Genomic DNA, 57,671 nt, shown 5'->3' with positions numbered 1-57,671 from the left:
TCGCCTCTGTCTGCGCTTTCGCCGGGGTTTTCAAGGTCATTCTCAGCCGGGTCGAGCAGTGGATGACGCTGGAAATGTTGCTTTCGCCGCCAACCTTGTCCAGGATGGACTTCGCCGTCTCTTTGTAGTTCATAATGTTCCCTCCAGAGATTGTAAGCATGCAAATATAGGCAACAAAAAAAGACCTAAGACGGGCAGGTAAAAGTAAAGATTACCTACCCAATCTAGGTCTTGCCTGCCGAACAGTAACATGCCTGTATTGGATAAAATATGAAGTTATTGGTTGTGAAGCTTGATTGTTTAGTCTCGAGCTGTTTGGTAAATAAGCGCTTAGCCCTATTATAGCCAGATGTTTAGAAATTGCAAATCTTTTTTGCCGACATGCCGTTTATTCCATTTGATCTAGCAAAATAAATTGGCCATCCGCTTCTTCCAAGCGGAAAATGACGGGACGCTCCTGCGGGTGCTTGTTAGGCGCATGAATGGTCAGGCATAGCTGGCCTTCAAACGTTCTAAACAGCATGCCATGGCCCCCGTCCTTCGCAAACAATGGCTCGGCGTCCTGAATCCATGGCCCTGTAATTTGCCCGGAAGCCGAGCGGGCAATTCCCATCGTATAGCCTTCCTGACCAGACGTCGACCACATCATGACCAGCTCGCCATTTGCCATCCGGTGCAGGAAAGGGCCGTCCGTGACGTAGTTTTGCTGATTGTCACCGCCGCCGACCGACCACACAGCATCCGAAGCTTTGAACAATAAGACCGGCTCGCCAATAGCTTGCTTGAAATCATGAGTAATCCGCACCGCATACATTTCGCCGTCCTGTACCTGCACCCACTCCTTGCAGAACACCATCCACGGATCGCCATCATTGTCGATGAACAGCGTACCATCCAGGCATTCCCAATCCGGCGGGGTCAGCGTCCGGCTCCATGGCTCGAACGGCCCTTGCGGCTGGTCTGCCGCCAGAACGCCCGTTACCCGCGGAATGCCGCCCGCTTTAAAGCTAGCGAACATATAATAGCGGCCTTCCCACTCGTACACCTCCGGTGCCCAATAGTGATGGTCCGACCAGAAGTCCGGCTCAGGCCGGAAGCACGCAATGGGCCCCTCCCACTCAGCGAGATCGTCGCTCTCATAAACGTCAAAGCCTAGCGCTTTGCCGCTCCATACATTTTGCCCGGTGGAGCCGTACAAATAATATTTTTGGCGTGTTTGGTCGACTAGTATATACGGATCGCGAAAATGAATATCTCCCAGCTGTTTTTTGCTCAAATGAAACGCCCCTTTGCGCTATTTTAATCGTATTCACAAATGAATTAATGAAATCATTAATTAAAGAACATATAAATTAACCTTACCTCATCATATAATTTGAAGGGCCTGATCGCAATCTTTTTTTGAAGGAGACAACTCTGTGCTAATTGTGACCCAGCATGCAACAAATTGTGCGTATATTCGTCTGAAATGAAAATGCAGGAAAATAATTAATCGTTTATTTCACTAAGGGGAGTGCAAACATGAAAGCAAAACATATAACCGTTCAAGGCTGTATTTTATTCAGCCTCTTAATAAGTGGCTGTTCGAATGATAGCCAAATAGGGACACCCACAGCAACCGAGAAGCCCATTTCAACGGCTCAGCCTGCGGCTGCCGTTACGAATTCGGCTGCTGAGCTGAGCAGCCTGAGCTTTACAACGAGCCGCAACGCCGATGGCAGCCTAAGTGCAGCTTTACCCGCTTCTTTCGGCCATTATTCAATGAGCAGCAGCCCTCCTGTTGAGCTTCAAGGAAGCATCTATCACATGGTCAATCTGTACCGCGGCGACGATAACGTTACAAATGCGCTTCTTTCGCACCGCCCCGGACAGGACGAGGTAAAGGTCGAATGGAGCGAGACGATTACCGATTCCAACAATCGCTGGTACAATTCTTTTCATCCCGGGAAGGAGCGGCAGCTTCTCAAACTGGACGAGGAACGGCTCGTGTTTCTTGAACCGGAAATCATTGGCGACAGTGGTCGCTACCACCTGTCCACTTTAAATGCAAAATCAGGTGAAATGGCACGGATTAGAGAGGATTTTTGGCCGCTAGCTGACGACTACGACTACATTTATCAATATCAATGGAACGAAGAGAAGCAGCAGCTGTTTATGCAGAGCTATTTGGGGAAAGTGTGGTTTTTCGACCTGCAAGGCGAGGACAACCAGGATCGGGTGCCGGAAAAGTTGCTCCGCGTCATCCCTCATTCGACGACCGGAGCCCCTTCCTTGTTCGTTTCACCTGACTTTGAACGTTTCGCCCACAACGATGAAAGCGGGGAGGTTACTTTTTACACGGCTGACGGACAACCGCTTAAAAGTGTTAAACTTCCGGAAAAACGCTATGTCGCCTCCGAATTGATGAAATGGAATCCGGCAGGCACCGTGGCCTGGATGGATACGGCTCCAGAGCAGCGGCATCGCATTACAGGCATCGATATTGATTACTTAAAGCTGGCTCCTCAGCAAATTCATTTTTATGACCATGATGGACTGCCTATTGCTTCGTTGAAAGCCGCGGCAGGCGATCATTCAGCGATAGAAGTCGTTCGGTGGCTTGATTCTAACGTCGCTCTCATCAAAGCCTATACCTATGCACTAAAAAACACTACGAATTATGACATAGAAGAAACGGATATTAGCTACTACAGCTATGATGTCATTCATAAAGTGAAAAAGCCCGCTGATGCAGCGCCAGCAGCACCGGTCAAGGATTCGGCCGCCAAGGCGGAACCGCGCATTTCCGAGGATGGGCGAACCCTTATATATGAACAAGGTTAAAAATGGGGCGTAATAAGCGGGCACTCTGCAGCAGCAGAGCAGCCTCTCAATCTTTATGAATTGCAAAAGGCTGACGATGGATTAATGCCCATCGTCAGCCTTGCATTTTTCAAACCAAAGCCTCAGCTATGCACGGAGGACGCTTCATCCAGCGTCTCCTGCTTCAAATTAATGCTGCCCGCGTCATCAATGAACCCAATCAGCTTCTCAAGCGCTGAAATTTCCAAAGCTTTAATCGTTTCCACACATTGCTTCATTTTGCCAATGAGGAGCAGGTCCTCACTAATTTCGAGTTTCAGATAGAGATTGCGCAGCACAAGCGTTTTGTCGACTAAAAGTGCAAATTCATCAGCTAACGCAACTGACGGCTTAATCCTTCCTGTCTTGCTTAAATAGTCAAAAAGTAAGCGCATGCATTTTTTATGCTCATACAAAATATGAAAAGGCAAGCTTGAATGCGCGGTGCTCTGTTGTTCAATCCGATCAAGAAAATGCTGTAAATCCGTATAAACATCGATGCCGTATGAGGCCTGCTCCCTCGGCTTCGTGAATAAAGGCATTCGTTCGTATGAATTTCTAGCGTACAAATAATCCTTCAGCAGCTTGCTCGCTAACGAAAAATTAAATTCATAATGCTCGACTTGATTTAATTCAATGACCACGATTTTGGAGCGATTTAACACTTGTCCATAAATCCCCTGTTTCGCAGCATGAACAAGCGCCGGGATGGAGATGGTGACAGCCATGTACTGGGCGTTGAAATAATCCATCAGCGTAAATTCATTTTTCTCCAAATCATAGCCCGTAATAAGCAATTGGCTTCTTCTATTGGCCTTCCCATAAAAATTCGAATAAGGCACATAAAAATAATCGCAATTTATATAAACATATTGATTGTTGTCAATGCAGCTAATAATGAACTCATCTAATGGAGTCAATTGGTTAATTAGACTCAATTCTATTTCTTGCGTATAAATCCACGGGTTATTGTTGTGCCTCCAAATGAGGGGCTCCCCTAAATAAAAGCTCAGCCAATGAATGTCTTTATCGAAGGGCTTATCTGTATACAGCTGTATAAAATGATTCAATATCCAGGCTTGAGACTTTTCATCATTACTCATTACTGCTAAAAAATGGGAATATCTTTTGTACCCCACAACTATTGGTATCGTTACAGGCAGCATCTTTTTTGTCAAACGATCCTTCCTTTCTCATTATAATTGAGGGCTTGTCACAATTATTTTTTGAGAAACTCTAGATGAAGAATAAACCGCAGCAAAACACCCCTTCTTGCATCCTTATTTGTAATAATTATCCTATAATTGTAACGTATTAGTTAACAGGCTGCAATCCTTTTCGACCAATTGGTTCGAGTAGCCCCACTAAACAGCCTCCATCCAACCATTCCCGCTCTACCACAATCATTTTTCTAACTCTTTACAGAAAAGAGGACGCTTGCTTACCTTTTTCTGTTGTTCGGTCACCTACCAGTCGTTTTTTATTGTATTTACAACAATAATGATTTTGTATAGGATAAACGAAGAACTTGTAATTTCAACCGAGCAAAACAAAAATCCGTCAGGGGGACTCTAACATTGCGTATAAAAGAAGGTTACCCATTTGAGATACGACGTTTATATCATCAAGAACTTCAAGATATACGAGCGCTTATGCTTGAGGTAATTTCACGGCTGCCTTTCCAGGATCTTTTTGCAATGAATGACGAAGATTACTTCCTCGAGCTTATGAATGGAAAGGGTGAGGTATACGGTGCTTTTCATAATGGGAAATTAGTTGCTTATTCAGTTTTGGCATTTCCCGGTGTAAGTGAGAGTAACCTAGGAACTGAATTTGGAGTACCAGAAAAAGAATTGCCCTTTGTTGCAGTATTGGATTCAACTGTAGTCCATGAATCCGCTCGCGGGCTTGGTCTACAAAGCTTCTTTCATGAGCTGAGAGAAAAGCGTGCGGTGGAAAAAGAATGCCTGTACCTATATTCAACTGTGCATCCTCAGAACCATACAAGTATTCATAATCTAGAAGCTGCAGGTTTTACTCTTCAGTTTACACGACTGATGTACGGAGGCAAGAATAGACATTGCTATTCAAAACGACTAATTGGGCTAAAGAAGTACGATAGTTGAGTCAATATGAATCATATATGAAAGGAGCACTCAACAAAGAGCGCCCCTTTTACATTACAATCTTTTACTATTTGCTGTTTTCCTACTGCCCGGCTGCTTTAATAAGCAAGTCCAGACTCTTCCTGAAATTTAAAATGGGAATTAGTCACATAGCCTCTCGGCAAAGCCGGCATATTGGTAAAGGTCGATTGCAGAGCGATGTGCCGCTTCGTCTCGCCGCTTTTTACGATGCTGTGTAAAATTTCCAGCGCATGATAGCCCATCTCCTTGCTGGCCCGGTTCGCTCTGCCCTTGCGCATGGACCATGCCATTTCTGCAACGCCAAGTCCTCTGCTCTCCTGCGTGAAGCTATGGGATTGCTGCATCACCATCGGCTCCGTGTTCCCCTTCAATATAACGTTGACTTCCCCTCCAAAAAGGTTAGGATCTGACATATACATCACGCCATCCGTGCCGTACAGCACCAGCGTAGGCTTCTCTGGGACAATCAGTATGGAATTGGAGTCAAACAGCATGCTGCCGACCGCCCCGCTCGCAAATTGCAGCGTGCCGGCCATTAGATTTTCACACTGGATTTCGTAGGACTCATCGAGCTTCTCCATATAATAATGCTGCCGTTCCTTGTTCAGCGTCTTCGCAATTCCGGAAACCTCCGCCACAGGTCCCAAAAGGCTCAGCAAAGCGGTAATATAATAAATGCCCACGTCAAAACCAATACCCGCGCCGGGCTTAATCGCATTCGGAGACAGCTCCGCGAAGAGGGATACATCCCTGCTTAAGGCGCAGTGAGCGGATGTAATCGTTCCGATCATCCCGCTTTCGACTACATATCTGGCGGTCTGAATGCTAGCTCCAAGGAACGTATCCGGGGCGACGCCAAGGTATAGGTTTTTTTCATCCGCAATTCTCACGAGCTCGGCCGCTTCCTCCAGCTCCAGCGCCAGCACCTTCTCGGTATAAACATGCTTGCCAGCTTCCAGCAGCTGCTTGACGACACTGTAATGGGCGGTCGAAGCAGTCAAATTAACAACGAGCTCAATAGAGTCATCTTCCAAAATTTGTTGCATGGTGAGCGCTTTAATGTTGTATTTTTCGGCAGTGCGCTCGGTCTTGTCCAAATTACGATCATAGCAGCCGACGACCTCTAATATACGAAACTGGTTAATCATCGTGCTTAAATAGGCGTCGCTAATCGCTCCGCATCCAATAGTAGCTACTTTTACAGGTTTCAAAGCTGTCATCCTAGTCAACCCCTTCTATATTATAAAAAATAGCTCACGCCCAGAAAAAGAGAATCGTCCTTTGTTCATCCGGGATTAGAACGTTAAGCCTTCAAGCGGTACGAAACAAAGGCAAGCCTGCGGCTGTCCGGCGCCCATGAATTGACGTTAATCGTGCCTTGACCGCCGAACAGCTTGGCAATCGTGCGGGACGCTCCGCCTTCGGCAGGCATTAAGCGAAGCTCCACTTGTTTGTTCGGCGGGTGCTCGCCGGGGGCAACATCTTCGGTGCGGTAGGCCACATAACATACCCATTTGCCATCGGGAGACACATGCGGGAACCAGCTGTTCGCATCGTCAAAAGTCATTTGCTCCTGATTTTCCCCGTCAGCGTCCATCCGCCAAATTTGCATGAGGCCGCTTCGCGTCGAATTGAACCAGATCCAACGGCCGCATGGGGAATATTCAGGTCCATCATCCAAGCTTCCTGGAACATCGGTCAGCTGTGTTTCGTCGCCGCCGCTCACAGCAATCGTATAAATATCGTATTGACCCTTTCTTTCCGCACAATAAGCAAGCGTCGAGCCGTCAGGAGACCATCCATGCAAATAGCTAGGAGCATTCGGCGTTACAAGTTCCGGCGTTCCTCCCTCGAGTGGCAGCACGTAAATTCGGGAGCTTGCATCCTCTTCCGTAAAATGGCTGACCGCAAGCCTCGTGCCGTCGGGAGAAAGCACATGATCGTTGTTGCAATCGATCGCAAATCCGGTTTCAATCTGCTTAACCGTTTGGCTGTCCAATTCATAGGCGTACATGCGGCCATTGCCGTTATAAACTAGAAATCGGCCGTCCTGCGTCCAATTCGGAGCTTCAATGACGTAGTCGAATTCTCGTAAAACCGTCCGTTCCCCCGTAACGATATCGAGCGTTTCCAATAGGCTGTAGCTATCCCGCTGCTTCATCAAAGCTCTGAGCGCATGAATGTCCACTTTTCAATCCCCCTCTGATATTTAAAATAGCTTGTGATTTCATGTCTGATGCGATTAATCCGCTTATTTCACTTCGTCTAAAGGCTTGGCCAGCCCTTTGACCAGGAGCTCCATTAATTGGCTAGTGTCAGCCAAGTTGTTAATGCTGAGCTCTAACCCAAGCTGCGCTTTCGTGTCTACATAGCTGTACGAGCCTTTGCCGAAATAGCCGACATGATATGGCTGTTCTGCTCCGATGCCCTCCAGCGTGTCATACATTGCCTTCCGGTCATCTACAAACAGGCAGAAATGGAATACGCCTTGTCCGTTATTGTCCAAGAAGGTTCTCCATGGACTCGGCGTTTCCGCTGGCTGCATAAGCTCTAGTATGAAATTCCCCAGCTCATATTTGGCGACCTTGCAGCCGCTATATTCAGCGGCCTTCTCATGCGTATAGTGAAGCAAGCCTTCCGTTGGGAATATTTCTACAGGCGCCTGCTGGACGCCGAGCACCTTGGACCAATTGGCGCTGGCCTGCTTCGCATCATGAACGACAAGGCAGATCTGGGTCATTACAGGTGGCGATTGAGTCATCATTTTTTTTCCACTCCTTCGATTCGTTTAAAAGCCATGCAGATGAATAACGATGCAAAAACATGAAGCTAGCTGGTGTTCATACAATATGTTAACGTTAACATATCAATCACAGCCAATGTGTTAACGTTAACACATTGGCTATATAACTAGGCAATGCTTAACCGTGCTCACTCAAAAAATCTTCCAGCTACCGCGGTGCGGACGCTAAAAAGCAAGGAGCAGGGAGCCCGATGGGAAAACCCGCCGGGCCGAAGGGAAGGCCGCCGTCTACCTTTTCAGACCATATGGCTTTAGTCGCCCTTCCATTCTCGCACCGTATGGCGATCCATCAGAAAAGGGTCTATCCCGATTGTGCAAGATGTGGCTTCCTGATCATTCATTCGCTGCAAAAGCAGCTGCAAAGCATGATCGCCAATTTCCTTAAATGGCAAGCCGACGGAAGTAATCGGCGGTGACAGCAAAGCGGACAGCGTGTTGTCATATCCGATCAGCGATAGATCATCAGGTACGCGAAGACCGCGTTCATACAATATCTGTAATACTCCGCAGGCGTAAATATCAGAGGTCATAAAAATCGCCGTAGGCGGCTGTCCAGCCCTTAACAGCTGGTCGATTGCCATTCGGCCTGCATCGATCGAATATTCGGGCATCACCTGCACCCACTCTTCATGAGGGGCAATTCCCGCCTCGTTCAGCGCATCCAAATAACCGGCATAACGATCCTCTTCCACCTGATGCCCCAGCTTGGAGCCGATAAAGGCAATTCGCCGATGGCCCTTTTGCAGCATATGCCGGACGGCACCTAATGAACTCGCACGATCATTAACGACAATGCGGTCTACCATCGGCATATCATAGGTTCGTTCGATCATCACAACAGGAATATGATTTTCAATTAAACGCCCAATTAAGTCTTTGGAAATGGAATGATAGGAAGTCAGAATGACTCCATCCACCCGGTGGCCGATCAAGTCGTTAATTTGCTGCTCTTCCTCGCCGAGGCCCATATGGCTCGTCAGCGTCAGCACATGGTAACCGCTGCTTGCCGCTGCCGTATTAATCGCGGAGCTGATCTCCTTGAACTGCATATTGGTGTTGAATAGCGTCAAATGTCCAATAATGTTGCTGCGGCTGCTTTTCAGCCCCTGTGCAATTCGGTTTGGAATATATCCCAATTCTTTGATGATGCGCTCGATTTCCCGGCGCTTATCCTCAGATACATAACCGTTGTTATGCAAAACTCTGCCGACGGTCGCAAGCGAAACACCAGCTGCCTTAGCCACATCCGACATCTTAATATTCATTTTCAGTCTCCAGATTCCCATGTGTTATCGTTAACATATTAACATGTTATATTCGTTAGGGCAATATGATTGAAAACGCTTTTTTTAATCTTTCTTTTCTAGATGCTGTTCTCCCCTTCTCTGCATCGCTCTGTAGGCGCTGGGAGAGACGCCGTTTAGCAGCTTAAACATTTTGCTGAAGTGAAACTCCTCGAAATAGCCGCATAGCCTGCCAACCTCTTTAACCGGATAATCTGTAAATTGCAAATAGCCGCAAGCCTGCTGGTTGCGCAGATGGTTCAAATATTCTTTCGGTCCCATGCCTGTATATTTGAGAAAAAGCTTTCGCAGATAGGAAGCGGAAATGCTGTATTCCTTAGCCAGCTGCTCAATTCGCAAGTTTTCCCTATAGCTGCCCTCCAAATGCTTTTTTATTTGTTCAAAGGCGGCGATGGCTCCCGATTCAGCCAAGTTCCAGTCCGGCTGTTCAATCTGGTGGAGTCTATGCAGCAATATTTGCAGTTTGGATTGGGCAACGCTAGCGCCAGCCGCAATTCCTGCGAACCAATCCTCATGTGCTTCACGAAACAACTCCCCTAGCTCTTCCGCTTGCTTTGGCTGATATTGACTTAAAAAAGGGAGCGTAAGCTTGTTAATTGGTTTAACCTCCCCCCACATCACATCATAGATAAGCTCCGCGCAATCGAAGAGAACCATCGTCATGCGGAGCGGAGCATGCGGCTCTGAGCGCATGGACATCTCAAGACCGGGCTTTAAATAAGCGAGCATGCCCGCCTGCACCTTATGCTCCGTGTTCGTCAGAAAGGTCCCCTCTCCCCCATGAATCCAGTACAAGCTGTGCACATTCACAAGATTGCGAACATCCTCCCAGCCCGGATACGTTATTTTATCGAGGACGAAATGAATGTGCAGCACTAGGTTATTCGTGTGATAGGGCATTAGCTCCATCTCTATACCCCCTCTCCGATCCCGCTTCAATAGAGGATCGATTTTTACATGCGATTGCAGGTTTATTCCATTCCGCCTCAAAACGCCGCATGCTATTATCCATATTATCAAACGATAGCCAAGCTGACTAATGCTTCCTAGTGAAGAAGGAGGAATACCGTTGTTAAGGACTTTTCGCGAGCATCATATTCGCAAGACAGCATTATTGGACGGGCCATGGGACTTTGTAACAGATTCAGGCAATGAAGGACTCCATGAAAAATGGTTCGATCGATTTCCACATGATTCAAAAGCTTTATACATTCCATCCTGCTGGAATAACGAGCTGTCTCTGTTCCATTACGAGGGCGTTGCCTGGTATAGAAAAAAGATTCGGCTTGCAGATGCGCAGCATGTCAGACTGATTTTCCATGCCGTGCTAGGCCATTGCGATGTTTATTTGAACGGACGTCATCTCGGTTATCACTATGGCGGCTACACCCCATTTGACTTTGTCGTTCCTTCGTTAAGTGCGGGAGAGCATGAGCTTATCGTGCGGACAGACAGCACATTGGATCGCCTTACAATTCCGACGGAGCACGTCGATTGGTTCCACTACGGCGGCATTATCCGTTCCGTTGAACTGCAGCTTTTGCCGGATCTGTATATTGAGCAGCTCAAAATCGACTACTTGTTGGAAGGAGCAGAGGCAGACCTCTCCATTCAAGTAAGGCTTAACTCCCTCTCGCAGCAAGCTATCACCACGACATTGAAGCTTTCCGAAGGCGGACATGTTTTTCACTCCGAGAAAGTTAAGCTAGAGGCAGGCCAGTCTGTAGATTGCAGAGTGAAGCTGCATTGGAGCGACGTTCGGTTGTGGAATGTCGGTAAGCCGGAATTGTATAAAATAGAGGCTCGTACCGATTTTGACGACAAAATCGATCGAATCGGCTTCCGCCGAATAGAAACAAAGGACCACCGGATTCTCATTAATGGCTCTGCAATTTATTTGAAGGGTGTGAACCGCCATGAGGAGCACCCGGAGTGGGGCTTTGCTTTTCCGCCAAAGCTGATGCAGAAGGACCTCGATATCATCCGGGAGCTTGGCTGCAACACCGTGCGGGGTTCCCATTATCCCCAAAGCCCTTATTGGCTTGACCTGCTGGATGAGCATGGCATCCTTTTCTGGAGTGAAATCCCGATGTGGGGAGCCTTTCTGCCAAACGAAACGGTCTGCGAGCCATTGTTCCAGGATCGTGCGCTCACTATGATTTCAGAGATGGTTAGCCTGCACTACCATCATCCATCGGTCGTGTTCTGGTCGGTTCATAATGAGATCGACTCCCGTACGCAGGATGCCTATGAGATGACGAAGCGGCTCGTTTCCTTAGTCAAGCAAATGGATACGTCCAGACTTGTTACTTACGCCACGATGCACCCGCTGGAGGATGTTCTGCTTCCGCTTTTTGATGTCATTGGCATCAACAAATATTATGGCTGGTACGAAGGCGATATAAGCGGCTTTCGGCAAATGCTCCAGCAGTTCCACGAGCGGGCGGAAATGCTAGGGGCGGGCGATCGTCCGGTGCTCATGACCGAGTTCGGGGGAGCGGGCATCTTTGGAGACGTCGGCTGGGAGCCACGATTGTTCAGCGAGGACTACCAGGCGCAAATCGTAACGGAGGCGCTGGACATCTTCCGCAACGATGCTAAAATCGGCGGCACCTATATTTGGCAATTCGCCGATATCCGGGGCGATCTGAAGAGCGACGGCAAGCATTTTCGCGACCGTGCGCGCAGCTTCAACAATAAAGGCCTGCTGAACGAATACCGCAAGCCTAAACAAGCGTTCCGCGAGGTGCGGCGCATATACCAATCTTGGAACGATACTGCGGATCTGCACGAATAGCCTAACGATAACGTTCCAAGCTCTCATCTACAAAAGTAGGAATAACTACCGCCGAACAATTCCCTGCCAAGCAGGAGTATTTTTCGGCGTTTTTTTGCAGAGCGGAATATGGAGACCATAGATATGTACCTTGCCTTAGTCCAAAGCTGTTCCTGCTTTGTCCGTGCTATCCTTCCAGTCACATCTTGACCTTCCCTAGGATACTTTATAGAGTGGGAGCCGTTGAATTTACACATACCCAGGAGGGATCGATGATGAAACTGGATTTGGGCTGCGGCGCTAGCAAGCACCCTGACTTTTACGGAATTGACCGCCGTCCTCTGGATGGCGTGGATTTGGTATGGGATGTGAACAACGGCATTCCTCTGCCTGATAATTCGATAGAATGGGTGTTGGCATCCCGCAGTCTACCTTATGTCCAAGATTTACATGCCGTATTGAAGGAAATCTATCGTATTTCTATTCATAAATCCGTCGTATGCATACTGGCCCCTTATGCCCACAGCTTCAGAAACGCAACAAATCCTCTGCTTCGGCATCGCTTTGACGAGCATACCCCTCGTTATTTAACGAAGCATTTTTATCAGCCGCCACACGGACCAGAATCTCCAGAAATCAAGTTTTATAATGACTTGGAGGAAATTCCATTTGATTTCCGCTTGCTTCGCATGGAATACTTCTACAACGAAATCTTTCGCTCCCCTATGTATGAATCGGAAGAACTGGAAGAACTTCAACGGCTTCAGGCCAATGTCGTGGATGAAATCATGTATCATTTCGTCGTCGTCAAAGAGCATATCTCGGCATCCGAGCTTGATCAATTGTCACGGCAATCCCAAATGGAGCCCTTCTGCGTAAACGCATTGCGCAAACTTGAGCCTCCTGCGGATCCGATAGAAAAAGCCGAGCATCGCTTTCCAGAAGAAACCGATGCCGTTCCGCCAATCCCCCCCAAGCGTTCTTTGGCTCGGAGACGCCTCCACAAAAAAGCGCCGCGATTTTCAGGCAACCCCAGGAAACGATCCCGTTATTATCGATAATTTATTTGCCTTGCCCGAATGTGGACAGACAAATTCAAGAGTTTAGGCTCATACTCATGAGTTGATAGAAACTTTTATGGAGTTGTCTTTCCGAAATGGAGGTGAATCAACATTCCACTTATCGTTCGGGCAACTGTTAATGCAACAGGCGCCATTACCTTTACGGGAAACACCCTCGGCCTCAGTCGTTCCGAGGTGTCTGGCATACCCGGAACTGCCGACAGCATTGGCGCATTCACTACAACCAATACCGCCCTGCGATATGGCACCTATCCTTTTGGCACCACGGATAATTATCTGCTCAACAGCTCGTCAGCCGTCCTGAATCTTCCAGCAGGAAGCACCGTGCTTTACGCAGAGCTGATCTGGGGCGGCACTTACGTCAACGGCACCACCAATCTGACGGCAGCCATTAATAATTCGGTGTCCTTCGCCACCCCCTTGGCCACCTCTGACGTATCGCCTGACTCGGCTACTAGCAACATCTTTGATCTGGGCGGAGGGGCGCTTGGATATGTGAGAACGGCAAATGTGACCTCGCTGGTTCAGCAGGGCGGTGCAGGAACCTATACAACGGGACGGGTCGTAGGCACCCTGACGATCAGCAGTGATCCAACCGCCAACAATGCCGGATGGACACTCGGCGTCATTTATCAAAATGCCTCCCTTCCCTTTCGCAATATGTCTCTGAGGGCAGGGGCCATTCTCGTTCAAAGCACCTCATCAGCTGTTAATACTACACTTACTGGATTCTCTACGCCTGTATCTGGGGCTCTTGGAGGTAGAGCGTTATTCAGCGCTCAAGAGGGGGATGCCAACCGAAACGGTGATCAGGCGCTGTTCGGCCCTACAACTGCAACCTTGGTTGCTTTGTCGGGTACGAACAATTTCGCCAACAACTTTTTTGCCTCCCAGATCAATAATAATGCCGGCGCGTTGGATACAACGGGCACCTTCGGGAGCCGAAACCAGACCAACGGTGCGCCTGGAAGCAATATTGCGGGAGGAAGACAGGGCTGGGACATTACCAACGTGGATATATCGGCCAGATTGGTCAATAATCAGACCTCGGCTGTACTTCAATTAACGACCTCTGGCGATGCCTATGTCCTGAATGCCAATGCCCTGCAAATCGATATTAACGCACCGAGAGTCGGTGTGACCAAATCGGCTAATGTATCCGGCTCCCTGACCGGTGATACGATTCGTTATACCGTTACCGTCACCAATACGGGAACAGCCAATGCCACCGATATGATTGTGACCGACAGCCTTCCGGCCGGATTAACCTTCGTTGCGGGCAGCGTCACGGTTGCGGGTGCTGCAAGGCCGACCAACGATATTACGGCTGGCGTACCGGTCGGTACTTTAGCGCCAGGTGCCTCTATTGCCGTGGCCTACAGCACACGGGTAACTTCCATGCCCGGCACACAGCTGCTCGTCAACACAGCCAGTGCCTCCTTCAATTTCCAAAGCATAGCCGGAGGCCCGATCACACCTGCTGTTATACCGTCAAACGGCGTCACGGTCCCCGTATATTCGCCGATTCTAGCGATGAAAAAAACAGCAAGCACAGCTAATGCAACTGTGGGAAGCACCGTCACTTACACGATTGTTGTGACCAACTCAGGCAATATCGCTGGCACGACAACCGTAACGGACCCGATACCTGCGGGCACTTCGTTTGTGCCGAACAGCGTGACCGTGGGAGGTGCGACCGTGCCGGGAGCCAATATTGCTGCAGGGGTTCCGGTTGGCTCCATTCCGGCAGGCGGCTCGGCCACCGTCACCTTTCGGGTATTGGTTCAAAATCTGCCCTCTCCTCCACAGCTGGTAAACCAGGCTACCGCCGCGTATACGTTCACGGTTCCCGACGGCCGAGCCTCTTCCGGCTCGGCAGCCTCGAACACCGTAACGTTGCCTGTTGCCCTGCCGAATGTAGCAGTCGTCAAAAGCGCCAGCGTACCTGATGCTTCTGTCGGAGAGGCTTATACCTATACCGCAATAATAGCCAACAATGGCACTGATCCCGTCACGAATGTAACTTTGACCGATGCCATGCCGAGCGGTTCTGTTCTTGTAGCCGGCAGCGTGACCCTGAACGGAGCCCCTCAGCCGTCGGCTAATCCTGCAAGCGGCATTGCTATCGGCACTTTGAATGCGGGCAGTTCAGCAACCATCACCTTCCAAGTAACATCATCATCGCTGCCCTCTCCGACTCAATTTGTCAACAGAGCTTCAGTCGCGTACAGCTCCGGAGCATTCAGCGGTGTATCGCTGTCCAATACCGTAACCATTCCGGTCTATCAGCCGATTGTACGTACAGTGAAATCGGTGAACCGGAACGTTGCCACCGTTGGAGATACTTTAACTTATACGGTGTTCGTCTCAAATACCGGCAATTTGGCTGCACAAGCGACCTTAACGGATACGCTTCCGGCAGGCACCTCCTTTGTGCCTGGAAGTGTCACGGTTAACACGGTTTCCGTCCCGGGGGCTTCTCCGCTAGCGGGTATTTCTCTCGGCTTGATTGCGCCCGGCAGCTCCGTTCCTATTACATTTCAGTTCCTTCTGAGCACGCTGCCCTCACCGCCACGGCTCGTGAATCAGGCAACAACGTCGTATTCGTATCAATTGCCAAGCGGACGCTCATTTACAGGCTTTACAGCTCCGTCCAATGTTGTCGATATCCCGGCCACCTCACCTAGTGTGACTGTAACCAAAGCGGTTAACAGCACGATTGCCACCATAGGCGATATTCTGACGTATACGATATCCGTCACGAACAACGGTGTAGAAGCGGTAACTAATGCTGTATTTTCAGATAACCTTCCCTCCGGAACGGTTTTTGTAGCGGGCAGTATCGTCGTGAACGGCACAGCCTTGCCTAATGCAGACCCCAGCGGCGGCATACTGCTTGGAACCATTAACGCTGGGAGTATCGTGCCGATCAGCTTCAACGTCCGTGTGGCAGCCGTTGCGTCAACTATCCCGGCACTGCTCAGCAATCGGGCTAATGTGAGCTTTACTTCAGGGAGTTTTACCGGATCCTCCTCCTCAGCGCTGGTCACAACGGCCGCTTACCTCCCCGTCATTAACGTGGTGAAAAGCAGCAGCGTCAGTACATTAACTGTAGGAGACACCTTTACGTATACATTAACCGTCAGCAATACCGGCAATTATCCGGCTGAAGTTCGATTAGAGGATGCGTTGCCTCCTGAGGTTGTGTTTGTGCCCAATAGCGTTGTCATTAACGGATTTCCGAATCCGGGTGTCGATCCACTTACAGGCATCGCTCTGGACACGGTGTCCGCAGCCGAAATCAACGTCGTCAGCTTCTCGGTTATCGTCGTTTCCTTGCCGAATCCACAGCAGCTTGTCAATCAGTCGAATGCGCTCTACACCTATACCCTGCCTGACGGCAGAATGTTTGCGAAAAATTCCTTATCCAACACAGTTACAATCTCTGTATCCACACCCAATGTATCCGTGCTCAAAAGCAGCAGCAGCTCATCAGTAGCCAGCGGCGACACGCTCACCTATAGCGTACTGGTCGCCAACAATGGTTTAGCTCCAATTAACAATGCGGTCATAAGCGACATGATGCCTCAGGGCACCAGCTTTATTTCCGGGAGCGTGTTTGTAAATGGTGCGTCCGTACCACTTGCAAATCCGGCTATCGGCATTCCAATCGGTACATTAGCCCCCAGCGCTTCTGCTACCGTAACCTTCGAGGTGATGGTCAACATGCCAGCTCCATCCGTAATTTCAAATCAGTCCACGGTCAGCTTTACTTCTGGCGCTTTCTCGTCAACGTCCCAATCCAACAACGTGAATACGCCAGTTACGCAGCCTGTCATCAATCTGGTGAAAACTTCGGATACGACCAACGCTTCTGTTGGAGGCTCGGTTACATATTCCGTCGCTGTTTCCAACACAGGCAATCTGGCCGCACAGGTCACCTTGACCGACATCCTGCCTAACGGCACAGCCTTTATTCCGAACAGCGTGGTGGTTGGAGGCTTGCCTGTGGCTGGAGCTGATCCTGCTACAGGCATTCCAGTAGGGTCTGTGGCTGCCGGGGCAACGGTCCTTGTCACCTTTAGTGCGCTGGTGACTTCCCTGCCGAGTCCTCAGCAGCTTGCCAACCAGGCCGCAGCAGCCTACACCTTTGTACCGCCAGATGGACGTACACTGTCAGGCAGCGCTTTGTCCAATACATTAAGTATTTCTGTGTCCGCCCCCAATGTTTCGATAGTCAAAAGCTCCACGACGGCTAATACAACAATCGGAGACACGGTTCCCTATTCCGTCAGCGTGACCAATACAGGTATTGCGTCAGTAACCAACACCATATTTTCGGATCCTACTCCCGAAGGCTCGTCCTTCGTACCAGGCTCGGTTACAATCAATGGCGTACCAAGCTCTGCCGCTGTTCCAGCCGGCGGGATTCCACTCGGAACGATCGCGCCGGGAGCAACGGTTATCGTTACCTTTAACGTCCTGGTGGATTCACTCCCACCATCCGGCTCGCTCATTAACCAATCGTCTGCAACCTTTACTTCTGGAGCTTTTTCGGGATCAACCTTCTCCAACGTCTCAGTAACACCAATTAACCAGCCGATTCTGACGGCCGTGAAATCAGCAGGCGTTGTCGCTGCAACAGTAGGCGATACGCTGAATTATACAATAGCCGTTACAAATTCCGGAAACTATAGCGCTTCGGCAACCGTCACGGACACCATCCCGACAGGGACCTCCTTCATTCCGAACAGCGTTATCGTGGGCGGCGTGCCTCAAGCTGCCGCTTCGCCTTTAACAGGAATCCCTATCGGCGTCGTTGCACCAGGAGCAACCGTTCAGGTCATTTTCTCTGTCCTTATCGAATTCCTTCCTACGCCGCAGCAGCTTCTAAATCAAGCCACAACCAGCTTCGATTTTACGCTGCCTGACGGGCGTCCGTTCAGCAGCTCTGTAACCTCCAACACGGTTGTAGTAAGCGTAACGGCCCCTAACGTTTCTATTGTCAAAGCCACGACTACCACCGCTTCTACGGTTGGCGATACCATTGCGTACAGCATCAATGTGACAAATAACGGAATTGCAGCGATCAGCAACACGCTGCTTACCGATCCGATTCCTGTAGGTACGGCTTTGGTTCCGGGAAGCGTAACCGTAAACGGAGTATCACAGCCTGCGGCAGTTCCAGCTGCCGGCATACCGCTCGGCGATATTGCGCCTGGAGCATCTGTACCAGTGACCTTCAGCGTAACGGTTAATTCGGTTCCGAATCCGGCTTTCGTCAACAACCAGTCGTTTGTCAGCTTTACTTCTGGTGCTCTCTCGGCTACGGCCTTCTCTGACAATGTAGTCACGCCTGTGTTTCAGCCTGCTTTGTCCGTAGTCAAAACCGTCAGCAGCACGAATGCTACTGTTGGAGATACCATCGTGTATACATCCACGATTACGAACTCAGGGAATATTGGCGCAACGACAACTTTGACTGACCCGATTCCGGCTGGTACGACACTTGTTCCGAACAGTGTATTGCTGAACGGCTCCGGCCTGGCCGGCGCTGACCCTGCTGCTGGCATACCGCTTGGCGTGATTGCGCCTGGAAGCCCTGCAACGTTAACCTTTTCGGTTGTGATCACTTCACTTCCGCCAACCCAGCAGCTGGTGAACCAATCCACAGCCGGCTTCAGCTACACCTTGACAGATGGCCGCAGCTTTACAGGATCCGCCCCGTCAAATACAGTCACCTCAATGGTTTCCTCGCCTAATGTGACTGCTGTGAAAAGCACAACCTTTACCGCAACGACAATTGGCGACATTGTACCTTTTACGATTACTGTAACCAACGCCGGGATTGAAAACGTTACGAATGCCATTTTGGTTGACCCGATACCTGCCAATACCTCGTTTGTTCCGGGCAGTGTTAGCGTTGACGGCGTGCCTCGTCCTGGCAGCAATCCAGCATCCGGCATTCAGCTTGGAACGATAGCTCCTGCCGGCAGCGTTGAGGTTACCTTCAGCGTCACAGTTACAACCTTGCCAACGTCTGGCTCCTTCAGCAACCAAGCTACCGTCAGCTTCACTTCCGGCGCGTTCTCAGGTACATCCTTGTCCAACATTGTCACACTGCCTGTAGCTCAAGCGATAATTGGCGTACTAAAGGGCTCCAATGTGACTGTCGCTACGGTAGGCGATACAGTCATTTACTATTTGAACATCACTAATACTGGAAATACGGCGGCAACCGTTACGCTCTCAGACCCGGTGCCCGCAGGCGCCGAATTTGTCCCCAACAGTGTCATTATCAATGGCATGCCCCAGCCCGGAGTCGATCCTGACCAGGGCATCGTAGTCGGAACAGTTCCGCCAGGAGGTACGATTACCGTTACGGTAACCCTGCAAGTGACCATTGGATCGCTGCCATCACCACAGCAGTTGGTCAACTCGGCCGTAGCCACCTTCTCCTTCTTGCTTCCCGATGGAAGAACCGGTACCGGCTCGGCTCCATCCAATACGGTCGTCATTCCGGTTTCCTCTCCAGATGTCAGTGTGGTTAAGAGTACGCCTGCCATTGATGCCGTTTCTGGAGATACTATCACTTATACGATTCTTGTGACGAACAACGGCATTTCTACTGTCAACAATGTCGTCGTTATTGACCCGATTCCAGTCGGCAGCACCTTTGTCGCAGGCAGCGTCACCGTGGACACCGTATCGTTTCCGGCAGCAAATCCTTCTGTCGGCATAGCCGTCGGTTCAATAGCAGCAGGTGCCACGTCTACCGTTACCTTCCAGGTGACTGTATCATGACGCCCGGCACAGCCAAGGAAGAAAGCCTGCTAAACCAATCCCGCATCCTCTATAGCGCAGGTGGAACGGAATTTGTTACTTATTCCAATACGGTGAACACACCCATCGTAGGCCCTGTCATCACCCTAGTCAAAAGCTCTGAATCATCTCAGGCATTTCCTGGCCTCCCGGTCATTTTCGCTGTATCCATAACTAATTCGGGCAATCGGGACGCAGATATTGCCATCTATGATTTGCTGCAAGAAGGAACTGAATTTGTCCCTAACAGCGTACACCGGGATGGCATTCCGCTTCCGGGCGCCAATCCCGTGTCCGGTTTGCACCTTGGCAGGCTCGGCCTGCATCAGAGCATTCACATTACCTTCCAGCTTATGACCGCCCTGCAAATGACCAGCGAGCAACTGAGTAACCGAGTGCGGGCAGATTATACATTCCAGACGACCAATGGGCGGCTCGTCGAGGATAGCGTTTTTTCCAATACGGTCACACTTCCTGTAGTCCGAATCGGCAAGCCGGAGATTACGATTACCTTTTCGGTGAACAAAACCCGCGCCAGTCCGGGGGAAATCCTTCGTTACACCGCACGTGTAGCCAACATAGGAGACGTCGCCGCAGATGTTCTCCTGCTATCCACTATTCCGAGCGGCACGCTCTTCGTCCGCAACAGCATTACCTTAAATGGAATCATGCAAAGCGGGGAGCTTGTGGCCATGGGCATCGCACTAGGATCAGTTGCCCCCAGAACCCAGTCTATCGTAACCTTTGAGGTGATGGTCACAGGCAGCAATGCTGTATCACCAGGGCAGCTTTTAATCAACGAAACCCGCACAGAAGGCACCTATAGAAGCTCTGACGGCAGCGTTATACGGCTGGAGCCCTCGGTATCAAGCACCGTTTCAACAGAGGTATGCTGTCCGCTCTTTCAACTTGAGGTTAGCACGAATCCCTCTATCGTAGAGCCCGACGCTGTTGTTAATTATACCGGCCTGCTGACGAATTCCGGGAATTGGGCTGCTGATGTTACGCTGACCCGCCTTACGATCAGGCAAACGGTTCTAGTGCGCGGGTCCATCCTCATAAATGGGATACCCTCCGCAGATCCTGACGCCTCTGGCTCCATTAATATAGGGAATGTATCGCCCGGAAGCACAGTTCAAATCTACTATCAGGCTAGGGTAAGCTCGCTGGTAACGAGCCCTGTACTGCAAGGAATAGCCACAGCTCAATATGCGTATGAACTGAACGGAGTTCAGCACAATGGAGAAGCGGCCTCCAACGGTAATGTGATTTACATTGAATACTCGTATGAATGAGGAGCTTGGGCACATGAACTGTTCCATATGTAAAACAATCATTGCAAAAACAAGCTGGAATTCAGGCTATTGCCAGAATTCCAGCTTGTTTTAATGAAGCTACCGCTTCGCCTTATAAAACTCATGATCAAACGTCATGAGTGTTCTCTGCTCAGTCCGCGAGACCTACTCCAACTAATGCCCTGCCCTTCTCCTTTCTCCCTCCTCACTCCTTGCATCAGGATTAGTCGCACGATCCAGAAACAACGTTGAATTGATGACCAGATTAACATCAGGCCAAGTCCGTGCCAAAATCCGCCAACCCCGCTTATTCAGCTGTAATTCATCAATCGCTTCATACATGATTTGCCTCATGCCTACGGCCGTACGAACAGCTACGAGAGGACTTTGGGATGAACGAGCTATTTGTTCAAGCACCGCCAGCTTATTTTGCACGAGACTAGCTACAAAGATCCGGCTATAGCAGCTGTAATCGAACTCTGCCCCATCTTTCATCATGACATTCACTTTCGTTCCTAACCCCATTTTTTCGAGAAAAGAGCACGAGGTTTCACAGGCCGCTGGGTCGATATCAAGGCAGATGACCTCCACATCAGCTAATAGATGAAGAATAATCGCGCTAAGCGGCATCGGCCCGCTGCCAACAAATACAATCGGCGAATTCTCTATCTGACCATCTTGCCGATTAAACGGACGCAGGGTGGACAGCTCCTCGCTAACTAAAGCCATATAAATCGTCCAGTAGGGCAGCTGTGTGACGATATCCATTGCGGCAGCCTCCGCCCTGCAAATATGCTGAGAATCAGCCAGCTCTACTTGAAATTCGGCTTTTGACAGCTTATCCTGCAGCATTCGCTGGTTCATGACCATATATTCATCGCTTAGAACAGCCTTGATTTCTTCGGGCGAGTAGCAAATGCGCAATTGCTGTGAAAGGCGCCCGATCATGTTCGCCACCCGTAGATTGGCAGGAGAAAGATCCTCTTCTTTTTGAAGAAGCTCATTTATTTCACGAATAAAATCGATAAAATCATCAACCTTTTGAATGCTTGGCGCTCTCGCTGTATGAATAGTAGTATTTGTAGAAAAGTCCTCCATTTGCCCAATTCCTCCTTCAATCTGCATCCGCGTTCCCACTTCGAATATATTCGAATGGTTAGCAATGTAGACGAAGGTTAGGACTGGGTATTCAGCAAATCATCTTTAGGAAACGAACCGACGCTCATCAAATATGAAGAGTCGTCGCCAGCCGCATGCTGCATGGCCGCACAGGTCAGCATTGCACTTAGACGCACTCCTGCTTCGCAAGCAGTCGTTTTTTATCCACCTTTCCATTTGAATTAAGCGGGAATTCCTGCAGCTCGACAAACTGCTTAGGGATAATCGAGGGCGGCAGCCTCTGAAGCAAAAAAGCTCGCAGTTCGGTTACCGACACCGTTGCCGCTCCCGGCTGCGCCAAGCGATAATAAACGATCAGCTTTCCTCCTTCATCTTCCGGTGAAAAAAGGACAATAGCGGCTTGAATCGCCTGATGAGCTTCAACTGCTTTACGAATTGTTTCAGGATGAACGAGTATGCCATTAATTTTCAGCTGATCGTCGACCCTGCCGGCATATTCGACTAGCCCCTCTGGCAGCCATTTGCCAAAGTCTCCGGTACGGTACAACATAGCTCCTTGTTCGAAGGGGTTCGGAACAAATCTTTGCTTTGTCAGCTCCTCGCGCTGCAGGTATCCCATAGCCAAGCCTTCTCCGGCGATGCAGATTTCCCCAATTACACCGATCGGGCATAGCTGCATGTGTGAATTAACGATGTATATGCTTGTATTTCCAATCGGCTTGCCAATCGTTACAGGCAAGCCTTCCTTCAGCTCGGTGGTTACGGACACGACCGTCGCCTCAGTCGGACCGTAGTGATTAAAAACCCGATATCCCTTGTGCACAAGACGATCCTTCAGCCCCTGCTCAAGGGCTTCTCCTCCGGAAATGACAATTTGCACGCTAGCGAGCCGCTCTCCTTCCGACAGCAGCCGATTGAGCAGCGTAGGGACAAGATGAATAACCTGTACCTGATGCTTGTCAATAAACTGCCGGAACGCGCGCTGATGCACCAACAGCTCGGTTTGAATCAAAACGACGCTGCCACCCCCTAGCAAGGTGCAAAAGATCGACTCTACCGATGCATCAAACGTCAAGTTGGCGGCTAGAAGCACACGAAGCGGCGCCTCTCTGCCATATTGGGCGTTAAACCAAGCTGCATAATTGACGACGTTCCGATGCCGGATCATCACCCCCTTAGAGGCTCCCGTCGTTCCCGATGTATAGATGATATACGCCAGAAGTTCTGAATCGGTCGACGTGTTAAAGCTCTTCTCAAAATCCGACTCGTCCGAGTAAGACGAAGCCTCATATGGGTTCAGCGTCTGGAGTCCCTGCAGCGGCGTGCGAGAGATCGCGATTTGGGCTTTGCAGTCTTCCAAAATGATACGGTTATGCGCCTCCGGTGCACGGAGATCGATGGGCAAGTATGCGGCGCCCGCTTTCAATATCGCCAATAAACCGATCAGCATTTCCGGCGTGCGGTCGGCCGTAATGGCAACGATCTGTCCCTTGCCTGCTCCCCTCTTGCGCAGCGATGCAGCAAGTCTGCTGGATTCTCTCTCCAGCTCCCCGTAAGTCAAGCTGCCAGCGTTTGAAACAACCGCTATGTGCTCCGAATGCAGCGCCGCGCGTTCCGAGAACAGTCCGTGTATCGTCCTCTCCCGTGGAAACGCAAGCGTAGTCTCGTTGAAGTCCCTTGCGAGCTGAATATATTCATCGGCTAGCAGCATGGGTACATCCCTAAGCAGTTGATTGCGCTTGTGAAACATCGCCTCCTCCAAGCTGGCCACATGGGACTTGAAACGCTCCATAGAAATACTTTCGTGCAAATGCCCATTCCATCTCGCATCGTCATACACGATTTGTTCTAGCTCATCCTGCCATTCCGAGGAACATCGCTGCGGAGAAGCTTTAATAACCTCGTTTATTGAAGGAATGCCAAGCATGGCCTCCAGCCGCTGCAGCCATTTTTCAACCGTTTCGTCCACAGAGCAGTCTAGTTCCAAAAAAGTCCTATTGCCGGAGTCTGGTTCTTCTGGAGCTTTGCCAGTTCGCTTGCAGCTCCACAATGGCGGGCTCCCTTGCTCCTCCACGTACAGCTGAAGCTGCTCGGGCTCGTGGTATTTCACCAGCACAAGCCCCCAAGCCAGCCGTAAACTCGTTAATTGTACACTATCATGGCTAGCGAGCGTCATCGACATCTGCCCTCCCTTGTAGAAGGTTTTAGTAGAAGGATTTGTCAGCTTAATCTTCTTCGTTGCAGAGCTTCGAGCATGGAGGCAAGAACCTCCTTCTCTAGCTTGCAAATCGTTTGCAGCCCATTTCCGATTTCCCTTGAAATCCCTGTCGGTCACAGCGTGCCATCACATCTTCGTCGCCATGCGCACCAGCTAACCCTTCGTCTCAGCTGTATGCAGCAGCTCAAGAAAACGATCAGCTGCATTCGGAAGCAGCGCCTCGCTCTCCTGATGGTTCTCAAGCCGGTTCTGTAGACGATCCCATATCGGCAGCGCCGGCTGAAGCAAAACCCTTGTAGCGAGATTGACCGTCACTCTCCAGTCGTCTATATACTGAACAATGCTTTGCCTCAGCTCCGACACGGCCTCTCCTTCTCCTAAAGGCAGCGGCGCAGCATCCACCATTCGGATAAAGCCGTACAGCCGATGATGGAAATGGCGCGTTGCCTTCAGGATCATACATTTGCGCAGCACCGTCTCCTCCGAGGCCAATAATCGCTGTGCAAAGTTGCTTAAGTAGAAGGAATCCGCCTTGAGCATGCGGGATACGTAGCCAATCGCAGAAGCATCCGTCACCTGAAGCATGCCTGGCACAAACCTCTGATACGGCAAGCCCAATGCATCATGGGCCGTCTTTAGTGCTGTCCGATCCATCCCCCCGCAAAACGCGGGATGATCGTCGAAGATCAAGTAGCTTCCGTCCGGCAGAAGCTCACGGACAACAATGTAGTGTCCTGCATGCTCTTTGCCGTAAAATACCTTCGCATGCGGCATGTAGAACAGATCGCAAGGGAGCAGTACCAGATGCCCGCTTCGCAGTGCCTCATCGATCCAGTTGTTTTCATAACTCCGCTCAATTCCATAGTGTGCAAGGAGCTGTTCCTCCGTAGCCAGCACCCGGCTCAAATCTACCTCCTCGCCTTCCTCGTCCCATACCGGCTTGAACGCCCAGCGGTCTATCATTGCCGCATAAGGGTGAATGCCTGGATAGAGGGTAAGCAGCTTGTCGATGGAGCAATCCACCCACGCGAGATTCATGGCTGCAGCTTTCCGCAAATGCTATCGACCATATGCTGCAAGGTGGCAAAATTTTCGAAAAGCAACTCCTCGTCCTCAAAGACGATATCAAAATTCGTTTCGAACGCTACAACAAGACTCATCGAAGCAAACGAGTCCATCCCATAGCTTGCCAGCTCATCATCTGGCGCGACATCTTCCTCCAGTTGAAGCTGTTCCTTGATTTGCGACTGCACATAACCCGCGATATGTTCCTTGGTCCATTCCGTACCGTTCATAATGGATCTCCTTTCTAGGCTTAGAATGCGATTAGCTTGTTCATGCCAAATCCTCAGGCTTCCTGCCAAACAAGGTGCCTCCTATAATATCTTTCCTATAACGGCTCAAGGTCCATCTCTCTGTAATTCCAGCAGGCCGCTCCCCCCAAGACCGGAAATACGACATATAAAGCTGGATATGACGAAACATCATCCAATCGGGTATATGGCGCTGAAGCTCTGCTGAGACGGTCCGGCAAACGGTATAGCCTTCCAAAAAATCATGCAGGAATAACTCCGGAGACCAACTGCTCTCACTCGCCCGGCTATGTTCCGCCAAACCGTAATATAAGGCGACCGCAATGTCGCTCGCATAATGATGATGCGTCAACCCGTCGAAATCGAACATTACGATGCCTTCGCCGGTCCAATGAAAATTGCGAGGATGCATATCGTTGTGGATTAAACCGAACTCCCCCGTACGCTCGGGAATCAGTCTTACTTTGGTTATCCAGGTGTCAGCCGCCGATCGAAGCTCCGGGAGCGAGCTGAGGGCACACAACTCTAACGTTGGCAGCAGCTCGGATTCCTCCCAGCTGGGACGAGTCCATTCGGGCTGCTTCGGCTCATACAGCTCGGCAAGGCTGTGCAGCCGTCCCATGGCCATCCCCCATACTTTGTAAAGCTTGGGGCCATAGTGGCCGGGACCGACGCGCTCGCCCTCTGCCCACTCGAAAGCATACGCCCAGTATCCCGAGCTTCCGCCACTTCCTTCGCCGTCCACTTTGCCGTCAATGGCATCCATGCCATTCATGCTATTGATGCTGCCGCTGATGTTTTCTACGTATTGCCCGCTCCTTGCAACGATGGGCCTAGCCACGGAAACGCCATGAGAGGCAACAAATTGAATAAAATCGATTTCTCCCATCAGCTGTTCCCGAGTTCGACGGCTTTTCCGGGTCATTTTTAAAATAAATTTGCGACCCTTCAATTCCCATGCGTATACTCCGCTCTCATAGCTCTCCAGCGGAACGAATGCGACCCGTTCTAGAGCGAAGCGTCCGATCGCTTCTTGAACGAGTCTGTTGTCGTCTTGTACAAACAAATTAGCTTTCATCGGCTGGCAGTTCCTTGTTCCTCGTCTACCGCTTTCAGCAGATCACACAGCAATTTTTCGTGCTCGTCAAGAAGCAGAGTGAATCGATCCTGCAGCAGGCCGATCTTATCGCGCTGGACGGATAAGCCAACCTTGTATAACTGCATCAGTGCTTTGCGCCATTTCTCCCGCAATCCTTCCACGCGGTATAGAAGCTCTTGGCCCTCTTGTGGCCATCGCCCTTCATAGCGCCCGATATATGCAGCAAGGTATTCAAGCTGATGAAGCATCCCCCCGACCCGGAAGCAATAATACACGTTCCGGCACACAGCAGAGAACGCCGGAGCATCTAACGCAGGCAGCTTAGCGTAGTCCCTTACATACATACGGTAGGCAAGACTGCCTTGGTACCTTTGGTCAGGCAATTCTAAGCCTTGATTAAATGAGCGAATGTTTTGGAGCACCTCATTAAATCGTTCTAAGCCTGAGAAAAGCTTCTGCTCCGCATCAGTCTCGAACCAAGCGTACCCCCATAATCCTCTTCGCAGCGCATCGACCGTCAACACTCCTTCATAGGTAGTGACATGCCCCGCCTGATCGAGAAAGGAGCTGTCGCCGATCAGCACCGAATCGCTGCCATCGTCCCAGCCAAGCAGAAGGACAAGGTGATTTCTCTCTTCTCCGTCTCTGAATACCTCATGGTAGTCGAGCGATGTCGTACGTATAAACAGCAGCGGCATGCGGCCTCGCAGCACAGCCTCCCGCAGGCGCAGCAGCGCGGCACCCGGATTCAGCTCCACCTCGAACGAGGCATGCGGCTTAAGTCCGTAAGTTTGGGCGAATCGTTCTACAATGTCCTGCTGAGACGCAAGCCAAACCCTGTTCAGATCGCCGTAGTACTCCAAATTCTGCCCGTTCGTCTCGAAATAAATATCCGCTTCATCGCTCTCCGCTGCCGCTTCCGGCCGTTCTCGCTCCAAGATGTGGTACAAACCGGAGAACAAGCAGTGCAGGCCCGCGCGTATGGCAAAAGGTTTTTTATGCTTAATGTCCATTTCCATGGGTTGTGGCCTCCTTTACCGCCGGCGAGAGTCTCGCAGGTTCCCCATTTCCTCTTACATAGGGGAGAATGTACTCGCCGATGCGCAGCTGTTCATCGGGCCCCGCGAGCCCGCTTAGAATAAAATAGTCTACGCCTAGCTGTTGGAACTTCCGAATCGACTGCCGCACCTCCTCGTACGATCCGACGATGGAAAACCCGTTTGATGTATTCAGCTGCACGAGTCCTGCCCATAAGTGCTCGGATACTTTTGCCATCGGGTCTGCATAATGCGCTTTGTAGCTCTGAATCCCTGCAGCATCGCAATTATTGCGGAACAGCCGGTTCGTGCGCTTCTCTAAAGCGCTCGCTCCGCCAAGAAAACGCTCTGCTGCGGCCCAAGCCGATTCAGTCGTCTCTCTGGCTATAATATCGATCATAATGCCGCACTTAGGACGATGCAGACTTGCCTTAGGGATATATCCACGAAACGTTTCAAGCCGATTGCTGACAACCGGATAATCATGCCCGTACGTTAAATAATGGTGTCCGCTGGCAGCCGCGATTCGCATAGCCTCTGGGGAGCTGCCGGAAATGAACACGCTGCCGCGAGCAGGCGGCTTCGGATTCAGCTCTCCTTGATTTACCTCGAACCATGAGCCTCTAAAGTGGACAGTCCCGCCTTCTTGCAGCCGGTGAAACAGCTCTACAAATTCCTTCGTCCGCTCATAGCGCTGCTCGTGGCTAAGCGCTTTCGTCATGCGCCCCATCTCAATGGCCGAGCTGCCGGTTACCACATTTATATCCGCTCGGCCGCCAGTAAGCAGATTTAATGTGCTTAGCGCTTTTGCTGCTGCCGTTGGCAGAATATAGCTCGTATTTTGCGCGATCAGAAATCGCAGCTTCCCGGTTCGCTCGGCCAAATACGCGGCAGCAAGCCAAGGGTCCATGTATTCGTTCGCGTTGATCAACAATACGGAATCAAAGCCGTACCCTTCGGCCGCTCTAGCCTGCTCCGTTATCCGCTGAAGGTCACCGTGCGGAAGCATCCAGCAAAAAGCCATTTCGCTCACTCCTTCGAAGGCTGCATCTCCTTGTATTTCGAGATCAGCTCCCCGATTTTTCGCATCGTGGAGACGTTTTCCGTCAATAAATCTTCATCATCGATCATCAGGTCAAAATATTGCTCCAGCTCGACCACAAGCTCGACCACAAGAACAGAGCTTAAATACTGCTCCGTTAAATCCGCATCCTCTCCAAGCGCCACCAGCAGCTCCGGCTCTAGGTTCAGCAGCTTCGCCAAAATATTCACGATATGTTCCTTATTGTCCAGCATGAACAATCACCCCGCTTTGCTCTTCCGTATATCTGCCGTCGATGACGAGCTTGCCCGAGAGCAGATGCCTTTTCTCTTTAAATTCCTCCCAGCTGGTAATGATCGCGATAACCTCGCTCCCCGAAACCAGCTCCTCCATCGTTTGCGCATAAGAAATGGGCAGTCCATAAGCATGGTCGAACGCCTGCATCGATAGCGGGTCATAAACAGCGATGTTCAAATATCCCATCCCGAGCATTAGACGTATGATTTCGAAAGAAACGGCGCCGCGTACATCGTCGCTGCCCGGCTTGAATGAAAGACCCAGAAGACCAATCTTTCGATTCTTATCGTGTCCGGCAGCAGCGGCAATCCGCTCCGCCATTCTCATCTGTGCCTTTTGGTTCACGTCAACCGCAGCCTGCAGCAGACCAGCTTGTTCGCCAATAGCGGAAGCATGATGAATCATTGAAGCGATGTCCTTAGGCAAGCAATACCCTCCGTAACCGCAGCCCGGATACACGTAATCGGTCATCTTGGCCGGCGTGCCTTGCCAGCGCTTGTCCTCGTGAAGCAAATCGAACGCCTGAGGAATATCGATGTCGCCAGTCCGCTCTGCAATCATCGCCATCTCATTCGCGAAACTGATCAGCGTGGCTAGCAGCGAATTGGACATGTATTTAACAAATTCGGCGGCTGTGGCTGATACGCGGCGGACGGGAGCATCAAAGCCCAAAGCATACAGCTCCGCAAGCATCCTTCCGCCGATCGGCTCAGCTTCCCCAATGACGATCCGGTCTGGCTCCATCACATCGCGCCACGCCGAGCCTTCTCTTAGAAACTCCGGGTTTGCTGCTAGGCCGACATGTTCCCCAGGGCGTAATCCGAACTGCTCGAGCAGAGGCGCAATTACGCGGGAGGTCGTACCCGGCGGTACTGTGGACTTTATGACCAGCACGCGAAACCGTCCGTCCGACAACACCTCGCGGCTTGCCTTCAGCCCATCCAGCAAAGCGTTCAGGTCCGTGCCGCCATCGGCAAGAGCGGGAGTGCCAACGCAGTAAAAAATATATTCCGCCCTGCGCAAAGCTTCTTCAAGCGTATCGCAAACGATGAATCGATTGCCCAGATAGCGGCCAAGATGCTCCTGCAGCTCCGGCTCGTGAAACGGGATCTTTCCCGCTTGGTACAGCTCCCTTTTGTTCGAATCGCAATCGTATGCGAATAGGGTACAGCCGAGACGATGGGCAAGTCCAAGCCCGGTCGTTAGACCGACGAAGCCTAGTCCGATCACCGCGATCATACGGAGATCAGCTCCTTCTGCAGAAACCTCAAGTAACGTCTGACTCCTTCGGACACTTCAATCTCGGGCCGGTAACCGAGCACACCCCGGGCTTTGGACAAATCTGGACAGCGCCTGGACGGGTTATGCAGCAAGTAATCCTTCTCCGGGGAGGCAGCGTAGTGGATATCGCCCGTGTAGCCTTGCAGCTCGGAGGCAGCCTCACGGTATATGCCAGCCAACTGCTCAACGGACAGCTCGCCGCCGTCCATGCCGATATTAAAGCAGTCGAATTCGTCATGCAGCAGGACGCGGAGGTAGCCGTCAATTGCGTCGGCAATATAGCAAAACGTCCGGGTCGGCTTGCCGTCCGAATGAATCACAATCGGTTCATCCCGGAGCACAGCAAGCGCAAAGTCGGCAGGCACCCTGCGGTCCATAAGCGACATGCCGGGACCGAAATTGTTGAACGGCCGCACAATACGGACCGGCATGCCGAATGTCTGATGATAGACGTAGCACAACGTCTCGCCCATTCGTTTCGACTCATCGTAGCATGCGCGCGGTCCAATGCTCGGCACATGTCCCCAGTACGACTCAGGGGTCGGTATGAAATTCGGGTCCGGATCGCCGTATATCTCGCTGCTGGAAAAGAACAGAAGGCCCTTCAGCGGGCGATGCTTATAGAAGTCGAGCAGCCGCTGCAGTCCCATGACATTCGCTTCAATCGTTTCCACTGGAAACTGCCGATAAAACGTGGGCGAGGCGATGGAGGCCATATGAATGACGTAATCCGCGCACTCGGCACCCTGTACAAGCTCAAGGCTGTCTCTGGCAATATCGAACGTGTGCGCCTCAATATCCTGATGCTCCGCCACTAGGGAGGAAAGCCACTCCGGGATGCCGGAACGGAATGTATCGAGCAGCAGCAGCTTGTCATAGGCATAGCCCTGACGCTTCAGATGGACGAACAAGTGAGTCAGGTAAAAGCCGATAAAGCCGCCGCCGCCGGTAATCAGAATCCTCATGCCGGCGAAGCAGGCTGGGTTGACCATTTTATCTTGGATATACGCCATATCTTCCTGCATGATCGGATTATTCATCGCATCCATAGACGCTTCAGCCCCTCCCTTAATTGTCGTGCCAGCGCTTCCAGGGGGCTTCCCCAGAAGCCCAAAGGCTCTCGAGATACTGCTTGTCGCGCATCGTGTCCATGCAGTCCCAGAACCCGTCGTGTCTGTAAGCCATAAGTTGTCCTTCCTCAGCCAGTCGTGGAAGGACGTCGCTTTCAAGCACATCCGTATCGTGACCGATATATTCAAGCACGCCTGGCTCAAAAACAAAAAAGCCGCCGTTAATCCAGCCACCGGTATCGGCCTTCTCCTTGAAACAGACGACCTGATCGCCTATCAGATCCACGGTGCCAAATCGGGCGCGGGGCTTGACGAGCGTGACCGTGGCCAATTTCCCATGGGATTTGTGGTAATCGAGCAAGCTCTTGACGTCGATATCGCCCACTCCATCCCCATAGGTCGTCATGAATGTATCATCGCAAAGCTGATCCCGAAGCCTGTGCAGCCGCCCGCCCGTCATGGTGCTCAGTCCTGTATCGAGCAGATGCACCGTCCAATCCGGCTGCCTGTGCCTGACAATATCGACGCTCGCTTGGCTCATATGGATGGAGAAATCGTTTTGCAAATACATATAATTGAGAAAATATTGCTTGATCATTTCCTTCTTATAGCCTAAAGCGATAATAAACTCATTGAAGCCGCAAGCATCGTAAATGTTCATAATATGGCATAAAATCGGCATGCCTCCGATCTCTACCATCGGCTTCGGCCGCAGAACCGTTTCTTCACCCAGACGGGTACCGAAGCCGCCGGACAATAAGACGACCTTTGTTTTCTCCATCTCCGACGCTCCTCTGTTATGAACTTGTATCATGTAATGGTCATGCTTTTGGCGTCCTCGCTGCTATGGCGGTTTCTTGGCATTCGCAGCCCGTAATTGGGCATACCTGACTCGATTCGACTCGACTAGGCTCCACACCGCACCCCCACCGCTAGCTGCTCGCGCTGGAGTAATTGCGGATGGCTACGTTCCACAGCTTCCGCGAGAGGAATAAAAACAGCAGCGGAGCGATCAGGAACCAGACCATATGCACCCAGGTCAGCCGGTCGAGCACGAACAGCGGCGGAAAATTAGTAATGACAAACACCGGGAACAAAAACGTGCCTGCATGCCGAACCGAGCGGCCATATATGTGCATCGGCACATGGTTCATATCCCATATGGCGGTTGACATCTGATTGACCGCCGCCGTCTGTACCGTCCAGAACGAGATCAAGGATGGCATCAGGAAGATGGCATATTTGAGCACGATGCCGAGGAAAATGAACAGCAAAAACATCACTACCCGCGAAAGTGTGACCGGAATGCCCATGCGCGACCAGGCAAGGATAATCATCCCTGCCCCAGCCACCACGTTTGTAAATGAAAAGCCGAAGTCTACATTGCGAAGCGTAGCGATAAACTGCAGCGAAACCGGCTTTGTGATGAGCAGATCCAGCGTGCCGTTTCGAACATGATTGCTCAAATTCATGAAGTTCGAATAAAAGAAAAGACAATAAAAGCCCGTCATCATCGTAAAGGACCCGACAAACATCATCATCATATCCGGTGTATAGCCGTTAATGACGACCCCGACGCGGAACGCAACCATCACATAAAGCAGCTTGATGAATAAATAAGCGATTTCGATCGTGTTCGCGAACAAAAAATTGATCCGGTATTCCATCTGGGCGATAAAGCAGTTTTTGACGAAAACCTTGTAGATCAATGCGTATTTTTTTAATGTCTTTAACAAGGGGCCTACCCTCCCACCGCAATATACTTCGTGAGACCCTGCCTCCACAGCAAGGTCGAGAGCGCGGCGAACACCCCAATCCAGACCAACTGCATCATTACCCCGGCAGCAATCTCCGGGCCGGTCAACATGCCGCTGAGCAGACGGATGGGAAAATAAATCACATAATTGAATGGCAGCGCCAGCAGAATAGCCTTGGTAACCGGGCCGTAAATATCCAGCGGGAACAAACCCCCGCCCGCAATATTGGCGAGCAGCGCAAACGTCCGAAACGCGCCATTCGCTTCCGTAAACCAGAAAGCGACGGCACTTAAGCTATAATAGATGAAGAAGTTCAGCATTAAGGCGCTGGGCACGACGCATAGAAACAGCAAAATATGGGACAGGTTGACCGGAAAGTCCAGCCACGCGTTCAGCAGCAGCATGACGATCACCGAAAGGGCGAGTACAACGAGCATTTGCACGCTTTTTTCCCCAAGAAAACAGAAAATCCGGTATGATAAATACCCTATCGGCTTGACGAGGTACTTATTCAATCCGCCGTCCTTGATGTCCCGGGCAATTTCGTACTGGAACGTGGTGCCGATCAGCTTGGACATCAAGACCGCCAGAACGGAATAAGCAATCATCTGGTTATACGAAAATCCGAATACAATTGGTTGGCCCGAGCTAGTAAACACCGCTCTCCAGTAGAAGTACTGAATTAAAATCGGAAAAACCGCGCCAAACAGATTCAGAAAAAAGTTCGTCCGGTATTCCAGCGAATTTTGCACGCCCAGTGAGAAGGTTTTCGAATACATGCTATGCAGTCTCATGCTTCTCACCGCCACTTTGGTACAGCAGGGCGATGCCCTCCTCAATCGGAATATCCTCGATGGTGAAATCAATTACGGGCAGGTGGTCAAGCACCCAGCGCGACATTTTTTTAATTTCCGACTGCTCGAACACGAACTTCACATGTGTATCCTTGAATTCCTTGACCTCTCCGACTTGATTCAGCACCCATTCTTCAACGGGCTCGGAAAGCACCAGCTTCATAATTTTTTTATGCCCAAGCCTTTCATTGACCTCATTCAGCCCACCGTCAAATACGATCCTTCCGTGGTTGATGATAATGGAGCGATCGCACAGTTCCTCAATATCGTGCATGTAATGGCTGGTCAGGACGATGGTCGTTTTTTTGTCGCGATTGTAATATTTGAAAAACTCCCTTATTTTGCGCTGCGAAATAATATCGAGACCGATGGTCGGCTCATCTAAGAGGAGGATTCTCGGCTTATGAATGAGAGCGGCAATCAGCTCCATCTTCATCCGTTCGCCTAGCGACAATCTGCGCACCTGCACCTTCAACAGCTCCTTCACGTCAAGCAGCTCGGTCAGCTCTCCCAGCGTCCGCGCATACTCCGCATCGTCCACCTCGTAGATGCATTTGTTCAGAAACAGCGACTCATTCGCAGGCAGGTCCCACCATAGCTGATTTTTCTGTCCCATGACGATGGAAAATTGCCGTTTAAATTCGTTTTTCCGCTCCCATGGCGTGTAGCCGAACACTTTGGCGCTGCCGCTCGTCGGATGCAAAATGCCCGACAGCATCTTGAGCGTCGTCGTCTTGCCGGCACCATTGGGCCCGAGGAACCCGACGACCTCTCCCTCCTCGATGCTAAAGGAAATATCCGACACCGCATGTTTCGTTTGCTGCTCGCGGCGGAACAAATTTTGGATCGAACTTTTAAGTCCCAACTCCTTCTTATGGTAAGTGAAGGATTTGGATAAGCCGTCAACCTCAATGATCATCCCTGTTGTCTCCTTTACTTCATACGTTCCTCGACATGGCGCTTGCGGTACACAGCGTCCGCATGAATCCGCTCCTGGAATCTGACCCGCTCCAGCGATTCACGAAGAAGCTCGCGACTTCCTTTGCCATTGCCAGTCCCAGTCCCAGTCAAGACGCTGTCGCGGAAATACTCCAGCTGCTTCTCGTAATAATGCTGCCGATCAAAGCTTATGCTGCCGAGCGGACGGCCGGTTCCGGGCTCCTCGATCTTAATCGTGATTTTATATCTCCCGACGTTGGCGCGAAAAAAATCGTTTACTACCAGGGCAGCATGCTCCAGCCTCAACACATGCCGCGTGCGGTAAGGGCGTTCGAAGGAAGCCGACAGTTCCGCAGCGAACCCGCTGGCATAGGCGAGCGATGCGTCGAATGACCAGTCGCAGCCCCGCGGACCGTCAAACTCTGACTCCGCTTTCAGCTTCGTGGGCTTGGCTGCCTCAAAGCCAGGCAGCTGCTGCAGCGTTTGCAGCCAGTAGCAGCCAAGGTCGGCGAAGACGCCGCCGCCTCGGCCCGGATCGCAGCGGTAGCTCGTCAACGGCAGATCGCGCATCGGTATATGCATCTCCGTGCGCATCTGCAGCAGCTTGCCATAACGCTGCCCCTGAATCAGCTCCCGGAGGGCGCTTTGCCACGGGTGATGCTGGATCATCAGCCCCTCCAGCACGACCGCCGATTGGCCGGCTAGCCGCTCCGCAAGCTTTGCGCACTCACCCGCATTCATCGCGATCGGCTTCTCCACGAGCACGTGCTTGCCCGCCTCGACCGCGCGCAGCACCCATTCGGTATGAAGATCATTACTCAGCGCGATATACACGGCGTCCACATCCGGGCTTGCCAATACGTCCTCAAGCTGCTCAAATACGCGCGGGATGCCGAATTCGGCGGCTAGCGCCTCCGCTCGCGACCTAGTACGGTTGGCAACGCCCACCACCCTAATGCCTCCGACGAACGGTAGCGGCTGGAATACCGCCCTGCGAACGATCGACGCGCAGCCGATGATGCCTAGAGCTAAAGTTCTCATGTTGTCATCAGCTCCTATATGTGCTTTAGCGCCGAGACGCCATGCAAATAAAGCACATTGCACTTGGAGCATGCCGGGGTCAAGCCGTTATTGATGGTTTCACGAAGACGATCGTATTCCTCAGAATTCCATATTTCCTCAAGGCTTTTTTCTTTTAGATTGCCAACCGTGAACTCGGAGAAAAATTTGCAGGCCGAAATGTTTCCCGTCGGCGTTACGTCAATACGTGTAGCCAGCGCCAGACAATCGGTCGCACAGCGGCTGGTCATGACCTCGCCTGTGACGAAACGCTCAATTTCGTCAAATTCGAGCCCCGGCTGGTAGCGCAGACGGGTGTGCCAGACACGCTCGTTCATTTTGCGAAGCTGCTCCAGCAGGGAGGGAAGATGATGCGGCTCTATCCGGTATTTGAAGGCGTGCCAGCTGCTCTTCTCTCCCTCTTCAATATGGCGCAGCCAGTCAAATTGCTCGCGAAAATAATCATCCATCGCAAGCGACGTATCCTGAGCAATGTACCAGGGGAACGTCAGCAGCACGAGATCAATTCCCCGCTGCTCGAAGCTCTCCATCAAGTCGTATAAATAATAGATGTTTGCGTTATTAATGACGCAATGGACCGAAATCCGTCCATGGAACCGGCCCTCCGATCGAAGCGCCAGCAGCTGGTCGATGCCTTTCATCACCTTGCTGTAAGAGCCCTTTCCCCGGATGAGATCGTGATCCTTCTCAAACCCTTCCACGGCGATAAGCAGCTCCAGCTGTTCAGAAATACGCAGTATTTGCTCCATATATTGATCGAAGAGCAACCCATTCGAGCAAATCGTGACCTCTCGGGGATCCTCCTCCAGCATCGTCAAAATGTCGCCGAACTGCCGGTGGAACATCGGCTCGCCGCCCCACAAATACAAGCGGGATTTCGCCTGCTTCGTATCCTCGAACAACTGTTTCACAATGGACACGTCGATATCCAAATTTTGCTCAGCCGTTTCCATCTGATGATGGTAGCCATCCTCGTTCCATTGGTAGCAATGCTTGCAGCGCAAATTGCAGCGGTTGGTCAGCTTAATGGCGACAACCTCGGGAAGCTCCGTCTTGTATTTCGGGTTTTCCCTCTTCTGCCTCATCGGGATTGCTGCGTTTCGAATCGTTCGCTTTAGAATCTCGAACGATTTCTCATCCATTCGGATATTTGTTTTAGGCTGCACGCTTACTTCCCTCCCCTTAAGCTCAGCAGAGACTTCTGCGCGGAGCGAGCCTCTACCGTCTCAACTTTGGTAAGGCCGCTCAGCGCGGCTTCTCGTTATAATACAAGCAGCAGCCCGGACAAATAGAGAACAGCTGCTTGCGCAAATAATCCCTGTACTGCTTGTATTTCGTGCCGTTCCAGATCTCCTTTAAGCTGAGCTCATTGACGTTCCCAAGCGATAGATCGTAGAAATTGTGGCAGGAGGTTACCTCGCCTCTAGCACTCACCTCCGTGCTGATCCATGGAAAAACGCAGCGCTTCTTCATATTGGTAACCTTGGACCATTCCGCATTAAAATAATGGCGGATATTTTCCTCGCTGATTACCTTCGGATACGCATTGAAGTACATGCCGTGCTCCGCACAGTGGCGCTCGATTCGCTTCAACTGCCGGCATAGCTCCGCTGCATCGACTTCCGCGAACTGCGCAGGATCAGCGATGAAGCCTCTGGCAATCGGCGCGGCGGCAATATCGAAATGCTCCCGCAGCACGCCTGCGTAGTGATCGTAGCGCTCCCGGGTGACATACTGCTGCAGCTCGACGCTAATACAATCCAGCATCGCAAGGTCTACGCTTTCAAAGTAGAATCGCTCCAAATGCCTGTAATTCGTCGGCGTGACGGTCGTACTGATGCCAATTTTCGGGTATTCGCTGCCCATCGCTTCCCTAAGCTCATAGAGCTTGCGGATGCCTTTCATTGCTTTGCGGAAGACGCCTGCTCCCCGCTGTGCGTCATTAATTTCCTCAGGACCATCAAGCGACACCCAAATGCGCTCTGGCGGAAAGGCCATAATCATCTCCGCATGCCGCTCCAGCAAAGTACCGTTTGTAGGAAAATGTGCTTTGCTCCCCGTTGTATGAATGAGCTCCAATACTTCGTCGATCCATGGGTAAAGCAGCGGCTCTCCCCCGTAAAGCTCATAATAGGGACGTGTATCCTTGCAATCCTCAATAATCCGTTTCACCACGCCGATATCGAGCTTTTTCAGCTCCGGCTTCTCCTTGTAAGAGCCGTTCTCCCCCCACTCGAAGCACATTTTGCAGCGCAAATTGCACGATTCGATCAGCTGCAGAAAAATCCACTTGGGACTGTGCAGGTCTAACGTTTGCGCCGCGGCAGGCGCGGACTCCGTTCTGATTGCCATCATCTCGCCCTCTTCCCTGAGGTTACCGTTCTTCACCCTCAAACGATTCGTTCAAAATAGTCGTCCGTATACGATCTCGTAGCCGCTCGTTTCGCGAGCAGCCGTTCATGAATCGTCGCTAGCGCCTCCTCTGCAAATCCCGCCCGCTCCCAATCCTCATAGGTAATTCCGAGTCCGTGCTCCAGCCATACTTCCAGATTTCTTTTCTCATGCTCGCCGAACGGTTCGAGCATAATGACTGGCGTGGCCGAGGCCAGCGAATCCATCAGCGTCCCCGCACCGGGCTTGCTAATGATGCCCTTGGCCTGACGAATGACATCATAGAGACCGTGATGGGACGGCAGATTGGAAAATGACGGTGCAGTATCCGGCCTAATCTCGCCGAACCTTGGAAATTCATGCTCCCCGGATTCCCCTTTATTCCAAGCCGTCCACTCGGGATCGTTCATGTAATAACGATTGCCCGGGTTCTGCCGCTGGGCCTCCGCCGGCTCATAAGCAACGACATCGAGGGCAAGGCCCAGCTGCGCAAGCTCCGGTATTTTCCCTTGATACGTCCCCATCCCCCAGCCTCCGCCGTGAATGACATACCTCGGCGCTCTACCTGCGAAAGGCAGCGGTTCTCCGTCGCCAACACGAATTTGCAGATGAATAGACAACGTTGACGACGCATACAGCCACACCTCTCGGTAACGGTCCGGATAATCGGGCATATATTTTTTGAGGCTTTTCCAAGAAGGTGACAGATCCGAATCCACATACAGCAGATCCACCTCCAGCTCGGCGGCGGCGGCACCAAGCTTCTCTCTGTACAGCTCCAGGATGTACACCCAATGCCCAGACAAGGAAATAAACCTCCTTCGTCCCTCCGCCGCCCAGCTGTTTAGCAGGTCAAAGATTTTTTCCGGATCGAAGCTGTCCCGAATATCCTTAGGCAGCTTAGTGGCGATTTTCGCAAGTGCGAAATTGGCATGATAAGCCTTCCTGCTGTCTACGATTTTTGCTTGCTTTTCCTTTTGCATGAACCTTTCGAATACCAGCACCTCGGTCGGTATGCCGCGCTGTCTCAATTGATAGTTCACAATTAAACCAGGGTTATAGAAACCAAGACCGAAGCCTGAGCAAAGAATCGTGGTAAAGTGATTGTCCCGATTAGCCCTATTGCCCATCTTATTTTCCTCCTCATTCCCTTTAGGCGCTTAATTGGTTACGGCAATACCGCGAGACTTCAGGAGGGCTCGCATGCGGGCAAGCAGCTCGCTGCAGCATTCTATCCGCCCCGCGACCGCGGACAAATAGAGCCTTCCCTTGCGCTTTAAACCGGGTGCTTGATTAATCGTGAACGTACCAGCACTAAGCGGGAGAATTCCCTCTCCCCGTTCAGGCCGGAAGAGCAGCCCTTCGCGGTCCATAGCCGCAAGCAGATCGGCGTACTCCACGATTCCAAGGCAGATGACGGACAAATAGGTAAGGTTCCCCTGAAGCGAAAATTCGGCCAAATAATCGTCCAGCCGTTTTTTGATCAGACTCATCGACTTGCGCGCGTTAATTTCTACAATAGGCACGAGACTGCCGTCCGCCAGCAGCATCGAATCGACACAGACGTGGCCGTTGTAACCGCTCTCATAAAGCAGCTCGGCCGTTTTTTGCATCAGCTTGAAATAGCCTTCGCGCTCCAGCTTCTCTATGAGCTCCACACTTGCACTGAACGTGCCCTGATAGGCAAATTCGGCGTTCAAAACCTGCTGTACGGAAATGAGCTCATAGCCGCCGTCCGCATCAATATGGAATTGGCATGAAAAATCAGCTTCCTTGCCCAGCAGTGGCTCGAGCAGAAACAAGGTTGATTTTCCCTTCTGCTCCTGGACAGCGACATACCCGGCTATACGCTCCAGCGTCGCCGTGCTTTGGATCAGCAAGTTTCCCTTGCCAGATACCCCAAACGTATCTTTAGCAAGCACGGGGCCAGCAAGCAGCATAGCTTCGGCGGCGCGCCTCAGCTCCGTATGACTCCTCACAATCCTCGTAGGCGGGCCATACCCCAAACCTTCTCTCAGCTCTGCCGAATACAGCTTGGAATTCACGTGCCGAATCGTCTCCATAGCTGGATAACGCCCATCGAGCCGATAAAGCGAGGACAGCTCCTGCAAGCCGTCCAGTACGGCAAACGGCTCTATAAAGCCGCCTGGCGGAAGCAGCTCCTTATACTTGCGCACTGCCCCTTTATTCAGCATTTGCTGGAAGGGATTTACGTCCTGCGCTCCGCCGCTATCCTCAAGTGGCTCATCGCTAGTCCTGAACGTCAAGCCGATGTCGCTCAAATACCGAAGCTGCGCCGGAGCCACCGGATTCCGGGTAAGCAGCACGTCCGAGCTTTCGCAAAATAAAAATAACAGCTCGTCCATGGCGCCAACTATCGCCTTCGCCTGCGGGTCAGGCAGGGCTGGCAGCTTCGCCAGCGTCTCATCCCGCCACAGCGTCTCCGCATCGAAGGCGCCGCAATGGATCGTCGTTACGCCTCCAGCCCGCCTCATGCGCTCTTGGCTTGAATAAAGTCGCAAAATATATCGATAGACTGCAGATGCTCCATATCAAATTGGTCAAAATCGATTTCGATTTCGAATTCGTCTTCAATCCGGAGTATGAAATTAATCAGCTGGAGCGAGTCCAGCCCCGCATCGTTCAGCATGTCGGAAGCTCCCGTCAGCGTAGCTGCCAGGTCGGGCTCGTTCTTGATTTCGGAAATAATCGTAATAATTTGCGTCTGCAGCATTACTTGTTCTCCCCTTCGTTTCGTTTTCGAATAACCGCCAAAATATCGGTTTGCGGGTATTTCAAATTATAATTGGTTAAGTGCGGCTGCCGATTTTCCGTGATCGAAATGAGCTCCAATTCCCCAGGTAGTGAAGCCAGCACGTGCTCGATGAAGGCTTGCTTCGTAAAACGCCAAATGACGCCGTCAATAGACGAATTGGCCATATAACCCGCGCTCATTTGTTTGCCTGAGCCCTGCTCCTCCAAAATAACAGGATCCAGAATCCACAATTCCCCTCCTTTATTTAGTAGTCTTGCACATTCCTTAAACGCTTTTTTATGATGCCGGATGTGATGGAAGCACCTGGCGAAGACGATCTTGTCAAAGCTTTCATCCGCCTTGTCCACCTGATAAATGCCAGAATGGATGCAATTGTGCAGCCGGCCCTTCTTCATGCCGAATTGCAGATATTTTTCATTAATATCGAGATTAAAAAACTCGGCATGCCTCCATCCTTTCGCATGCTTGTTCAGAAGCCCCGTCCCGCAGCCAACCTGCAGCACTCTTCCTTGTAATTCAGGCAAAAAATGATAAACCGCTGTCGGTCTTGGAAAGTTCAGCACAAACATCGACAGCTCATACAGCCGGGGATGCTTTTCTACCAATCGCACGAGCTTGCTGACGTAGAAGGGATTTTTTTTCGTTTGCTTTTTGAAATCGCGTTTGTTCCAGAAATAATAAGGCGGGTACAGCAAGGCGTAATACATGAGGTAAATCAATCGCAGCAGCATAACGCCAAGCAGACTTGTGTGTCGACTGACCTGATGCTGAATCGGTGAGGTTGTAAGCGTTGTCTTCATTGCCAAGCGGGTGAACAACTCCTCTCATCTACAACATGGTCGATGTAGCTTCTGTGAGTCAATGGCCTTCCTCAACTTTATAGACATCGGTGTTCGCTGTGCAATAAGACTTTTTTGATGAACGGTTTCTTGCTTTGAATAAGTGTTATTTCCTTCTATTGCACTTTTTTTAAACATTTGCACTTTTTAGAAATCGTTAAGTAATAACCAATTGATTCAAGCATTTTTCCAAAAATAACGCCTCACTACGCTTTAACTGCTGCGTGCAGCGAATGGCCTTAACGATGTTGCTCGGGTCCCTTCTGACCCGCTGCTTCACACACCATTGATGAAGGATTACGGTTTGCTTAAGCACATCCTGCCCCATCGCAAACAGACCGTTATCGGAAATCAGCTTGTGAGCATGCAAGTACTCGATTCTTTTCATCATCCATTGCTTATGATTGACGAGCGTCTGAAGCGCTTTCATATGAATGATTGGCTGCTCTGATTCCAGCTCCCTTTCGAGGAATTGCTCAAGCAAATCATACACGCGCAGGCCGAACCAAAAGTGAATCCTTTGCGGATTTTTTTCAGTCAACGGCTTGGACAGCAAATACTCCTCCAATGACCTTGCGATAAAATGAACGTCAAGCTCAAAAGCTGGCGTACTTAAATCCCGGTATGGATACTGGATAATCTCTAGTGTCTGGCTGATACGCTGCCTGATGGGCCCTGCATGCCGAAGCGATTCTCGCAGCAGATCGAAGCTGACTGGTCGACCCGAGTCATAGACCGGCGGATTCGAAAAGTAGCCGGCAACATAGAACAGCTGCTGCGAAACATCGACGCCGTGAATGAGCAAATGATGCACCTGCTGCTTGGTTTGGTAAGAGGAAGTGCCGGGAATATAATATTCGTCTAGCGCGATGGCTAAATATTGATTTTTGTGCAAGCAGTCGATGAAGAAGGATAACGGGTCATGAAACCATGACCTCAATTGATCGATATGCAGCTTTGACACAAAGGTATAGGGCAGTTCGTGAAAAAAAGAATAGGATGCGAAATGAATAAAGTTGCCCTTATCAAATTCGGGAACGCCAAACAGATGGATGTAGTGGCTAAAGAGCCACGGCAGCGACAACGCTTCGTCCGTCAGCACAATTGCTTGGGAGAAAGCATGGTACGAATTGACATCAATGATCGGCTTGCGAAGCGGAAGGATATGTGCGGTGTTCACAGCTTCCAAATAGATCGCCTCTTTTCAGTGGGATAATCCCACCATAGGTTAATCTCTTTTTTCCTGCAATTGCACTTTTTTGAAATTAGGAAAAATCAAAGCGATTGGCGCTTCCGTTTCCGCTTTGCTCAGGAATGTGCAGAACTTCAAGTATTTCACCACATCGCGGTCATCGAATGATCTTAATTTACTGTGGTTATCATGCGGGGCCTCTGACTATCTGTTGTGGGTAAGCCAGAATTTCCATAATAGCTTGAACAGTATGAATATCCCGCATCATCTACGGTAAGCAATTTGGTGCAGAAGATGAAGCAGGCTTGGTTTTAAAAAAATTAACCATTATCAGTAAAGTGCGATATAAAAATAAAAAAGACCGCTAATCAATTAGCGGCCTACGTCCAATCTTGGTCGTACAGATTTGAAAATTAATCCTGAAATTTAATTAGTTCTATAATCAAAATAATCGAACTGTGCCGGTGAGTCACTTGGTATCCCATTGCCGGAAGCATACAAGCCAACGTAGACTCCTGTAAAACCGCCGGCCACTTCGCTTGACAGATAGAAACATTCTCCCCGTCCGAGCTCCGTCTCCTCCTTACCGTTCAATGTAAAGGCAAAGACATAAGTAGTCGCATCTGCTGCGATGCTTAGAAGGATGGAACCTACGGGAATGGTCTCCTCCCGCTCCACTTTCCACAAGGAGCCTATTCTCCGGCGAAACAGTACCGTCTTAACCCCGTCAATGCGAGTTACGGCAATCTCATAATGCCCCTTCTCATTCATATAAATGGTTAGGCCAGCTTCCTCTCCATCTCGAGTAGGCTCGAAATCCAGCAAGGCAGATACCTTACATTCCAAATGACGCTGCCGCTGGCCGACGAACGTCTGACGTTCGGTCCCATCAAGTCCCTGTTCCATACCGAGGAGCGTTAGCCAACCTGGCCGGCGCGTGAGCGAATACGCCTCTGGCACCGGATTGCGAAGGTAATTCCAATGCAGGTTGAGCGACTCGCTGTTAAAATCATCACGACAAATGCCTTCGCATTTACCTAGACTTCCTTCATAAAAGGATGGGCCCTCAATTTCTAATTGAGCCTTGCCATCATATCCGATAACAGGCCAACCATCATCCGACCACGTAATTTGAATTAAAAACGTTTCCCTACCTAAATGATGATAGAACGGATAACCAAGAGGACGGATACCCAGGTAGACTGCCCACCAGCTTCCATCATGCGCTTCGACGAAATCGGCATGACCCGTTGCCTGAATCGGTAAGCCGGTACTGCGGTTACTCAAGATAGGATTGCTCGGACAAGACTGGAATGGACCGTAAGGCTCCTTGCTTCTTGCAATTGTCACCATATGACCGAACTCAGTACCACCTTCCGCAATAAGCAAGTAATACCAATCGGCTATACGATACAAGTGCGGACCTTCGGGGTAGCTGCCTCCCGTTCCCTCCCAGATCAGCCTGCGCTCCGTAAGAATGGCTCCCGTATCGGGATCCATCTCCGCCTGATAGATGCCCGGAAGCTCATCTCCTCCTCCGGTACCAGTCACGTACACCTTTCCATCTTCATCGAACATGAGCGAAGGATCAATACCGCCCCACTCCAGCCAAACGGGCTCTGACCAAGGCCCTTCCGGCCGATCTGCTGTCACAATGAAGTTCCCACCATGCTGTACGTTCGTGGTGATTAAATAAAAGCGACCGCCGCGATAACGCAGAGTAGGTGCATAGATTCCCGTGAAGCTGAAGGCCCCGCCGCCGCTAGTTTTAGTCCCTAGAGGCAATTGGCTTTCCCTAGTCAGCACGTGCCCGATCTGAGTCCAATTGACCAAGTCGCTGCTGTGAAAGATCGGAATGCCGGGGTAATAGTTGAATGAGCTGTTGACTAAATAATAATCGTTTCCGACCCTGCATATGCTGGGATCGGGATAACAACCGCTCAAGACGGGATTGGAGAATTTCATTGTCTTCAACTCCTATAGTCCGAATAGCTGATAATGACGGCCCTGCCAGGTTTATTTGACAGCTCCGATCGTAATGCCCTTGACAAAATATTTCTGGAAGAACGGGTACGCAATGAGGATCGGAAGCACGCCGACCGCCGCAATCGCCATTCGCACGGAGGTGCTTGGCAGCTCAGAAATCGCTTGGCTCGCGCCCGTGCCGGCCGCGTTGCTGTTGCTCGTCAGAAACTGGATGTCCGTGATCATCTTTGTCAAAATAGTCTGTATACCGAACAGACGTGAATCGGTCAGGTAGATAAGACCGTTAAACCAATCATTCCAATAGTTAATAGCTTGGAACAGCCCGATCGTCGCCATGATGGGCAGCGACAGCGGAAGCACAATCCGATAGAACGTTTTGATCTCACCCGCGCCGTCAATGTTAGCCGCTTCGATCAAGGCAGGTGGAATGGACGTTATGAAGAATGTACGGACAAGCAGGACGTTGAAGCCGCTCATGAGCAACCCCGGCAGTAACAGTCCGAATATGGTGTTCTTGATATCGAAGAGTTGAGTGTACACCAGATAAGTCGGTACCAGCCCGCCATTGAATAGCATAGTAAAGAACACGAGAAACGTCCAGAAGTTGCGCAACGGCATATCCCTGCGCGATAACGGATAGGCAAGCGCCGAGGTAATCGCAAGACTAACCGCCGTACCGACAACTGTGATGAACACGGTAATGCCGTATGCTCGGCCCAGCTCAAGATGATGTGTCCACAAGTATTCGTAAGCAGACAAACTGAATTGCTCCGGAAAGAATGTATAGCCGTTCCGAATAATGCTTGCTTCGCTGCTAAGCGATGCCATGATCAGTAGCGCGAATGGTATGATACAGGCCAACGCGAACACCGACAGCGTTACATTAGCGATCCAGTTTATAGCTTTATTTTCGATAGCCATGGTTGTTATGCTCCTCCACTCGCCCTAGAACAAGGCGTTCTCCCTGTTGATTTTCCGGACGATATAGTTCGCGCCCAATACGAGCACGAATCCGACGAGCGACTGGTAGACGCCTGCGGCGGATGCCATGCCGATGTCGCCCAGCACCATAAGACCGCGGTAAACGTAGGTGTCGATGACATTGGTCGTATCGGCGATCGCTCCAGCGTTCATTGGCACCTGATAGAATAGGCCGAAGTCGGAATAAAAGATACGTCCGATGCCAAGAAGCATCAACATCACGATGACTGGCGTAATAAGGGGGATGGTGATCGCACGGATCTGCTGCCACTTACTCGCCCCATCGAGTGTTGCCGCCTCGTAATATTCGGTATCGATGCTGATAATAGAAGCCAGATAAATGATACAAGAGAATCCTACCGACTTCCATAGATGCACGATGGTCAGAATGTATGGCCAATACTTGGGCTCTGTGTACCAAGATATTTCGTCAATGCCCAGAAGCGGCAGTATCGTCTTGTTCATGAAGCCCGTCTCCATGCTGAACGCGGCGTAAGCCAGATAGCCAACGACTACGAATGAAATGAGATGCGGTAGAACGATGACGCTCTGATAGAAGCGCGACAGTACCTTTTTCCTCACTTCATTTAGCAGAATAGCGAACGCGATGGCGAGGACCGTTCCGAGAATAATGAAAACGGCATTATACAGAATCGTATTTCTTGTAATAATAAAGGCGTCACTCGTCTTGAACAGATACTCGAAATTGCTAAAACCTACCCAGTCGCTCGCGAAAATACCCTGAGAGTAATTGATGTTCTTGAATGCAATGAACATGCCAAGCAGCGGTAAGTAGTTATTGATCAGCAGGTAAGCAAGACCCGGAAGCATGAGCAGTGTAAGCGGTAAATATTTAAAGAACGTACGGTGTCTTTTTTTTGTATAATCCATTCCTATCTCGTCCCTTTCCCGAAAGGTCTCTTCTTTAAGAAACGATCCAATCGGCTCTGACGTCCGGTTGGATCGTTGTACGTTCTCATCCTATGTGCCGTTCGTAGCCGCCCACTCATTCAGTTGGCTCTGCTTCTCTGCAATAATCTTGTTGATGCCCGATTCCTCAAGCTTCTTGAGGAATTCAGGCAACACCTTGTCAACATCAACCGAGCCACTCTCAAGAACGCCTTTGTATTGTAATAAGACTGCGTTACTAGCGGCAATTTCATTCTTCACGTTGTCGCCGTTGAACGAGAAACCAAGCGCCTTGGATTTAGCAGCGTTCTGGTTGAATGCCTCCATTTTGACGTAGACGTCGGGTTCGTCACCTTCAAATACGTAGGACAGGAATTGGTTACCGTGCATCCAGCCATAGTTCTTGTACCCCACGTTATCGCCTGTTATACCATCGGGATACTTAATCATATTATCCTGGCCTTCCATCTTCACGTAATGCTTGCCTTCAATCCCCCAGTCAATCAGGTTAACAATCTCCTTGTCGGTATACATCAGATTCAGGAATTGTAGAGTCTTCGCCGGATTCGCTGACTTGGCTGCCACACCAATGGCCACGTTCGTGACCGTATCGGTCTTCGCTACAGGCTCAACCGTCTGCACCGACACCATGGGATGGCTGGTCATACGGCTTTCCTGGGCATCAAAGCCAGGCTTCATCTGGGTGAAATAACCTGCCGCTTTGCCGGACTTCACGATGGCGTGGTTTGATTCCGGATTCGTCGCGGCGTCCTTGAGAATGTAACCCGCTAAGTACCATTCACGAAGTTGACGCACCATTTTCTCGTATTCTTCCGTCGCAAACCAGTTTACGACGTTCAAGTCGGCAAGTCCGCTATTCAAAAGGACGCCAAGCTCGTTGCCCAACGGATCGTAGGTCCGGTAAGTGCCAAGTATCGTGCCACCAGCGAGATTTGTCGCACTAACCATATCAGGTTCATTCTCCTTCAACGTCTTGAACGCCTTGCCGAATTCCTCGAAGTTCTTAATCGTTCCTAACTCGATATTGTATTGGTCCACGAGATCCTTGCGCATGACGAACCCGAAATTTTGTGCCAAGTCCCGGATGCTCGGCACGCCGTAGCTAATGCCGCCGACCTTGGTCGCATTGTAATAGTCCTCACCAAGCGCGTCGATAATGCCCTGCGCGTTTTCCTCCATGATATCGCCCAGAGGATATAAAACACCGCGTGTGACTTGTGTGCTATAGTTGCCCAGCATGGCGATCATGTCCAGCTTCTCTCCGCTCGACATCATCAAGTTGATCTGGTTTGTGTAGGCGCTGTTGCTGATTGGCAGCAGCTTGACTGTGACATTAATCTTCTCTTTGGCGATCTTATTAACCTCGTCTTGGACGAGCTGAATGTCCGCAGGAACGTTGTCAAATGTTGGGTATGCGTATACGATTTCGTAAGGCTTCTCCTCGTTACTCCCTGCAGAAGTCGCTCCGTTCGAAGCGTTTCCAGCATTACTGCCGCCGCCCGAGCATGCGGACATCAGCATCGACAAGGCAACTAGCGCGCCTGTCCAACCAATCTTTTTGTTCATGTGTCATCCCCCGTATCTAGTGTCGTGGACTCTTATGTTCGCGAGCCTGATCTCATTGTACGGTCAATGGCAGAATAGCCACTACTCCGAAATCGACATGCCAGTTGACTATTATCGACTATTCGTTCATCTAGCATGGAAGCCATCTATTTGGAATTGGCAACGTATTTTTTACGGTACTCATGGGGACTGAGTCCCGCAAACCGTTTGAACCTCCGTGAGAAATGGGCAAGGTTGGAATAACCCGATTGCACCGCTATGGTGCCAACGGGAAGCTCCGTCTTGAGCAGAAGCTCCAGCGCAAGCGCCATCCGCTTGTTTATAATTAACTCTGTGACGGAATGACCCGTCTGCTTCTTCAGCAGCCTGTCCAAATAATCAGGATTTAAGAACATGTAGGCAGCAACGTCTTCCCGCGAAAGCTGCTCCGAATCCAGCCGTGCGTTCACGTATTGCTCGACCTTGTCCAGAATGGAAGGCGATTCCCTTATGCTCCGGACCTGATCCATTGACTTGCCGATTATATGCGTCATCCAGCCCACCATGTCGGGAACGGATCGGGACGCGTTGCGGAATAGGTCGGCAGACTTATCATCACCGAACAAAAGCTGCGCATCAATTCCCTCTATCTTCAAAACGTAGAACACCATTTGGAGAAAGTTATGATGGAATCGGTACAGCGAATCCACGTCCATACTCGCTGTCGCTGTCCACAGGAATGCCTTAGCCTCATCGAGTACGCGGCCTCCTTGTCCTTCCTTAAGCATAATCGACCAGGCATGCATGTCGGGAAACGTGATCGTTTCCCGCGTCTTACGAGCACTATCGTAGAGAAATACGTCCTTTGCAAGTGCGATATTTTCCTTGTCTAGCTCCCGCAGTCTTCCTACCATGCCATTCAATTCATGACCTTGAACGGCATTTCCGATATAAATAGCAATGTCGCAATAGAAGTACTCAGACGCATAATCGATTAACGGTCGTGCCTTCTCCTTGAACTGCTCCCGCAGCGGGGCCGCATCTCCTTCGATAGGAATGAGTGCCATCAATTCGCGGTCTGTAGTTGTAAACAGAAGTCCCTGACCCTCCAGCCCAAGCGTCTCCTCGCCACTGTTCTTTAGCGCATATTCCAAAACCTTCTGATCCCGGGGAGAGAAATCCTTGTGATAACGTTTCACAGAGATTAACAATGGTAACAACTGTAGCTTCTCATCGAATGGAATACCTCTCTCTCCTGCCTCCCGCTTAATGGAATCTGGATTCGAGGGGATAACATGGTGAAGCAGATCTAACCAGAATTGTTCAGCAATTAGCGGTTGCCGGCGCGACCAGAATTGCCCGATCCGACTGTATTGCTTCTCCTTGCTCTCCTTCATAATCTTCGCAACTACCTTACCTCCTACGCTCAGCAATTCGTCCGGCGGAACCGGTTTCAGCAAGTAGTCGAAGCTCCCCAGTTGCATCGCTCGCTGTGCCAGTTTGAACTCGGCATGGCAGGTCATGAAAACTGTCTCTGTGTCGGGATGATTCTCGCGCACCCAAGCTAGAAGCTCTAGTCCGCTTCCCTGAGGCATCTCGATATCACATACCATAAGATGGATTCTTTCCCGCTCGAAGATCTCTTTTGCTTGGCGCGAATTATAAGCAGTGAATACTTTATCGAATCCGAGAGAAGTCCAATCTATGTCACCTTTCAATGAATCTGTAAGCAGTTTCTCGTCATCTACGATGATCAGCGTAAGCATTAGTCCATACCTCCTGGGTCAAGCTTGTCCTTCTCTTTGTCATTTCGGGGCGAGAGAGGAATCGTCACGTCCACTACGGCGCCACACAGCTCCCCGTCTCTTAAGACAACCTGCGTCCGCTCTCCATATATCAATTGCAACCGCCTCTTCACGTTCCAAATGCCGATATGATCCCCTTCGTCGTCCACGATTCGCTCACCACGATCGATACTCTCCACCACAGTAGGGCTGAAGCCGGGACCGTTATCCCTTATTTCAATATGAAGGGCAGCTTGTGGTGTCTCGAGCATCTCAATTGTTACTGATAAGGATAACTGTTCATCCATTGTCATGGCATGTTTGATGGCATTCTCAACAAAGGTGTGCACAATCAGAGGCGGAACCGGTGTAGACAACAGAAAAGAAGGGGCTTCGATTTCGTATGTCAACTGGTCGGGATACCGTAGTTCTTGTATTCGCAAGTAATTGCGAATATGCTGCAATTCGTCTTTAAGCGCAACGAAGCTCAGATTGCTTTGGAACATGTACCTGAAGTACCTCACCAGACACAGTGACATTTCCTCCATGCGCGTAACGTCCTTCGTACGGGCTAGCATATACATCATGTTAAGGGTATTAATAAAAAAATGCGGCCTAATCTGCAACTGCAGATGCTGAAGTTCCGCTTTCTGCTTATTCAGCTGCTCTTCATACACGCTGATTCGCAAATGCTTGATCTGCTCCATCATGTTGTTGAACGTATCATTAACGACCTTGAACTCCAAAGAAGTTGGATAATCCTTGATCTGAGTGTCGAGATTGCCTTGCTGAATTCGGTTCATAACCTTGAGCAAGCGATTGAGCGGAAGTAAGAGCGTCTTCCGAAGCAAGAGCAACGCCGCTGCCAGAATCAGGACCGCGACGAACGGAAGGGAGTAGGAAATAAGCTTGTATGTGGAGAGATGCTGGAGCATCACATCCTCCGGGATAAACGCATGTAGGCTGAACTCTCCTTCGCGGGAATCTTCGCTAACTGCTAGGAATTTCTCCGTCGAGCCAGTGAGATAATAGCTTTCCGCTTGCGGCTCAATCGTAATGCCGTGTTCACTGACAAAACCTTGATTGACAATCGCGTTGCCGCGCCCGTCGCCTAGCAGCGCCGCTCCTTCTTCGCCGATGCCTAGCAGATCAAGCGGTGTCTGCAGCGACTCCGCGTTAGTCCACGCACCGACGATGGAGTCGTTGTCGAGCACAAAGAAGCGGAGAAGGTAAACGCGGTCGCCATTCTTTTGAACATACCACATCCTTTTTTGGGTGATCATCCTCATGTCAGAATTCTTACTTACGTTATCCGATATATAGGATTTAATGTACATGCGGTCGATCATGGTGGAACGGTCGCGGAAGGAGTATAAGTATTGATCATCTGAGGGTAGATAGACGAATAACCCGTCCAAAACGGGATACCGAAGGATAGAATTTGTTAAGTTCGACGCGATACGCTGCGACGCGAAAATGCGATCCTCGGGCTGCGGGGAAAAATCGATGTTCGAGAGATCCGGGTCCTGCATGAGCCCGATTAAATAATTATCTGCTTCGACAAGGCGTGCGTCCACCTGGTCACGATACAGCGTTAATAAGTCCTTGCTAGAGGCAGCCACCTGGTTGCGGACGACGTCGATTGCATAGCCATTCATATAAATCAGGAATCCAATCAGCGGCAAAACGATAAGAAACAAGCCTGCTATCATCTTCATCCTAATGGAGTGTATGCTGCCCCATCGGTCTATTTGCAAAGAACGATTCATTTCGTATATCTCCTTTCCTTACTATCCATGATTCAAATTCACAATTACTATGAGAGCTATTGTACTTCAGATCCAAGATGAATAAAACCTTTTGCATTTATCGGGAAATCTCGATATTAATACCCCATTAATAGCATTGCAATAAAAAAAAGACCGTTAATAAATCAGCTCCTGACGTCCAATCTAGCATGCACACATGCCGGATAGGAGTGAGAGCATACTCTAGAATTGTAAGTATGCGTAAGCAAATATATAATCAAGTAATCGAAACCTAGAGGTACGGGTAAAATTCAAAAGGGCTGGAGACAAAATTCGTCCCCAGCCCTTTCGTGCATTACGTACCTTAAATTTGATTATCAAAAGCTTCTCCAGTCATTCTGCTGAGCTTCTGATACGCCATCCACATCGATCATGGGACGAAAGTAGCTATCATCCACAGCAACCGTGATAAATACTCGGTATCAGCCATGTGCGACATCCTGCAAATCGCGAGAAGTACATTTTATAATGTTGACAATCCATTACTGAATCAAAAAGCCTTCAGGTAAGGCACCTATTTCTTCACCTTATAAAACTCATGATAAAGCTTCATCAGCGCCCTTTTCTCAATCCTCGATACATAACTGCGGCTAATTCCCAACTCCTTAGCAATCTCTCGCTGAGTCCGTTCTTCCCCGCCATGCTCCAAGCCAAATCTGCCCATGATGACTTCCTTTTCACGTTCATCAAGAATGACTAAATTTTTATAAATTTTACTTTTTTCCATTTTTAGCTGCACGGTTTCCACAATTTCATTTGGATCGCTTCCCAGAATATCGACGAGCGTAATTTCATTGCCTTCTTTGTCGGTGCCGATTGGATCATGCAGCGATACGTCCTTGCGCGTTTTTTTCAAGGAACGTAGATGCATTAAAATCTCGTTTTCAATACAACGGGCAGCAAATGTCGCCAGCTTCGTGCCTTTGCCCGTCTGGAAGCTCTCAATGGCTTTGATCAGCCCGATTGTACCAATAGAAATCAAGTCCTCCAAATCTTCGCCGGTGTTATCAAATTTTTTGACGATATGTGCAACAAGGCGCAAATTATGTTCAATAAGTAAATTGCGAGAATGTGTATTGCCTTCGGCCATTAGTGCGAGATGCTTCGCTTCTTCTTCTTCGCGAAGTGGCTGTGGAAAAGCGTTATTTTTCACGTACGATACAAGTAGCGTTAACTGTTTAATAAACAAAGCGATTGCAGCAAATAATCCCATCGTCTGGCCCCCCTATGCTGTATTACCGGGCATCCTAATCAGCCTCAGCGTACACCAACATCAATTTTACATTCTATGTAGGCGGGGGCCTATATGTGCATGTACAAGGAATTAGAATAAATAAACCAGTTGGAACTCGCAATAGCTTAATATTGCTTCGTCAGCACATAGCTCTCTTTGCCTCGAAAATTGGTATGAATAAAACCAATATGGTTAGTTCCTTCAACCTTAACCGTCTGGCACTACAACCATGCCGCAGGCTACTTTGAATCCTTTTTGATAAACGGCAGCTCGCCTATTGCGATCAAAACATCATTAACCTCAGCCATAATCGGGCCAACACCGGAATCCGAAAGCAAGGGAATGCTCCAGTGCTGCTGCGCCGATATTTTAGAAATATGATTTTCGCCGCTGGCTTGAATAATCAGCTCCCATTTTATAACCGGAACGTTCGTATGGCCCATAGACTTGCGAAAAATCGTCAGCAGCTGCTGATTGATTTCATCCGTCATCGTTTGAAAATTTTCCGCTACCTCAAACTCATATTGAATATGCAGCTGCGTACAAGGCTCATCCTTCACGGTTTCGACATCGGCGCTGCGCATGACAGCGAGAATCGGCGACAGCGCCGCCTCTTCCCTTTCGCGAAGCGATTCCGCCGTAAGCACGCTGCTCCATTCAAAATACATATAGGCACTCGTCTGATACGGCTGCTGGTGAGTCCTCGGCGTACAAAAAAACGAAAACTCGCGATCCAGCGACCTTGTCTCCAGCCGGTTTTTATTTTGATAAATATGCAGCCCCGCAGCCTGTGCTGCTGCAATCATTTCTCCCACGAACTGTTCGTACGTTTTCATACGTTTCCCCTTAATCTCTATGCTATAATTTTGGTCTTCTTCGCATTGTCGGACGAGTGCTTAATGATGCCGCTAAGCGGGCGTTTGAGCACGAGGGCAATGAACAGGCTAATGGCAATAAAGCCGAGCAGGAACAGCACATCCTTCAGCACCGTTTGCCACAAAATGCCCCCAACTGATTCGCGCAGCAAGCTAATCGCATACGTAAATGGCATAAACGGATTCAGCGCTTGGAAAAAAGGCGTCGTCATGCTGATCGGAAAGGTACCGCCTGAGCTGGAAAATTGAAACACCATAAAAATAATCGCAATCCCCTTGCCCGCATTGCCGAACACAGACAACAGCGTGTACGTAATAGTGACAAATACGATGCTGACGAGCATCGCAAATAATACAAACCACAGCTTATCTGCAACATAGGCGCCTAATATAAAAAAGTCTCCCAGCGTTACGCATAAAGCCTGCAATAGTCCAATCGTTAAAAAGGTGCCGAGGCGCCCCAAATACAGCTGGTAGCCGCTATAGCTTCCATTTGGATTGTCCGCCTCTGAGCGCAGCATTGAAATAAGCAGCGTGGCGCCTACCCAAAGCGACAGCACACCGTAAAAAGGCGACATTGCCGAGCCATAATTAGGGATCGCATACAGCTGGTTTTCCTTAATAAGCACGGGGCTCGCCAAAAACTCGCTTTCCTTCTCAATATCGCCGCGCAGCAGCTTCGCAAGCTCCGCAAAGCTGTTATCAGCCTTCACTTCGCGCAGTTTGTCAGCCGCTTTACGAATCGCTTCCTCCAGCTGCGGCAAGTCGTCGCGAACAAGTCCGGCAACGCGTTTCACGCTGTCTGTAAGCTCCGGGAGCTGGTATTGGACGAAATCCGCCAGCTTTGCCAGCTCTTTTTCCGCCTCAGGCAAATCATTCTGAACAAAAGCTGCGGCTGCGTCGATTTTTTTGCCGATGGCTGGCAAGTCATTGCGGATAAACGGCGCTGCCGTGTTAATCGCGTTCACGAAGGCGTCCGTCTTGCTTTGCAAAGTCGTCGCTATTTCATGCACCTTCGTGCGAATTTCCGGCAGCTCTGCCTGTATGCGGGTCAGCTCCTGCTGCCCAAACGTCAGCCCTTCACGCGCGGCCTTGAGCAGCTCGGCGATATCCGGCAGCTTGCTCTTTGCCGTTTGCAGCACATCGGACGATGCCGCTCCAAGCTGCTGCAATTTGCTCAAGCCTTCGGTGATCGCAGGCACAATATCGCTGTCGTAATGCTCCAGTACGTAGGCAAGATCGCTGCTCACCTGCTCCGTTACCGCATGCAGCCGCGCTACAATCTCCGCTGGCGGTGCGGTTCCCCGGTCCATCGCATCCTTAATGATGCCGAGCAGCTGAATTTGCGTATTCAGCTTTTCGGTGAGACCGCTCAGCCGCTGAATGGTCCCGCTTAGCTGCCCATCCGGCAGATGGCTGTTAATCGTCGACATCACCTTGGTTATGCTGCCGATTACGCCTGCTGCTGTACTGAGCCGCTCAGAGAGCGTCTGAACTTCCGCCGCGGTCGGCAGCTTGGTAAGATCAGCCTCCTGCAGCCTTGCTGTCAGCAGCTCGGCAGCATCAGCAATTTGCTTGACCAGCAGCAAATTTTGCTTCAAAGTCGGGCTAATCGCCTGAAATGCCTCCTGGCTCGACGCTAAAAATTCGTTCAGTCCATCCGCGAAAGCGATCGCGTCTCCCCCCAGCGCCTCAAGCTTCGGCAGCTGCTCCTCAGCCGTCGTCACAATGCCAAGCGCTGTATTCGTTTTGTCCAGCGCCGTGTCGACCACCTCGCTCACGCGGTCGAAATTGGCATCGACCTCCTGAATGCGCTGCGCCGCTTTCTGGATTTCAGGAAGCTTCTCCTGAATGATGAGCACCTCCGAAGCGGCATCGCTGATTTTCGGCCAATATTGCTGCAGCTTTAGCACATATTGCGCAGCTTGATTAATCTCCGGCAGCTTCTGCTGGAGCTCGATTATTTTTTGCGCCTTCTCGTTGATTTCCGGCAGCTTGCTCTCGACTTCCAGCACCTTCTGTCCAGCCGCTTCAATTTCAGGCAAATGGCTTTCCAGACTGAAAATGCCGTTCTCGACCTTGCGTATCGTCGGCAGCTCCGCTTCCACTTCTACGCCCGCTTCCTTCAGCTTCGTCAGCACCGTTTCGCTTACAGCTTCTGTGAAGCCTTCATTAATTTGCTTCGTGATGGCGGAAACGCCGGAGCCGGTTATTTTCGGCGCAATGGCATTCACCTTTTCATTGACCGTATAAACCACTTCCGGCCGCTCGATTTTGCCTTCGATAATACCGGTTATTTTGGCAGAGAAATCAGCTGGAATAAGCAGGCTTGCATAATAGGTGCCTTTTTCAACGCCATCCATCGCTTCCTGCTCACTTACAAACGTCCAGCCCAGCTTCTCGTTCGTTTGCAGGCTTGTCACTAGGTCCTCACCGATATTAACCGTCTTGCCTTGCACGCTTGCTCCCGCATCGAGGCTCGTGACTGCAATTTTAATGCCCTGTGTGTTATTGTAAGGGTCCCACACCGATTTAATATTGACCCAATCGTACAAGCCGGGAAGCAATATAATCGCTAAAATAAGAAAAATGCCGGTAGGCACACGTAAAATATGGAGCCAATCTGTTTTATAAATATGCCAAATATTGCGCATAAGTAGACCGCCTTTGCTATGTCAGAAGTTGTGGAGCGGCCTTTGCAATACCCGATTGCCGCTAATCAGACCTTAGTTTAGCATTAACAGGGAAAAGAAGAAATATCATGATGATTTTTTTCGGGGAGTATGGCTTGGAATAGCATATAAAAGGGGCAGGAAATTGTGGGGGATATTACGTACGGATTACATCCATTATTTCTTCCATTCATTGTGGAAGGTTCTTTAGCGTTATGAATGGATGCCCACTCTTTAACGTCATGTGATTGTTGCAGAAACAGACCACTGCGGCTGAGGCGACGGAGCTCGGCATGCTCACTCCTTTTTTCGAGGACTGAGATTCCGCTATTCTGGCTATTTACCCGATTTTAGGCCGTAAGCGGACAGGATGCTCTTCTGTCAATAGAGTAGACACGCCCATTATGCTATTTTTTCGTAATAAAGCTGTTCGAAACGCAAGGGTGACATGTAGCCAAGCGTGCTGTTTGAACGTTTTCGGT

General features: G+C 50.4%; 45 protein-coding genes (1 of these 45 running past the window's edge). 6 read left to right on the top strand and 39 right to left on the bottom strand.

Features of this window, described 5'->3' with window-relative positions:
* Together AC50X8_RS30500 and AC50X8_RS30495 are read right to left on the bottom strand one after the other, a co-directional pair.
* A protein-coding gene (locus tag AC50X8_RS30500; RefSeq protein ID WP_494883326.1) for a beta-glucoside-specific PTS transporter subunit IIABC crosses the window boundary here: on the bottom strand, positions 1 to 133 show its beginning. 1,796 nt of this gene lie to the left of the window's left edge; only the first 133 of its 1,929 coding nucleotides appear in the window; its start codon is at positions 131 to 133; its stop codon lies off the left edge, out of view.
* Positions 134 to 388: 255 nt separating this feature from the next.
* The gene (locus tag AC50X8_RS30495; RefSeq protein ID WP_494883324.1) at positions 389 to 1,276 is read right to left on the bottom strand and encodes a glycoside hydrolase family 43 protein; all 888 of its coding nucleotides are present in this window, start codon (positions 1,274 to 1,276) and stop codon (positions 389 to 391) included.
* Positions 1,277 to 1,521: 245 nt separating this feature from the next.
* Between AC50X8_RS30495 and AC50X8_RS30490 the strand changes: the two genes are divergently transcribed.
* Positions 1,522 to 2,823, top strand: a complete 1,302-nt coding sequence (locus tag AC50X8_RS30490) for a hypothetical protein (protein WP_494883322.1) — start codon at positions 1,522 to 1,524, stop codon at positions 2,821 to 2,823.
* A gap of 122 nt (positions 2,824 to 2,945) precedes the next feature.
* Here the strand turns inward: AC50X8_RS30490 and AC50X8_RS30485 are convergent, their stop codons facing one another.
* On the bottom strand, positions 2,946 to 3,779 hold the full coding sequence (locus AC50X8_RS30485) for a hypothetical protein (protein ID WP_494883320.1): 834 nt from the start codon (positions 3,777 to 3,779) through the stop codon (positions 2,946 to 2,948).
* 639 nt (positions 3,780 to 4,418) lie between these two features.
* On the opposite strand from AC50X8_RS30485, the gene AC50X8_RS30480 reads away from it, so the two are divergent.
* On the top strand, positions 4,419 to 4,967 hold the full coding sequence (locus tag AC50X8_RS30480) for a GNAT family N-acetyltransferase (protein WP_056035316.1): 549 nt from the start codon (positions 4,419 to 4,421) through the stop codon (positions 4,965 to 4,967).
* Positions 4,968 to 5,065: 98 nt separating this feature from the next.
* Here the strand turns inward: AC50X8_RS30480 and AC50X8_RS30475 are convergent, their stop codons facing one another.
* From AC50X8_RS30475 to AC50X8_RS30455, 5 genes are all read right to left on the bottom strand, one after another.
* Positions 5,066 to 6,208 (bottom strand): Gfo/Idh/MocA family protein, encoded by a 1,143-nt coding sequence (locus AC50X8_RS30475; RefSeq protein ID WP_056035320.1) that lies wholly within the window; start codon positions 6,206 to 6,208, stop codon positions 5,066 to 5,068.
* Positions 6,209 to 6,291: 83 nt separating this feature from the next.
* Complete coding sequence (locus AC50X8_RS30470; protein WP_235533154.1) at positions 6,292 to 7,176, bottom strand: TolB family protein; 885 nt, start codon at positions 7,174 to 7,176, stop codon at positions 6,292 to 6,294.
* Positions 7,177 to 7,239: 63 nt separating this feature from the next.
* Positions 7,240 to 7,752, bottom strand: a complete 513-nt coding sequence (locus AC50X8_RS30465; protein ID WP_494862186.1) for a VOC family protein — start codon at positions 7,750 to 7,752, stop codon at positions 7,240 to 7,242.
* 290 nt (positions 7,753 to 8,042) lie between these two features.
* Positions 8,043 to 9,056, bottom strand: a complete 1,014-nt coding sequence (locus AC50X8_RS30460) for a LacI family DNA-binding transcriptional regulator (RefSeq protein ID WP_494883317.1) — start codon at positions 9,054 to 9,056, stop codon at positions 8,043 to 8,045.
* An 84-nt stretch (positions 9,057 to 9,140) separates the two neighbouring features.
* Complete coding sequence (locus AC50X8_RS30455; RefSeq protein ID WP_494883315.1) at positions 9,141 to 10,004, bottom strand: helix-turn-helix transcriptional regulator; 864 nt, start codon at positions 10,002 to 10,004, stop codon at positions 9,141 to 9,143.
* A 160-nt stretch (positions 10,005 to 10,164) separates the two neighbouring features.
* Between AC50X8_RS30455 and AC50X8_RS30450 the strand changes: the two genes are divergently transcribed.
* The 4 genes from AC50X8_RS30450 to AC50X8_RS30435 all read left to right on the top strand — a co-directional run bounded on the left by AC50X8_RS30450 (position 10,165) and on the right by AC50X8_RS30435 (position 21,070).
* Positions 10,165 to 11,892, top strand: a complete 1,728-nt coding sequence (locus AC50X8_RS30450; protein WP_494883313.1) for a glycoside hydrolase family 2 protein — start codon at positions 10,165 to 10,167, stop codon at positions 11,890 to 11,892.
* Between the two features lie 254 nt (positions 11,893 to 12,146).
* Positions 12,147 to 12,932: a class I SAM-dependent methyltransferase gene (locus tag AC50X8_RS30445; RefSeq protein WP_494883311.1), complete on the top strand. Its 786-nt coding sequence runs from the start codon at positions 12,147 to 12,149 to the stop codon at positions 12,930 to 12,932.
* Between the two features lie 195 nt (positions 12,933 to 13,127).
* The gene (locus AC50X8_RS30440) at positions 13,128 to 19,757 is read left to right on the top strand and encodes a DUF7507 domain-containing protein (protein ID WP_494883309.1); all 6,630 of its coding nucleotides are present in this window, start codon (positions 13,128 to 13,130) and stop codon (positions 19,755 to 19,757) included.
* Complete coding sequence (locus tag AC50X8_RS30435) at positions 19,754 to 21,070, top strand: DUF11 domain-containing protein (protein ID WP_056035338.1); 1,317 nt, start codon at positions 19,754 to 19,756, stop codon at positions 21,068 to 21,070. The genes AC50X8_RS30440 and AC50X8_RS30435 overlap by 4 nt, the downstream gene beginning before the upstream one ends.
* Before the next feature lie 174 nt (positions 21,071 to 21,244).
* Here the strand turns inward: AC50X8_RS30435 and AC50X8_RS30430 are convergent, their stop codons facing one another.
* The 31 genes from AC50X8_RS30430 to AC50X8_RS30280 all read right to left on the bottom strand — a co-directional run bounded on the left by AC50X8_RS30430 (position 21,245) and on the right by AC50X8_RS30280 (position 57,171).
* Positions 21,245 to 22,168: a nicotianamine synthase family protein gene (locus AC50X8_RS30430; RefSeq protein ID WP_494883307.1), complete on the bottom strand. Its 924-nt coding sequence runs from the start codon at positions 22,166 to 22,168 to the stop codon at positions 21,245 to 21,247.
* A 187-nt stretch (positions 22,169 to 22,355) separates the two neighbouring features.
* The gene (locus AC50X8_RS30425; RefSeq protein ID WP_494883305.1) at positions 22,356 to 24,365 is read right to left on the bottom strand and encodes an amino acid adenylation domain-containing protein; all 2,010 of its coding nucleotides are present in this window, start codon (positions 24,363 to 24,365) and stop codon (positions 22,356 to 22,358) included.
* 195 nt (positions 24,366 to 24,560) lie between these two features.
* A complete protein-coding gene (locus tag AC50X8_RS30420; RefSeq protein WP_494883303.1) occupies positions 24,561 to 25,445 on the bottom strand; it encodes a cysteine peptidase family C39 domain-containing protein in 885 nt (294 codons plus the stop codon).
* Positions 25,442 to 25,702, bottom strand: coding sequence for an acyl carrier protein (locus tag AC50X8_RS30415; RefSeq protein ID WP_494862207.1), 261 nt, complete (start codon positions 25,700 to 25,702; stop codon positions 25,442 to 25,444). The genes AC50X8_RS30420 and AC50X8_RS30415 overlap by 4 nt, the downstream gene beginning before the upstream one ends.
* A gap of 40 nt (positions 25,703 to 25,742) precedes the next feature.
* On the bottom strand, positions 25,743 to 26,798 hold the full coding sequence (locus AC50X8_RS30410) for a phosphotransferase enzyme family protein (RefSeq protein WP_494883301.1): 1,056 nt from the start codon (positions 26,796 to 26,798) through the stop codon (positions 25,743 to 25,745).
* Positions 26,795 to 27,838, bottom strand: coding sequence for a hypothetical protein (locus AC50X8_RS30405; protein ID WP_056035357.1), 1,044 nt, complete (start codon positions 27,836 to 27,838; stop codon positions 26,795 to 26,797). The genes AC50X8_RS30410 and AC50X8_RS30405 overlap by 4 nt, the downstream gene beginning before the upstream one ends.
* Entirely contained in the window at positions 27,822 to 28,880 is a 1,059-nt protein-coding gene (locus AC50X8_RS30400; protein ID WP_494883299.1) for an LLM class flavin-dependent oxidoreductase, read from the bottom strand. Before AC50X8_RS30400 ends, AC50X8_RS30405 begins: the two co-directional genes overlap by 17 nt.
* A gap of 5 nt (positions 28,881 to 28,885) precedes the next feature.
* Positions 28,886 to 29,152, bottom strand: coding sequence for a phosphopantetheine-binding protein (locus AC50X8_RS30395; protein WP_494862213.1), 267 nt, complete (start codon positions 29,150 to 29,152; stop codon positions 28,886 to 28,888).
* Positions 29,139 to 30,434 carry a UDP-glucose dehydrogenase family protein gene (locus AC50X8_RS30390; protein ID WP_494883297.1) on the bottom strand — a complete coding sequence of 432 codons (1,296 nt, stop codon included), beginning with the start codon at positions 30,432 to 30,434 and terminating at the stop codon, positions 29,139 to 29,141. The genes AC50X8_RS30395 and AC50X8_RS30390 overlap by 14 nt, the downstream gene beginning before the upstream one ends.
* Entirely contained in the window at positions 30,431 to 31,525 is a 1,095-nt protein-coding gene (locus tag AC50X8_RS30385) for an NAD-dependent epimerase/dehydratase family protein (protein ID WP_494883295.1), read from the bottom strand. Before AC50X8_RS30385 ends, AC50X8_RS30390 begins: the two co-directional genes overlap by 4 nt.
* A 19-nt stretch (positions 31,526 to 31,544) precedes the next feature.
* On the bottom strand, positions 31,545 to 32,327 hold the full coding sequence (rfbF, locus tag AC50X8_RS30380; protein WP_494883293.1) for a glucose-1-phosphate cytidylyltransferase: 783 nt from the start codon (positions 32,325 to 32,327) through the stop codon (positions 31,545 to 31,547).
* Positions 32,328 to 32,478: 151 nt separating this feature from the next.
* Positions 32,479 to 33,282: an ABC transporter permease gene (locus tag AC50X8_RS30375; RefSeq protein WP_056035370.1), complete on the bottom strand. Its 804-nt coding sequence runs from the start codon at positions 33,280 to 33,282 to the stop codon at positions 32,479 to 32,481.
* 5 nt (positions 33,283 to 33,287) lie between these two features.
* On the bottom strand, positions 33,288 to 34,097 hold the full coding sequence (locus tag AC50X8_RS30370) for an ABC transporter permease (RefSeq protein WP_494883291.1): 810 nt from the start codon (positions 34,095 to 34,097) through the stop codon (positions 33,288 to 33,290).
* Positions 34,084 to 35,076: an ABC transporter ATP-binding protein gene (locus AC50X8_RS30365; RefSeq protein WP_494883289.1), complete on the bottom strand. Its 993-nt coding sequence runs from the start codon at positions 35,074 to 35,076 to the stop codon at positions 34,084 to 34,086. The genes AC50X8_RS30370 and AC50X8_RS30365 overlap by 14 nt, the downstream gene beginning before the upstream one ends.
* Before the next feature lie 14 nt (positions 35,077 to 35,090).
* Positions 35,091 to 36,137 carry a Gfo/Idh/MocA family protein gene (locus AC50X8_RS30360; RefSeq protein WP_494883286.1) on the bottom strand — a complete coding sequence of 349 codons (1,047 nt, stop codon included), beginning with the start codon at positions 36,135 to 36,137 and terminating at the stop codon, positions 35,091 to 35,093.
* A 14-nt stretch (positions 36,138 to 36,151) separates the two neighbouring features.
* Positions 36,152 to 37,342 carry a radical SAM protein gene (locus AC50X8_RS30355; RefSeq protein WP_494883284.1) on the bottom strand — a complete coding sequence of 397 codons (1,191 nt, stop codon included), beginning with the start codon at positions 37,340 to 37,342 and terminating at the stop codon, positions 36,152 to 36,154.
* A 79-nt stretch (positions 37,343 to 37,421) separates the two neighbouring features.
* On the bottom strand, positions 37,422 to 38,528 hold the full coding sequence (locus tag AC50X8_RS30350; RefSeq protein ID WP_494883282.1) for a radical SAM protein: 1,107 nt from the start codon (positions 38,526 to 38,528) through the stop codon (positions 37,422 to 37,424).
* Between the two features lie 38 nt (positions 38,529 to 38,566).
* Positions 38,567 to 39,697: a UDP-glucuronosyltransferase gene (locus AC50X8_RS30345; RefSeq protein ID WP_494883280.1), complete on the bottom strand. Its 1,131-nt coding sequence runs from the start codon at positions 39,695 to 39,697 to the stop codon at positions 38,567 to 38,569.
* A gap of 30 nt (positions 39,698 to 39,727) precedes the next feature.
* A complete protein-coding gene (locus tag AC50X8_RS30340) occupies positions 39,728 to 41,089 on the bottom strand; it encodes an ATP-grasp domain-containing protein (RefSeq protein WP_494883278.1) in 1,362 nt (453 codons plus the stop codon).
* Positions 41,059 to 41,298, bottom strand: coding sequence for an acyl carrier protein (locus AC50X8_RS30335; RefSeq protein ID WP_056035458.1), 240 nt, complete (start codon positions 41,296 to 41,298; stop codon positions 41,059 to 41,061). The genes AC50X8_RS30340 and AC50X8_RS30335 overlap by 31 nt, the downstream gene beginning before the upstream one ends.
* Positions 41,299 to 41,300: 2 nt before the next feature.
* Positions 41,301 to 42,143: a class I SAM-dependent methyltransferase gene (locus AC50X8_RS30330; protein WP_235533158.1), complete on the bottom strand. Its 843-nt coding sequence runs from the start codon at positions 42,141 to 42,143 to the stop codon at positions 41,301 to 41,303.
* A gap of 196 nt (positions 42,144 to 42,339) precedes the next feature.
* Entirely contained in the window at positions 42,340 to 43,371 is a 1,032-nt protein-coding gene (locus tag AC50X8_RS30325; RefSeq protein WP_056035396.1) for a hypothetical protein, read from the bottom strand.
* A gap of 429 nt (positions 43,372 to 43,800) precedes the next feature.
* Entirely contained in the window at positions 43,801 to 45,339 is a 1,539-nt protein-coding gene (locus AC50X8_RS30320; RefSeq protein ID WP_056035399.1) for a glycoside hydrolase family 43 protein, read from the bottom strand.
* Positions 45,340 to 45,390: 51 nt separating this feature from the next.
* Positions 45,391 to 46,281, bottom strand: coding sequence for a carbohydrate ABC transporter permease (locus tag AC50X8_RS30315; RefSeq protein WP_494862227.1), 891 nt, complete (start codon positions 46,279 to 46,281; stop codon positions 45,391 to 45,393).
* Between the two features lie 24 nt (positions 46,282 to 46,305).
* Positions 46,306 to 47,232, bottom strand: coding sequence for an ABC transporter permease (locus AC50X8_RS30310; RefSeq protein WP_056035407.1), 927 nt, complete (start codon positions 47,230 to 47,232; stop codon positions 46,306 to 46,308).
* Between the two features lie 90 nt (positions 47,233 to 47,322).
* Positions 47,323 to 48,837, bottom strand: a complete 1,515-nt coding sequence (locus AC50X8_RS30305; RefSeq protein WP_056035410.1) for an ABC transporter substrate-binding protein — start codon at positions 48,835 to 48,837, stop codon at positions 47,323 to 47,325.
* Positions 48,838 to 48,983: 146 nt separating this feature from the next.
* On the bottom strand, positions 48,984 to 50,582 hold the full coding sequence (locus tag AC50X8_RS30300; RefSeq protein ID WP_056035413.1) for a response regulator transcription factor: 1,599 nt from the start codon (positions 50,580 to 50,582) through the stop codon (positions 48,984 to 48,986).
* Positions 50,582 to 52,369 (bottom strand): sensor histidine kinase, encoded by a 1,788-nt coding sequence (locus AC50X8_RS30295; protein WP_056035416.1) that lies wholly within the window; start codon positions 52,367 to 52,369, stop codon positions 50,582 to 50,584. Before AC50X8_RS30295 ends, AC50X8_RS30300 begins: the two co-directional genes overlap by 1 nt.
* Before the next feature lie 553 nt (positions 52,370 to 52,922).
* Positions 52,923 to 53,621 (bottom strand): RNA polymerase sporulation sigma factor SigK, encoded by a 699-nt coding sequence (gene sigK, locus AC50X8_RS30290; RefSeq protein ID WP_056035418.1) that lies wholly within the window; start codon positions 53,619 to 53,621, stop codon positions 52,923 to 52,925.
* A 260-nt stretch (positions 53,622 to 53,881) separates the two neighbouring features.
* The gene (locus AC50X8_RS30285; protein WP_056035421.1) at positions 53,882 to 54,478 is read right to left on the bottom strand and encodes a hypothetical protein; all 597 of its coding nucleotides are present in this window, start codon (positions 54,476 to 54,478) and stop codon (positions 53,882 to 53,884) included.
* A 17-nt stretch (positions 54,479 to 54,495) separates the two neighbouring features.
* Positions 54,496 to 57,171, bottom strand: coding sequence for a YhgE/Pip domain-containing protein (locus tag AC50X8_RS30280; RefSeq protein ID WP_494883275.1), 2,676 nt, complete (start codon positions 57,169 to 57,171; stop codon positions 54,496 to 54,498).
* Positions 57,172 to 57,671: the final 500 nt, after the last annotated feature.

The sequence above is a fragment of the Paenibacillus sp. JT22N15 genome, assembly GCF_059383755.1.
Note: the sequence above shows the minus strand (reverse complement) of the source record. Positions and strands in the feature narration are given on the sequence as shown.

What these genes read in the sequence shown, in the direction of transcription:
- AC50X8_RS30435 (WP_056035338.1), top strand. Translation starts at nt 19,754, where the DNA reads ATGACGCCCGGCACAGCCAAGGAAGAAAGCCTGCTAAACCAATCCCGC.
- AC50X8_RS30490 (WP_494883322.1), top strand. Translation starts at nt 1,522, where the DNA reads ATGAAAGCAAAACATATAACCGTTCAAGGCTGTATTTTATTCAGCCTC.
- AC50X8_RS30280 (WP_494883275.1), bottom strand. Translation starts at nt 57,171, where the DNA reads ATGCGCAATATTTGGCATATTTATAAAACAGATTGGCTCCATATTTTA.
- AC50X8_RS30415 (WP_494862207.1), bottom strand. Translation starts at nt 25,702, where the DNA reads ATGAACGGTACGGAATGGACCAAGGAACATATCGCGGGTTATGTGCAG.
- AC50X8_RS30385 (WP_494883295.1), bottom strand. Translation starts at nt 31,525, where the DNA reads ATGGATGCGATGAATAATCCGATCATGCAGGAAGATATGGCGTATATC.
- AC50X8_RS30320 (WP_056035399.1), bottom strand. Translation starts at nt 45,339, where the DNA reads ATGAAATTCTCCAATCCCGTCTTGAGCGGTTGTTATCCCGATCCCAGC.
- AC50X8_RS30465 (WP_494862186.1), bottom strand. Translation starts at nt 7,752, where the DNA reads ATGATGACTCAATCGCCACCTGTAATGACCCAGATCTGCCTTGTCGTT.
- AC50X8_RS30475 (WP_056035320.1), bottom strand. Translation starts at nt 6,208, where the DNA reads ATGACAGCTTTGAAACCTGTAAAAGTAGCTACTATTGGATGCGGAGCG.
- AC50X8_RS30330 (WP_235533158.1), bottom strand. Translation starts at nt 42,143, where the DNA reads ATGAAGACAACGCTTACAACCTCACCGATTCAGCATCAGGTCAGTCGA.
- AC50X8_RS30410 (WP_494883301.1), bottom strand. Translation starts at nt 26,798, where the DNA reads ATGAAAGCTAATTTGTTTGTACAAGACGACAACAGACTCGTTCAAGAA.
- AC50X8_RS30305 (WP_056035410.1), bottom strand. Translation starts at nt 48,837, where the DNA reads ATGAACAAAAAGATTGGTTGGACAGGCGCGCTAGTTGCCTTGTCGATG.
- AC50X8_RS30350 (WP_494883282.1), bottom strand. Translation starts at nt 38,528, where the DNA reads ATGGCAATCAGAACGGAGTCCGCGCCTGCCGCGGCGCAAACGTTAGAC.
- AC50X8_RS30430 (WP_494883307.1), bottom strand. Translation starts at nt 22,168, where the DNA reads ATGGAGGACTTTTCTACAAATACTACTATTCATACAGCGAGAGCGCCA.
- AC50X8_RS30455 (WP_494883315.1), bottom strand. Translation starts at nt 10,004, where the DNA reads ATGGAGCTAATGCCCTATCACACGAATAACCTAGTGCTGCACATTCAT.
- AC50X8_RS30300 (WP_056035413.1), bottom strand. Translation starts at nt 50,582, where the DNA reads ATGCTTACGCTGATCATCGTAGATGACGAGAAACTGCTTACAGATTCA.
- AC50X8_RS30360 (WP_494883286.1), bottom strand. Translation starts at nt 36,137, where the DNA reads ATGAGAACTTTAGCTCTAGGCATCATCGGCTGCGCGTCGATCGTTCGC.
- AC50X8_RS30390 (WP_494883297.1), bottom strand. Translation starts at nt 30,434, where the DNA reads ATGATCGCGGTGATCGGACTAGGCTTCGTCGGTCTAACGACCGGGCTT.
- AC50X8_RS30345 (WP_494883280.1), bottom strand. Translation starts at nt 39,697, where the DNA reads ATGGGCAATAGGGCTAATCGGGACAATCACTTTACCACGATTCTTTGC.
- AC50X8_RS30310 (WP_056035407.1), bottom strand. Translation starts at nt 47,232, where the DNA reads ATGGATTATACAAAAAAAAGACACCGTACGTTCTTTAAATATTTACCG.
- AC50X8_RS30400 (WP_494883299.1), bottom strand. Translation starts at nt 28,880, where the DNA reads ATGGCTTTTTGCTGGATGCTTCCGCACGGTGACCTTCAGCGGATAACG.
- AC50X8_RS30295 (WP_056035416.1), bottom strand. Translation starts at nt 52,369, where the DNA reads ATGAATCGTTCTTTGCAAATAGACCGATGGGGCAGCATACACTCCATT.
- AC50X8_RS30425 (WP_494883305.1), bottom strand. Translation starts at nt 24,365, where the DNA reads ATGACGCTCGCTAGCCATGATAGTGTACAATTAACGAGTTTACGGCTG.
- sigK (WP_056035418.1), bottom strand. Translation starts at nt 53,621, where the DNA reads ATGGGATTATTTGCTGCAATCGCTTTGTTTATTAAACAGTTAACGCTA.
- AC50X8_RS30285 (WP_056035421.1), bottom strand. Translation starts at nt 54,478, where the DNA reads ATGAAAACGTACGAACAGTTCGTGGGAGAAATGATTGCAGCAGCACAG.
- AC50X8_RS30370 (WP_494883291.1), bottom strand. Translation starts at nt 34,097, where the DNA reads ATGAGACTGCATAGCATGTATTCGAAAACCTTCTCACTGGGCGTGCAA.
- AC50X8_RS30460 (WP_494883317.1), bottom strand. Translation starts at nt 9,056, where the DNA reads ATGAATATTAAGATGTCGGATGTGGCTAAGGCAGCTGGTGTTTCGCTT.
- AC50X8_RS30395 (WP_494862213.1), bottom strand. Translation starts at nt 29,152, where the DNA reads ATGCTGGACAATAAGGAACATATCGTGAATATTTTGGCGAAGCTGCTG.
- rfbF (WP_494883293.1), bottom strand. Translation starts at nt 32,327, where the DNA reads ATGGAGAAAACAAAGGTCGTCTTATTGTCCGGCGGCTTCGGTACCCGT.
- AC50X8_RS30420 (WP_494883303.1), bottom strand. Translation starts at nt 25,445, where the DNA reads ATGAATCTCGCGTGGGTGGATTGCTCCATCGACAAGCTGCTTACCCTC.
- AC50X8_RS30405 (WP_056035357.1), bottom strand. Translation starts at nt 27,838, where the DNA reads ATGGAAATGGACATTAAGCATAAAAAACCTTTTGCCATACGCGCGGGC.
- AC50X8_RS30315 (WP_494862227.1), bottom strand. Translation starts at nt 46,281, where the DNA reads ATGGCTATCGAAAATAAAGCTATAAACTGGATCGCTAATGTAACGCTG.
- AC50X8_RS30365 (WP_494883289.1), bottom strand. Translation starts at nt 35,076, where the DNA reads ATGATCATTGAGGTTGACGGCTTATCCAAATCCTTCACTTACCATAAG.
- AC50X8_RS30445 (WP_494883311.1), top strand. Translation starts at nt 12,147, where the DNA reads ATGAAACTGGATTTGGGCTGCGGCGCTAGCAAGCACCCTGACTTTTAC.